Here is a 56,247-nt window from a genome sequence, read left to right on the forward strand (position 1 = left end):
TTGAGCACGGGTCAGATTGCTGGGGTATGCTTTACTCATGTTGCTCTCTCAGTGCTGTCTACTATCTATTCACAGCGTATACTGAGAGAGCTTTTTTACCATCTCTCCGACTTTTCAAACAGCCTCTTAGGACAGGGGAGCAGTTCTTGCTGGTGGAGGAAAAGTCGTTTTGATTCCAAAAATTGGATAATTTATTTTTTGAAGTTATTCTAATAGGACTTACGCAAAAGTACACGCGCTCAGGGGCAATTCATGAATTGCCCCTACGTGAAATAAGGGTTTCGGCTATTGTTTGCGTAAGTCCTGTCTAATAGGGTATAGCATCGGTTCTCACTTTCATGTAAGAAAAATGCTCAGTATTTACTAGCTATGACCAAGACCTACTGCGATCGCCATTAAGTGATGGAGTAAATTATGCTACACATTCGCAGATAAGTAAATATTCAGAGGCGATCGTGAATAACTTTGATAACCAAGTTGTCAGCGCCTTTTTGGGGTAACAACCATTAAAGCAGGTGGTGCTGAAGGCACAGAATGAAGCTAATCAGCAAATTCAATCAATTGAACAGTAAAAGACAGATTTTAGGAAGGCTTTTACGATCACCTAAAATATTCCCATAAAAAGAACCCCAGAACGTAGGCTGGGGTTAAATGACTTTAGCTATTAGAAGTTGGCCACAAAAAATCAACACTTAACTGCCTTTCTAGCCTTCAGAGACATTGTAAGCCTTAAAACGCAACCTAACTTTTTAGGGCTTGGTAGCTTCTACGTATAGGCTTTCAAATTTTCGCGACTCCTGATCTATTAATAGTTCAGGAATACTACTCGTTTGAAAATCAACCCTACGTACGTCCTTAAATCCCGATTCTTCAAGCACAACTTTTATTGTTTCAAAATCGTAACAATATTGATGTTGAAACCCTTGTCGAAATACCTCATTTACGATCGCCATACGTGTTCTAGGTTTGACCTCAGGTCTTCGCTGCATCATCCACTCGTGATCATTAAAGTATCGATCTAGGTAAAGCTCTCCATCAGGAACAGACAACCTCAAAATCCCACCGGGCTTGAGTACTCTAAGGCATTCTGATAAAAATATTTTGGTGTGGTCAGGGATTAAATGTTCAAAAAAATGTTCTGAAAAAATCCCTTCAAAACGAGCATCTTTCAAAGGCATCTTTCCGGTTATGTCGAAAACATAATCCACGCTAGGTTGAAGAAAACCATCACAGTTTAGCCAGTCTTCTGTCTGAATGCCTTTTCTTCCACATCCTAAATTGAGAAATCGTGCCTTCGGCTTAATCTTATTTGGATTTCTGGCTAGTAGCAGATTTACTACAGTTGTAGTAACGTGATAAAAGTCATTTTTAAGCCAATATCTCGTGTGGACGTTGATCATTGGAATGCTTATAATTCTATGTGAATATACAGGCTGAATTATATAAAAAATTTTGTGCTAGCACAAGTACAAGGTTTATTAACCCAACAATTCTAAGTTCCGAGTACGAACTTCCAAGTTCAGAAGCTCAAGTTCCGATTTTTAAGCACAGAGTACAATAATCATGCACGACCCATCGCTACAGCCGGGTTAGTACAGGATTAAGCGGAGGTTCAGTAGTGAACTTCACGCGATTAGCTGAAAATGAACGAGTTTGGATTACTTTGAGAACACGGCAGAATATGAGGCAGGGGGAAGGGGGCAGGGAACAGGGGGCATTGGTTATTCCCTTTATGCCCCTTGTCCCCCTTATGCCTCTCATCACCCTCATTCCCCCATTCTCCGTCCCCTATGCCCCATGCCCCATTCCCAATACCCCATTCCCCAAACAGTATTTTGGGCAACAAATTGCACTCCTAACGTGATATTGGTATTACAGCGACTCAATCTCTATCTATCAGTTAACAAGCATTATGGGTTTTGCAGACCTATCGATCGCAGAGATAGCAGCCGACTACAGCATTCCTGTAGAAAAAGTGTTTTCTCTGTGCAACCAACTGGGAATTGCTTACAAACACCAAAAGACTCGTTTGGCGTTTGAAGATGCAAAGGCAATTATTTCCCAAATATCGTCTGAAATACGCCCAAAAGGTACTAGCGACTCGATGGGCGATGATCGCGAGGTCACCTGAAGGGTTATCTCGGGCTTTGGCTAATCACTGATAGCTAATGATAAAAAACAATGAGTCGTTAGCAATTAGCAGCTTGGAGATTGAGAATCGCTTTCTTAGCTGTGTTGAGCGTCAAAATCTTTAAGGGGAAACATGTTTAAAAGACTAATTGGCGTTGTTGTGGTTACTGTTTTACTCTCGTTTCAGTTGATTGTCGGTAGCGCGACAGCAGTGGAACTGGACAAAGCTACCCTGACGGTGCCATTAAATACTCAAGGTGAGGTCACCGTACTCAGCCTTAAACAAGTCAAAGAAGGCAAACGCTTATTTAATTACGCTTGCGCCCAATGTCATGCTGGGGGAGTTACCAAGACAAACCAGAACGTTGGACTCACTCCAGAAGACCTGGCACTGGCAACACCCAACCGTAATAACATTGAAGGCTTGGTGGATTATCTGAAAAATCCTACTACTTACGACGGGGAAGAAGAGATTTCCGAAATACACCCCAGTATCAAAAGTGCAGATATTTTCACAGCAATGCGAAATCTGACAGATGAAGACTTGGAGGCGATCGCCGGTCATATTCTCTTACAACCCAAAATTGTCGGCACTAAGTGGGGAGGCGGAAAAATCTATTACTAAATCCTGGAATTAGTACTGAGTCATTGGGGCATTGGGCATAGGGCATTGGGCATTGGGCAGAATTCATTCCCCATTCCCCATTCCCCATTCCCCATTCCCCAGTTTTCACCAAAGTTTAGCTGCTTTCGTTCTCACAGCAGCACAAAATATTCCTGGGTTGGGCGCAAAAAATTTTTCAAAAGTCAAGATATTCCTGAAGAAAAAATAAAAATCTTTTATTTTACTGTTTACCTTTATTCACAGGCTTTTTGGGCAATAGCAGTCTAGTATTTCTTAGTGATTGCAGAGCTTTTTTGCAATAAATTGCTCCTCATTCTTAAAAAAAAAATGTATCTATGACAGATTGTCATATTTGGCGTTGATTTTATTTAAAATGAGAAAGGAAAAAAAATTGTTTGTTAGGAGAGAGCCATGAAATTGATTTCGGCAAGCTGGCGACGTCTTAGTTTAGCTGTGTTGACAATCCTTTTAGTTGTTAGCAGCTTCGCTGTTTTTACTCCCAGTGCTTCGGCTGAAACCTACAAGGTGAAATTGGGTAGCGATAAAGGAATGCTGGCATTTGAACCGAAAAAGTTGACAATTAAACCAGGTGATACAATTGAATGGGTGAACAATAAAGTTCCTCCCCATAATGTTGTGTTTGACGCTGCCAAAAATCCAGCTAAGGACGCCACTTTAGCAAAATCTCTGTCTCATAAGAATTTGCTGATGAGTGCTGGTCAAAAGGAAACAACCACCTTCCCCAAAGACGCACCTGCTGGTGATTACACCTTCTACTGCGAACCCCACCGTGGTGCTGGCATGGTTGGTACAATCACTGTCCAAGGCTAAAAAGATCCTCATTGACACAAGATGATTTTCTGGGCTTGCTTCTCTGAAATTAGCCCATAGCAACACACCACACTCCTAGAGAGAGTGACGCATACAATGAATAAATGGCGGTAACGAGTCCTATCTTCCCCTAAGACGCTAAGTAACCTGTGGCAATAGAGGGGTAAACTCGTTACCGCCAATTTTGATCAAACTTGACTTAATTAGGCATTAATCGCGTTTATACTCTTGCTGGAGGCTTGTTGCGAGGAAATTCTATTGAGAATACTTTTATTAATCCTACTGTGGGCGATCGCTCTATTCAATTTGACATTCATTAGTCCAGCACTAGCTGCGGAAATATCCAACGGTGCTAAAATTTTTGAGGCTAACTGCGCTTCTTGCCATATAGGTGGCGGTAACATCCTTATTAGCCAGAAAACCTTGAAAAAGGAAGCATTGTCAAAGTACTTAGAAAATTATAATAGTGACTCAATCGAAGCGATTATCCACCAAGTACAAAATGGTAAAAATGCCATGCCTGCCTTTAAAAGCAAGTTAAGTTCTGAGGAGATTCTGGAGGTAGCTGCTTACGTTTTTCAGAATGCAGAACAAGGCTGGTAAAGTAGCTATACCGTCTCATTATTGTGGATTAAGTGTCTTTATATATCAGTAATCAAAGGCGGGCGAGACAATCACCCCACAAGATGGGAGAATTTATTTGTGGGAAATCCCTCAGTATTTTTCTTTATTAGAACCTTCTAACGAAATAGTAGTTGACGAACTAGCGATCGCCAGTTCGTCAACTACTAAAAACGATATTTTAAACATGAATGATAAATTCAGAATCTTTATCATTCATAGCTTTTAGCTTGTTCTTAATCCAAAATAACCATCTGGTGATTATTTTTCTGGATTAGACTTTTGTCTGTTTTCCTTCACTTCGCGCAACCGTTCTACTAATTTTCCATCCGATTCACCAGAGGCTGTAGGCTGACTCTTATTGATTCTTGGCAGCACTAACGGTTCAAAAGTAGTAACCGCGGATGAAGGCGTAAGCTGGTTATTTCTGATTTGCAGTTCCGGGAATGGTTTAGAAGTAACTGCTGATGAGGGCGTAGGTTGATTGCTATTGACTCCCGGTGCAGATAATGGTTTAAGAGTACCTGTCGGTAAGGACGCAGGCTGGTTATTTCTGATTCGCAGTTCAGATAATGGTTTGGGAGCAGCTGTCGGTGAAAACTCAGGCTGATTGCCATTGACTCCTGGTGCAGCTAATGGTTTAAGAGTACCTGTCGATGAAGGCGTGGGCTGATTATTTCTGATTCGCAGTTCAGGAAATGGTTTGGGGGTAAGCTGATTGTTATTGATTCCCGGTGCAGATAATTGAGTAGTCCCAGTGGTGTTGCTAGTATTGTTTTGGAAACTTAGGTTAAATGGATAGGAACTGATCCGTTTATCTCCCTTGGGAGATTGCTTGTTGAAATATTCCCTGGCTTCTGATTTCAATTCCGGGGAAACTAACTTGTCTTGAAACTTGATATCTAAGACCTTACCATCAGGATCTACCACTAATACACCCAAAACAGCACCTTCGAGATTTGGCTTCTTCGTGGGTAATGTTTGACGGATGACTGGTTTTTGTTGAGCGTTGGGGTATTGTTGCTGGACTTCTTTTCTCAGGTTTGCGTAAGAGTCTAGCTGTGCTATAGCCAGTTGAGTTCCTTTGACAGATAAATCGGGTGTCTGTGACGTGGTTCCCCTAATTAGGGTTAAGCTATCCCCAGCCCTTGGAGCTTGTTTTAGAGAATTTATCAGCGGGTTTTGATCAATTCTAGACGCATCATTACCCGATTGCGTCATTTGTGAAGCCGTATTTCCCTGTGCTGTTGCAATGGGGCTAGTGTCAGATAAGTTTGGAGATTGGGCATTCCGCAGAATATCATCAGGTATTTGCTGCGACTGCAATTGTGGCAATCTATTTACAGCCAACGGTTTTTGCAGAATATCATCAGGTATTTTCTGCGATCGCAATTCTGGTAATCTATTTACAGCCAACGGCTGAGGTGCCTCGTATTTGGTGTCACTGACATTTACACGAGGAGCCGATCGAGAGAATTTAGGGCTGGTATTGAATTTAGAACTATCAAATTTAGAGGCGTCAAATCCCAAATTACTACTAGGAATCATCCGCAAAGACTGCCTTGTAGGCAAGGAGGAAACCCGATAGTTATTCGATGATGCAGGTAGCGGAGGCAGTACTAGCTGACTGGATGGCGCTGGTGCCACTGGGGGCAATAGAGTTTGGGCGCTAAAGTTCAAAGGAGAAAGTGGCGCTATTGGAGGAAGTTGTTGTAAACCAATTTGGGGCGTGCTTTGCGGCAAACGGCTTTGGTCGGCTTGGCTCAATTCTAAAAGTCCGACGGTTTTTGATGATGCTGTATCTTTGGGTTTGCTAGAATCCATAGGCATCAATGGCACAATCATCGCGATCGCACCGTGGATGCCAAGAGAAGCTATAGCTGCTATCCCAATTGGCTGGCTTAAGAGTTCTGGTATATTTTTAAACAGGGAGATGTAAGACATAGCTGTTATCGTTCACTCGGCTCAGTTGCAGTTGACTAGCGATTTTCTCTTTTTGACTATCTTGCAATATCTTGCAAAAAATGCGTCCCTCTAAGGAAATAATAACTTCCTATCCTGGCAATGAAAACGCCAAAATTGCCATTTATTCAAGTTTTTAATTGATTAATGACGCTGTATCATGTGTTCCAGTTTGAGCTTGCTAAAGAGATATTTTAAAAATTACTACTTTTGATTTCTTAATTCTTATGACGCACGCAATTAAAATTAATATCTGGGATATTTATAAAGTTTAAGTGAACGCACAAGTCTTAGCAACATTACAACATCTGCTGAAGTTGCCTTGTTTTTTATACCGTTTTCCAGTCAACTAAGCTTCTGTAACAGATGGCACACTTACTTATCCGAGACTAGTCCCTATGTGAAAATACTACCACATCAGCAGTCCCTAAATCTGTTGCAAATTGTACAATTCTATTGACATTCTAGCCCTAAACCCCACCAAAGCTATTTAGGTTTTTATAAAAGGAGTCAGTCATGCGATCGCAATTCTAACTTTTGACTTCTTCTTCGTCAAAAAACTTCAAACCCTTATCAATCATTGCATCCAAAATTTAAAATGCCGTTACCGACAGTTATTGTACCTGGATATCTAGAAAGCGCGATCGCTTACCGCCAACTAGAACAATCCCTACAACAGTTAAATTTTCCCACTGTTACAGTACCACTGCGACGGCGTGACTGGCTACCCACTATTGGAGGAAGACCTGTAACGCCAATTTTGCAACAACTCGATCTTACAATCAAGCATACATTGCAGCAACATAATGCTACTCAAATTAACTTGATTGGTCACTCAGCGGGAGGTTGGATATCCCGCATCTACATGGGAGAAAAGCCTTATTTGGCAAGAGGTAACGTTAAACCATCTCTCTGGGAAGCGCATCCCCTGATTGCTACTCTCATCACCTTGGGTACACCTCATATTAGCCAAGAACGCTGGACGCGCTCCAATCTAGATTTTGTCACCAATAACTACCCAGGAGCTTTTTACAAAAACGTTCATTACGTTTGTGTGGCTGGCAAAACTATCTTTGGCCAAAGGCGGCGCGGTAGCTGGTTAGCTTACAGTAGTTACCAATTAACCTGTGGTAAGGGCAACACTTGGGGAGATGGAATCACACCCATTGAAGCTGCTCACCTAGAAGGGGCAGAAAATCTGGTGATTGAAGGTGTGAGGCATTCTCCGAGAAGTCCTGGAATCTGGTATGGTTCAGCAGAACCCTTAAAAGCTTGGGTGCAATATTTGATTTAACTGATATCTGGCGCTAGTCCCAACAATCGCCTAGTAATTCATTGCTACGCTATCGTCTAAAAACGACTAGTAAACGATTTCAGTCCACTTGAGTGGACTTGGGCTATTAGCCTCAGACTTAAGTCTGAGGCGGGCCAGTACCGCAAGGCGAAAGTCAAAAGTATTGTATTCCGAGCTTCTTGCGGCATTTGAAATCGTATGTTTATTTTCGCGCCGTTAGCTCATCGAGAATGGTGTTATATATCCGATTTAAAAAACTATATTTTTATTTGGGTAATGCAACATTTATTAAAATTTCTTAGCTAAAATTGTAATTAGTAATAAATACCTAGTTAAGAACAGGAGGGGTGAGCTATGCAAAGCACCCAGTTCGATAGGATTTTGCAACGAGTGGCGACGATAATATCGGTCGTGATTCTGACTTTGTGCTTAATTTATATCTCTACCGGAGTAATGCTTTCTTTTTACTATGAACCGACAGCAGGCGGAGCTTATAACTCATTGAAGATGATTAATACACAACTGCCATACGGGTGGTTGTTTTGGAGAGCGCATGATATTGCTGGTAACGCAGTAATTGCGATCGCTCTGATTCAAATTGTGGTGATGTTTTTAGGTCGGCAATTTCGCAAGAGTTGGCTTGCCGCTTGGATTAGCGGGATTTTGTTAACCTTAAGTGCGATCGGGCTGAATTGGACAGCGATGATCCTAGATTGGACTCAGGAAGGATACTGGCGTTTTAACATTGAACTAGGAACTATCGAAGCTATTCCTTTTATTGGTGGACAACTGCGCGACATCCTAACTGGGGGTGGAGCCATTAACACAGTTACTATCCAACACCTTTACACAATTCACAGTTATCTGATTTCGGTGGCTACGCTAATTCTTGCCATAGTACATTTATCTGCTTTACTGTGGCAGGAATGGGAAATATATCAAGAAACGCCAAGACCAAAAATTGGTAATTTACAAGAACCAGCGGAAGGCGAATTTATTCCTTCCCAAGGCTAATAAAGAGTCAAAGAAGAGGAAAGGGGGCAGGGGGCAGGGAGCAGGGGGGAGAAGGCCATAAATAAATTTAGGGGCTTGATATTGGACGCATTATTTCTTGTGCTATGCATCTTGAAATAAATATTTAACATTAAGCATAAATAAATTTATTTGCTCTGAAACCCTCTATTGCTGGGAAATTACAGCATCTTCTCCCCTGCTCCCTGCTCCCTGCTCCCCTGCCTCCCCTGCTTCCCCTGCTTCCCTGCCGCTCATCCCCCAGGAGCTTCACTAGCGGAAAATTGAGGCAATTGGGCGAGGGATAGGTCTTCAACCTCCGGTAACTTTTCTAGAGAGAGGGGAGTGGATTGGGTAGCACCAGATAAGCGTTTTAAAAGGCTAGGTCTGGGGTCATGCAACAGGTAAATAATGCGATCGCCAACTTCCCACTCTTGGTTAGCTGGCATTACCTGTAAGCGTTCTTCTCGTTCTATCAATAGCGGTATCAACACCCCAGTCCGAATCTTTTCTTGGATGCGATCGCATTGAGTAGAAAACTCCAACTCATCTAGCGTAGTTGTCCCTAGCTTGACGCGCCCATCATTCAAATATTCATTCCAAGTTTTAATCGCTAAGTCTGGGATAAAAGCTTGATTAACTTTATTACTAACCGAAATATTCGCTTGCGGATCGCGGGGGAAAACAGCTAAGACGCGCGGCGGCTTAAATTCCTCAGCTGCTCGTTGAGCCAAAACAAAATTCACCTCGCCATTACTTGTCATAGCCAAAAAAGTACCCATAGAGGCAAGTCCTGCCTCTTCCAAAACAGCAGCATCTAGCCCACTGCTAGCAATCACCCGCAGATTTTGCGCCTCGGCTTGCACAAGACATTCAGGGTCAGTATCAATCATGACCACGTTTTCTCCCCGTTCTTGAAAGAAGCGGGCAATTAAAAGACTTAACGGATTACAACCCACAATTACTGCCCCAGTTACGTCTTTGGAAGTGATTTGCAGCCATTTAGCAACCCAGCCAGCTGTTAGCCCTTGACAGACAACAGTCATGATAATTGTCAGGAAAACTAAAGCTTTGATGGAATCACCGCCATTAATGCCGCGCTGTGTCAGCGAAATCGCAAAAAAGGAAGCTACGGAGGCAGCAACAATTCCTCTAGGAGCAACCCAGCTTAAAAATAGTTTCTGTCGCCAGTTTAAGTCACTGTTCCAGGTACACAAGAGGATATTAATTGGGCGAACGACAAACATTAATACCAAAACAGTGAATAAACTACCCCAACCCAAAGCAAACACACTGGCAATGGATAAATCAGCAGCTAATAAGATGAACAACACCGAGACGCTGAGAATTGTCAGCTGACCCTTAAAGCTCCTTAACAGGCGTTCTTCTGGGACTGACGAGTTAGCAAAAACTGCTCCTGCAACTACTGTTGTCATTACTCCCGATTCACTGCGGATTATTTGCGATAAGGTAAACAGGCTCCAAAGTATCGCCAATACCATTAAGTTTTTTAACTCGAATGACAGAAAACTGGCGCGTTTGAAAATCAAACTCATCAGATAACCGCCAGCACCACCAATTGCAGCACCAACACCCAGGCGCATCAGCAAACCGACGATCGCATTAATGGGGTCAGTATCGCCATTTAAAATCGTATCAAGGACAACGAAGGCGAGTATAGCCCCTACAGGGTCAATCAAAACCCCTTCTCCTTCCAAGAGTGTTGCTACTTGCCGATCTACATTGATTTGTTTGAGCAAAGGGCCAACGACGGTTGGGCCTGTCACCACAACGATGGAAGCATAGAGAAAAGCTATGTTCCAGGGGAATTCACCCAGCCAGTGAGCAGCCATACTCCCACCAAGCAATGTGATCAGCGTTCCTAGAGTGACGAGCAGTTGTAAGCTGACTGAAACTCTACCTAACTCTCGCAAATCCAAGTTAAGTCCGCCTTCAAACAAAATGATTGCCGTTGCTAGGGCGACAATAACTTCCAGTCCACTGCCTAGCAAATGGGGATGCAACAGCCCGATGCCATCAGAGCCAAAGAGGATGCCCAACAGCAACAACAAAACGATGCTGGGTATCCGAAAGTATGCAGCCAGCACTTGGGCGCTAATGCCTGCAAGGACGGCGATCGCCATCTGTAGGGTAATTTCAAAAGATGCTTCCATGTTGTAGATTTTGAGCGATTTATTTCAAAATCTCTTGTAAAAAACCGTAGACATTAACTTTACAAGTATTAGAGCAGAAAGCCCACCAGTGGCAAGGTTCCTGAGTCACCTTGCCACTTCCTTATACCCTTTGTCCATTGCTGAATTTAGCGTTTTTTCTATCTGACCGTCTCTCGAAGTTCCGAGCGCCGGACGCTGAAGCACCCTGCAGCAAGCCGCAGAAGCATCTACGGAATTCTTTACGTGTCTCCATGTCTTTGTATCCTCTTCAAGCTTTCGCCTCCACCCAGTTTAGCCGCCACAAACTTTTTTTGGCAAAAGCTGTTGACAAAGGCCAGGAAATTGGTTACCTTATAAAAGGTCTGAGTCCGAATGCCCCCATCGTCTAGAGGCCTAGGACACCTCCCTTTCACGGAGGTAACGGGGATTCGAATTCCCCTGGGGGTACTTAAAAACAATAAAAAAGCAAAAGTATTTTTTGCTGGAAATATACCAACTTAAAGTATCATCCAGGCTTTTCCTTGGATGATACTTTAACTATACATAAGGTTCTTTGCTGGCTAACTCTTCTACACGCTGGTGAATAGCCAAAAGATTTGACCGCAAATCTTTACTCAGGCGGTTTTCAATGATTACCACTGGCATAGTGAGTTTAGGCCAAACTTGAATTGTGTAGCAAAGATTTGTTCCTACATACTCACCAAGGGAATAAGGCTCTAAGCACCAGCTACCAGAAAAGCCTTTAAAATCTCCCTCTACCATGCGGAAGTTAATTTCTTTAGGGAAGTATTCTTCCAAATCCAAAACTACTCGCGCACTAAAGTTGAAATTCAGTAAGCGCTGGGAGCCAACTTGCTCTAGTCGAATACCACCATTAGGATGCTCCATTAGACGACTCTTGGCGAGGTTGGGGAGAAAGTCAGGTAAGGCTTCATAATCTGTGAGAACCTTCCAGATTTGTTCCACTGGTTGGGGAATTTGGACTTTAGCGGTGATTTGTCGCTGTCGCTCTGCTATCTTCTCAATTTGAACTTCTACCTTAGCTGCCATTACTGCATCAGCAGTAAAATCCTCTTCGAGGTTGATATCATCACTAGGAGACTGGAGATCAAGGTTCTCTGTTGCGTTCTGTTTTTTAGTCACTTTCAGAATTATAGTTTGCTTTCGTCAGAAAATTGGGGCAGAGTCAGGGTGAAGCAAATTTCGCTCTGTTCAGAATCCAAAATTGGGAGACTTTCAACTGCGATCGCTCCATTCAGATGCTGCACTAAAGACTTGACTAAAGCAAGTCCCAAGCCAGTCCCTGGAGTCCAGCGCCCTTTTCCGCGACGGAACTTGTCAAAGATATAGGTCGCTTCTTCTTGAGAGATGGCACGTCCTGTATTCGTCACCTTCATGATAACTTGATCAATTTGTTGATCAACTTGGTGAGAGGCTTCAAGGTGGACAATAGTATCATGCTCTGAGTATTTACAGGCATTTGTTAACAACTCTTGCAGGATGCGGTCAAAACTCTCCAGTTCAGTTTGCAGTTTTAGCGATTCCTCTGGTAAATCTACAGAAATCTTTAATCCCTTCTCTGCGAGTTTTTTCTCGAAAGATGCTGCTATATCTTGAATTTTAGTATTTAAATCTATAGATTCTAATTGCGGGGCTTCGTGAGGCGACTCTAGTTTCTGGAGTGTCAACAAGTCATTAATCAAGTTGATTTCTTTTGTACATTCCTGCTCTAGGATATCCATGTATCGAACCTGACGCTCTGGCGCGATTCCTGGCAAACGTAAGTTCCGAATTGACATCAGCATGTTTGTCAAAGGATAGCGCAAGCGATCGCTCATATTGCTCAAAAATTCATCTTTGAGTTCATTGAGTTTCTGCAACTGCTCAACATACTGCCGGGTTCTTTCATGCAGTTTTGCCTGGAGTTCCAGACTACTCTGTAGTTTCGCCGTTCGCTCATCTACCAAAGTTTGTACTTGGCGCAATGTCTGTGACTGAATTATGGCGTTACTTACTTGAGCACAAACCATTTGCACAAGATTTAATTCTGCTGCTTGCCAACTGCGAGTCACAGCTTGCTGTAGCACCAAGAATCCTAAGATTTTACCTTGACTCTCTAATGGCACTAATAAAACCGCAGGCAATTGCTCTATTGCAAATAATGGAGCAGCTGAGGAAGTATCTTTTTGCTCTGTGTAATTATCGAAGACTAGTGATTTTGCAGAATCTATGAAGGCACGCTGGCATAAACCACACTCCGAAAGCAAGAAAGACTGATCTAAGGTATCTGGTTTAGTAGTCCGAGAAATTTGGGTTTCCTTAGCCCATTCACCAACCACTCTAGCTTTCGCTTTAGGAACTTGTTTTTTAGCTTGAGTCCTAAATAATGGGTCTGTATATTTTAGTAGTATAAGCAAACCCCGATCTGCCTGTAGAGATTCGGCAGTAGAGGCGATAACTAACTGGAGCATTTGATTAAGCTCCAAGTTGCTACGGCTCAGTAATGTTAGTTGCTTGATCAAGCTTTGATACTGATTGCTCTTTTGCAGATACTGTTGTTGATGAGCAATTAGCTGGGCTTGTGCTACGTGAGAAAAAGCGATCGCACAAGCCGACTCTACCTCTTTTAAGAGTTGTTTTTCTGATTCACTCCAATCATAGGGTTGGAATTTAATCAGGCTAATCACCCCATTATTATTGCCACCAAACCGGGTGGGAATTGCCAAAACTGCTTTTATCGGTAGTGGCAAATATTGACACCCAATTACCAAACTATTCTGAATGATGGAAATATCTTCAATAGTCAATGGTTCCGCAGCACATTGCAGCACTGGCGAGTGCATAAGCAACTGTTCCATCGAAAACATCTCTTCTGGGTGTGGTAATGCTAGATACTCATCAGCACACCAATTAGTAGTAATTGCTTCCTCGGATGTCTCACCAGTTACTGAAACCAAGCAGCAACAATCTACTTGAAAGACAACGCCTAGCAATTGGGCAATATCTTGCAACATCAATGCTGTAGCGGAGCTATTGGCAATGATTTGGTTAATCTTTTGTACCAACTTGCGGGCAGGTTCTTCCTGATGCTGCATCAGCTTGACTTGGTAAGGTTGTAGTCGATCTATGTCATCTACATAATGTGGCGGCGACGATAAAGGCTTTTTCATTTTTGGCACGCCCTCGGATAATAAGTCCATTGTTTTTGCACCCAACCTCTTGGCATATTGTTCACCGTTAGTTGTGTTGCTACACCTTGATAATTGACAAATCTTGTATGAATACTTTCTCTCACCTGTTATAGCCCTTTTCTATTGCAGATGGCCAAGTTCCCGCTATATTAAGAAAATTGCTACACAGGTAGTGAAATACTTAGGATATTCTAAAATGACCCAGCCTGATTATTTCTGGCTGCTTTATCTTCTTTATATTGAGATAATTAACTAACTTTGACCTAGAATATCCTGTCTGTAAGTATACATAAACCGTAATTTCTCTGGAATCTCAAGAAAATTCCCCAGAAATACCCGTAAAAACACTGCATCTATTTTAAATATTTTGTAAAATTTTGTTTTTATTTTATTCCATTTAACAAGCTACTCTTTGATCTATATTGCTCTCAATCAAATATAACTAAGCCAGAGCATCAAACAGAGTTACCTTGTAGCAGCAATGGAGTACATAAGTTAAAATTCTTAACAATCAGTTTTACTCATTGGAGAAAATAAAGCTAAGTTCTCAATGCAGCCCAATTACTTAGTAAAAATAACTGAGCTGCATTGCCTGAATATAAGACTATCCAGCCAAACTCTCGACACTCAGAGGAACCATATCCCCATTCCTGGTCAGCCCTAACAACATTGGTTCTTGGGGTTGAATTAGTTGACCTGTGAGTACACAGCGTTCTTCTTGCTGAGCTGTGGCAGCGATGCTAGCTCGAATGTCGGTTCGCGAAAATCGAGGCTTCCATTCACCTGATTTTTGCTGGACATAATTCCAAAGGATATCTCGGATCAAAGCTTGATATCCCTGATTGCCAGCTATTTCTTTGAGCTTATCTTTCAGTTCCCGCTCTAGGCGGATGCTGGTAACTTCCATATCGGTGGTTGGGGTGCGAGTGATCGTATGCATCACTATTTCTCCTTAAAGGTATAGACAAGATAGTAATACAAGTGTAGTATGTTTAAAGCGATATTCAATAGGTGAAATTTTCTGTGAAATCCATTTACCCCATCTCTACTTCAATTTTGTGCGCTACCAATTGCCGAACCGATTGGGAATCAGCTGCTATGGAAGTGGAGTATTTATTTATGGGCGATGGTAGCCGAAATTATGGGCAAATCACAGAGGGTAATTATGACTTTAGACATCTCAGCATTAGTGCGCTGATTGCAAAACCAGAACTAGATGAAGAAACGGGGGGGTACAGACAAAGGAATACTGTACCGATATGAGACCAGAAAATTTTCTGGTCAATTCTAACCCCCGCTTCACCGAAAACTTGAAGCGGGGGTTTTTTTATAAGGAGTTAAGCTGTGACGATATCTTCTCTGCGAGACGCTGCGCGAACAATGCGCGGCGCGAACGCAATGCAAGTGTTAGAGCAATCTGTGGTGGTGTTTTCTCAAAATTACTTGCCACTGTGTCGGATCAATATCAAGCGGGCAATTGTGCTGTTACTAACAGACAAAGCTCAACCGCTAGGTTTTACCACAGAAGGCGGATGGCGAGTTCACTCACCCAGTTTGGTAATTGATGTCCCAAAACACATTCGCTTAACAATTACTTCTAATGAGCGGATGTGGAAAGTTCCGCCAGTGAATCGGCGGGAAGTGTTGCGACGAGATCATCACACTTGCCAATACTGCGGTAGTGGCAAACATCTAACGCTAGATCATGTGATGCCGCGATCAAGAGGCGGTTCTCACACTTGGGATAACGTAGTCACAGCTTGTGAGAGATGTAACTCCCATAAAGGCGATCGCATCCTGTTTGAAGCTGGTATGCAACTGCGTACCAAGCCAAAAGCACCAATCCACCCCGCGATTTCTTTTGCCGAACAGTTTTGGATAGATATGCAAGGAAGCCTGGAATAACAGGAGAGCATAAGGAATGCTGAAATTAACTTACACTGAAAGCAGCTTTTATTTGGAATGTCTCACCCTGTCGCTAGAAGAATGGGTAGCGCAGCGAGTGATTTTAGCCCTGCGAGTTGGGCAAAGTTTATGCATTGAACCCAGTACCGCTTCCTTTTTGCTTCCTGTTGATTTGCCAGGAGTAGAAGTGCTTAAGGCTGAGGTAAAAAGAGATGACAAAGAAATCATTGCCCTCTGTGCCTGCGATGCTGAATATATGGAAGTAACTCTGCGGGGTTCTTGGCTATTAGATAGTTCTAAGGATGCTGTAGGTGTGTTTTTCACCACTATGAGCGATCGCGCTGAGTTCTTTTTGCACAAACTCTGGCAAGAATCTCAAACTTGTGCTTCTGTCATGAGCGAATAAACAAAATAGTAGGGTGACTCAATTTTGGATTTTGGATTATTCAATCTAAAATCCAAAATTTAAAATCTAAAATTCAGGGAGTAATATTTCTCCCTATTTATTGTGCCATTTTTAACAATTCGGGAATTGTCACAAATCGGTAGCCTTGCTGTTTGAGTCCACTGATGATTTGTGGCAATGCTTGTATAGTTCTTTGGCGTAGACGCAAACCGGCTTGTTGGCTAGGTCAGGATTTGCTTGCAAAGCTTGTCCTACCCAAAAGAATGTCATCTTAACATCATTTTGCTTCAGGATATCCAGCATTTCTAAGGTTGTCTTCGGCTAGGGCCCATCATCAATGCCTAGAGCAATAACCTTCTCGTTATTCCTGGGATGCACCTGATAAACTGTTTTTCCCTGAAATTTAGTCGGGACTGTAAAGGTAGGGTTTTCTACTTTGGCTGGCGGTAGTTGGGCATTAATTTGGCCCTTTGCTGGATGAGCTTGAACTTGTGCAATATGGATTTTGCTTAAAGGCTTGTTCAACCCCAATTGTGGGCCGATACTACAAGCTGTAATCGTAGAGGCGATCGCGACAAAACTAATTATCTGTTGTCGCTTGCAGGAATTCTCTGTCACGTCAGGCTTTTAAAGATTCACCCAATCATAAGCTGTAGTTTGACTTTTCAGAGGGTTTAGCAAGCTCAAATATAAGCGCAGAACATTTTCTAGACAATTTCAAAAAATTTTTATGAAACCCCTTGACACCTCTTGTAGTATTTTGTAGTATAAAAGTAGTGAGGCGAAAGACAAAGCTTCTCAAGGGTCAAAGTTATGTTCTACATACAACTAAAGGACAGACGTTGGAATAAACCAAAGTCCCCAGTCAACAAAGCTGTTCCTACTTGCAAACCATCGGAAGTAGAAGCAATCAACCAAAAAAGTTTTAAGTTTGCACTTAGCAAAACCACAGAATACATCCGTAATACACAACAGGCTTGCTACCTAGAGTTTCGGTTGTTTTCCTAACAGTTTCTAACAGTTAAAAGTAAATTTTCTGAACCATGAAAACTAAATAAGAAATGGGCAAGTTCACCAAAAATCTGTGCCTAGAAGCTTAAATATTAGGCACAGATATTAACTATGGGGGTATAGCTCAAATGGGTAGAGCGATCGCAGCTCGTGCGATAGGTTACGAGTTCGATTCTCCTTGCTCCCGTGTAGCCTTGTGGATGACTAGCTAAGTCGCTGTGCCTCTGGTGCGGGTGCAACTTCCGTCGAGGCTCCCAAATGGCTGAGTAGCCAAGTGGTCGAAGGCGTCGGTCTGCAAAACCGATATCGTGAGTTCAAATCTCACCTCAGCCTCTGGTGCTTTCCGCAGCGTAGCTTAATCAGCAAAGCCCCAGGTTCATACCCTGGTATATGCGGGTGCAAATCCCGCCGCTGCCACCAAATGCAGGGATGGTGTAACGGCAACACCTCGTGACTCCAAATCCGATGTTCTGGGTTCAAATCCTAGTCCCTGCGTCAGACAATTTTAGATTAAAAAATTTAATCCAAAATCCAAAATCTAAAATCTAAAATTCGGTAAATTATGCCCTCGTGGACGAATGGTTAAGTCAGTGCTCTTTCAAAGCACAGATGCGAGTTCAATTCTCGTCGAGGGAATGATTATGGGTCGTGGCCGAGTCTGGCTGAAGGCGACAGTCTGTAAAACTGTTCTTTTTTGCACGCAGGTACCCTTCCCTTCTCTACGAGAGGCTGCGCCAACGGGACGCTCCGCGAACGGGAAGCAAGCTACAAATCCTGCTCGACCCACTATGGAGAGGTGGCTGAGTGGCCCAAAGCGTCCTCCTGCTAAGAGGAAACGGGTGTTTACCCGTCGCAGGTTCAAATCCTGTTCTCTCCGCTTTGAGAGTGTGGTGTAATCGGATAACATCTCAGTCTACGAAACTGAAGACTTGAGGGTTCAAATCCCTCCGCTCTCGTTACATGATCTTTTCTCCTATCCCCCGGTAGCTCAGTTGGTAGTTAGCGCCTGTTTGAAAAACAGGAGGTCGTCGGTTCGATTCCGACCTGGGGGGCTTCGTTGCCTCATAGCTCAATGGTAGAGCAAGCGGCTGTTAACCGCGCGGTTGTAGGTTCGAGTCCTACTGAGGCAGCCAATCATAATTCGTAATTACTAATTCGTAATTCGTAATTAAATAGGGTTGATACACACGTTTCTATAACCTGCTTTTATGTTAGTCGGGCGTTTAAATCCCGGTCACAAAACATAATTACGTTAGCGCAGCGTAAAGCCTTCGGCATGGCTTCGCTTAGAGCGAGTCCGCGAGCGTCATTACGAATTACGAACTACGAATTGTTTAATGCCGGGTGGACGAATTGGTAAGTCGCATCGCTCTGAACGATGAGGTTGCAGGTTCAAACCCTGCCCTGGCAATAAAGCCCTGTGGTGTAATTGGCAACATAGCGCCCTTTGAAGGCGAAGATTCTAGGTTCGAGTCCTGGTGGGGCTGCCAAACTTTGCTCTTGTAGCCCAATTGGAAGAGGCTGCCGTCTCAAAAACGGTATTGTTGTGGGTTCGATTCCTACCAAGAGTACCAAAACTTGCTCCTGTAGCCCAATTGGAAGAGGTGGCAAACTTAAAATCTGTTTGGTTGTGGGTTCGACTCCCACCAGGAGCACTGATACCAATTCGTAATTCGTAATGACGCTCGAAGACTCGCTCTAAGCGAAGCCATGCCGAAGGCTTTACGCTGCGCTAACGTAATTCGTAATTAAGAAAGTCAGATTTCATCTGGGTTTCTAGGTTTGAATTTGTTGCGGGATTTTAGAGAATTGGTACAAGCTCTCGTGGCGGAATGGAAGACACACGCTTACCGAGGATCTAGTTTTTTGCAGATACCTTTGAGGAAGCCGCTTTGCGTCTATAAATCCTGTCGGGAGTACCAAAATATCTGGGTGTGGCGCAGTTGGGAGCGCGGGAGTTTTGGGAACTCCAGGTCGCAGGTTCAATCCCTGCCACTCAGACTTTGCCCTTGTAGCCCAACGGAAGAGGCGCTACCCTGCGGGAAGCCGCTTCGCGTCTACGCTTAGAACGAAGAGGTTGCTGGTTCAAATCCAGTCAGGGGTATTGGTGAATATGCGGGGATAGAGCAACGGTGGCTTGTGGGGCTGCATAACCTGAACATCGGCAGGTTCAACTCCTGCCCCCGTCACCAAAATTAGTGCTGGTGTAGCTCAATTGGCAGAGCAACTGATTTGTAATCAGTAGGTTGCAGGTTCAATTCCTGTTACCAGCTTGATGCGGGTGTGATGTAACGGCAGCATGAGACGCTTCCAACGTCTTCGTGCGAGTTCAAATCTCGCCGTCCGCTCTGAAACTTGCGGGTGTGATGTAATCGGTAGCATCTGAGTGCGCCATACTCAGTGCGTGGGTTCAAGTCCCTCCACTCGCTTGCGTAGTCCTGTAGCTCAACGGTAGAGCAGTTGTCCTACAAGCAAAGGGTTGCAGGTTCAATTCCTGCCAGGACTACCAAATATTGGGAGTGTAGCTCAATGGAATAGAGCTTCGAGCTTCTACCTCGAAAGTTGTGGGTTCAAGTCCTACCACTCCCGCTTAAACAAGTCAAAAGTCAAAAGAAAGAATTTAATTATTTCTTTTTCTTTATTACTTTTTACTTTGCTCTTTTCACTTGTTTGATGGGGTCATAGCTCAAATGGATAGAGCGCCTGCCTTGCAAGCAGGAGGTTATGGGTTCAAGTCCCATTGATTCCACTGATGGTGTCTGAAGCCAAAGTGGTCGAGGCGCTGGTTTGTGGAACCAGTCATAGCGGGTTCAAGCCCCGTCAGATACCCCTGAATGGAAGATGCTGCTGAATGGTCGGCAACTGGTCTTGAAAACCAGGGTACAGCAAACTGTAGCGGTACCCTACGGGAAGCAAGCTACGATTCCCCATCTTCCGCCTATCCACCTGAAGCCGAAAAGTGAGGCGCTGTGCTGATAACACAGAAATAGGAGGGGCAGTACCTCCCTGGTGGATTTATATCTAGTGTTGGTGTTAACAACGCTTGCGATGTAAGTATACGATCGCACTTGCTCATTTCTTATTTAAATTAACTAGGGTGGTTGGCATAACGGCTGTGCAGTAGGCTTTTAACCCGCAGAAATAGGTTCGACCCCTATACCACCCATTAAGCAATTCAAAATTCAAAATGACGCTCTCTACGAGACGCTGCGCGTAGCTTGCTTCCCCGCAGGGGTACGCGGACTCGCTCATAGCGTTGCCATGCCGTTGGCGCAGCCTAAGAAGAGAAGGCTTTACGCTGCGCTAACAAAATTCAAAATTAAGAAATGCAATCCTAGCTAGCCTTTTGAAAATTGCTAATATGCAACTTTAATGCACGTTAGGTTATGAATAGGAACTAGCGATCGCTAGTTGAGCATGTTGCAATAATATATCTTTATCCAGAACATGTACGGGATATTGCGGTGTTAGTGCCAGTAGTTTCTCAATTCTTTCTCTGGCTGCTTCCACTACTGATTCATCTAAGCTAGCCTTGCTGAGGGAATCGACGAAATCTTCAGCAATCTGATAAGTTCTTTCAATAGATGATGAATTAATATTACGCGAGACAATAAACAGGTCGCAGCCTGCATGAAATGACCGCGCTACAGTACCAGCTTTAATAAACATATCTGAGATCGCTTTCATATCTAAGTCGTCAGATACAACTACTCCCTCAAAGGCAAGTTCCTCTCTAAGTATGGTTTTGAGAATAGCCTGGGAAAGCGTTGCTGGCACATCAGCATCTATCTTAGGAAATAAAATATGGGCAGTCATGATTAAAGGAATCTGTACTTCGATTAAAGCTCTGAAAGGTATGAGTTCTCGAAGTCGCAGGTCTTCTAAAGTTAGATTCAGTATTGGTAGCTCAATGTGAGAGTCTTTGCTGGTGTCTCCATGTCCGGGGAAGTGTTTGGCGCATCCCAAAATTCCTGAATCTCGAAGTCCAAGGTAGTAGTCACGCGCACCTTGAGTAGCAGTTTCGGGAGTGTTACCAAAAGCGCGAGGCCCAATCACGGGGTTGTGGGGATAGGAAAAAATATCTGCTACAGGTGCCCAAGATAAATTTATTCCCAGTGATTTTAGTTCTAATGCTGTGGCTTTTGCTACTTCGCGGGCGTGCGATCGCAGCAATAATGCATGAGGAAACCGCGTAATCGGCAGTGGTGTGCGAATGACACGCCCTCCTTCATGATCCAAAGTCATAAACATCGAATCACGTTCAGCATATTCTCGTATCTGATTGTTTAAATCTTTGAAGCTTTCTAGCCAAACTTGATATGGGGTGCCATCCAAAAAGTTCTTGGCAAAAAAGATTACCCCAATCGGTCTCAATTCATTGAGGGCACGTTTATCATCATCGCTTAATGTCGTGCCAGAAATACCTAGAATCAGGTGATGTCCAAAGCACCTTAGCTCCTGCGATATTGGCATAATCCTTTACCTATACTTGTGTAGCAAACAACTGCGATATTCAACCTATGAAGACATAAACCCTGATTCTACACCCTTATGGGGAGTGGGAACTTTTAAGAGGCAGGAGGGAAAGAATTTTCTGTTTGCTCTCCTACTTGTTGAACAATGCCCTATGCTCAATACCCTTCAACCTCTCAGTAACTCTTTAAAAAAGACTGACTTATAAAAAGAAACAGTAAATAGACTCTCAGCAAATATTATTCATTATTTAACAATTAAGATACAAATTAGATGATATTACTTACATAAGTATAGATTAGTGTTTCCGCAAAAAGATTTTTGCGGTACTCCTTTGGAATCACTCTGTGAATGCATCCTACTATCTGAATCTCAGGAGACTTATGTCTATAAGTTTATTCAACAACTATCTAGATAGAATTTTTTCCAAATTTTATAATATTTGTTATGAAAATTATAAAGGATTGACTAAAAATCCCAGATGGCTTTTAATGCGTAAAATTGCCCGATTTAAAACTGGGCGAACTATAATGATATTTTTGTTAAAACCCTCAAAAAAATTATGTTCATCAGTTGTTAATGAGAGCAATAGTTGTTTTAAAGATGTGAATATAGACGACGTTGTTAACACCCTCAAAACTGAAGGATTATATTTGGGAATTAATTTACCCCAAGAGATTGTTAAAGAAATAGTCGAATTTGCTCATTCAACAGTTTGTTATGGCAATCGAAAAACAAATATGGGTTTCTTTTATCATCAAAAGGAACAAGCTCAAATCAAGTCAGGAAAACATTTTATCATCGGTAGTTATTTTAATACGTCTTTGCTTTGCCCTGCTATAAAAAAACTTCAAAATGATCCAAAGTTATTGGCAATAGCTGCTAGATATTTAGATGTTCAAGCAGTACATCAAGGGAATATGATGTGGTGGAGTTTTTCAGGAAAAACAACGTATTATGAAAAAAGCCAAGCTGCTCAATTGTTTCATTACGATATAGACGATTATCGGTTTCTAAAGTTTTTCTTTTATTTGACTGATGTAGATGATCAAAGCGGCCCTCATGTCTGTGTTCGTGGTAGTCACAATAAGAAGAAGCTGTCACATCTTTGGCTACGTAAACGAGAGACAGATGAAGAAATCATCGATTATTATGGTTCTGAATCTTTAGTAAAGATTTGTGGCAACACTGGTTTTGGATTTGTGGAAGATCCGCTTTGTTTTCATAAAGGAATTACTCCTACTCATAAAGACCGTTTAATATTACAAATAGAATTTGCCCGAACTGACTATGGAATGCAGCACGACTTCCGAGCATCTTCTCTACTGAAATGTATTTAGGTAATTTATGTGGTAATGAGTTTACTCTTCAGTTTCCACAATTGTAACCCTGATGTAACAGCAAAAATACTTAACCAAAATATATTTGGTCTTTATTTTTACACTAATTAAGTGTTTGCCGAACAAAAGCATCCTGGAAATCAATTGGTAGTCTTTCACCACTGTCCGAGATATTTTCTCAGATCAGATACACGGATTCCAAAAGAAATCAACTAGTTTAAGACCACATTTGAGATTAACTATTTTAGTTAAAGGAATTACTTTATGTTTGCCTAAATTTCCTGAATGTAAATTTAGATGAAATGCTTCCCAAAACCTATTACCAACAATGGTATTGGCAATTTTGTTGGGCAGGTACGTGTAAATAAAATTCCCTTTGGCAAAAGTTTTTTGGGGAAGCGATCGCACAAGAACTGCCAAATGTTACGGTTTGCAACGTATAATGAGAATCGACAAAACCATTAAGAAATATTGAAGGGCATTAGGGTTAAATGCGAGTAGCGATCGCGGGTGCTGGTTTAGCAGGACTTTCCTGCGCGAAATATCTCACAGACGCAGGTCACACTCCCATTGTCTTGGAAAGCCGGGACGTATTGGGTGGTCTTGTTGCGGCGTGGAAAGACTCTGACGGCGACTGGTATGAAACCGGGTTACACGCCTTCTTTGGGGCATATCCTAATATGCTCCAATTGCTCAAAGAGTTGGGCATTGAAGACAGACTCCAGTGGAAAGAGCATACGTTGATTTTCAATCAACCGGACAAGCCTGGGACACTCTCACGTTTTGATGTTCCAGATATTCCATCTCCTTTCAACGTGATTGCATCGATTCTTCGCAACAAAGACATGTTGACTTGGGAGCAGAAGATTCGGTTTGCAGTTGGCCTACTTCCAGCAGTGGTTCGGGGTCAAAAGTATGTTGAAGACATGGACAAGTACAGCTTCTTAGAGTGGTTGAAAAGGCAAGGTGTTGACGAGCGGGTAACTAGTGACGTTTTTATCGCCGCATGTAAAGCGCTCACCTTTATCAATCCTGATGAAGTTTCGGCAACGATTCTTTTAACTGCACTGAATCGTTTTCTGCAAGAACGATATGGCTCCAAGATTGCATTTTTAGATGGTTCTCCCACAGAACGTCTATGCAGCCCAATCGTAGATTACATCACAGAACGCGGTGGAGAAGTGCGGTTGAATGCCCCCTTGAAAGAGATTTTGCTCAACGCCGATGGCACGGTAAAAGGATACTTGATTCGAGGCTTAAATGGGGCAGAAGATGAAGTTATCACAGCAGATTCGTATGTATCTGCCATGTCGGTTGACCCTTTAAAGGTCATGTTGCCTAAACCTTGGAAACTTATGGAGTTTTTCAAGAAGCTAGAAGGCTTGGAAGGAGTACCAGTGATTAACCTGCATCTGTGGTTTGACCGGAAACTTACAGAAATTGATCACTTGCTTTTTTCGCGATCGCCTCTCCTAAGCGTTTATGCTGATATGAGCAATACCTGCCGTGAATACGCCAACCCCAATCGCTCAATGCTGGAATTAGTTCTAGCTCCGGCAAAAGATTGGATTGCCAAATCTGATGAGGAGATTGTGGCTGCAACGATTGCTGAGTTGGAAAAACTTTTCCCCGACCACTTTGGGGGAGACAATCCAGCAACATTGCTGAAATCTCATGTGGTGAAAACGCCGCGTTCAGTTTACAAAGCGACCCCTGGTCGTCAACAGTACCGCCCCGCACAAGTTACGCCCATTGCCAACTTCTATCTCGCCGGAAGTTATACCATGCAACGCTACTTAGGCAGTATGGAAGGTGCCGTACTTTCTGGTAAGCTGACAGCGCAGGCAATTTCTGAGGCTCTCCCGGTAGCAAATTCCTCAAACCTGCAAACGCTCACCCGACCGCCCGCAACGAATGCTGCAACTGCCTGATTCCCCCCCGCGCATGAAAACGCTGGTCTCTGTAGACGAGTCATACAAACTTTGTCGGCATCTCACAGCAAAGTATGCCAAGACTTTTTACCTGGGTACTTTGCTCATGAGTCCGGTAAAACGTCAATCTATTTGGTCAATTTATGCTTGGTGTCGCCGTACAGATGAATTGGTGGATGGGCCCGCATCTGCTATTACCACGCCAGAAACCCTAGACCTATGGGAACAGCAGCTGGAATCGATTTTTGCGGGACACCCATTAGAAAATTACGATGTCGCTTTAGTTGATACCCTCCAGCGCTTTCCCATGGACATTCAGCCCTTTCGGGATATGATTGCCGGTCAGCGCATGGATTTATATCGCAGCCGTTATGAAACCTTTGAGGACTTATACCTCTACTGTTACCGCGTTGCTGGCACTGTTGGCTTAATGTCAACAGCAGTTATGGGTGTAGATAGCACCATATACACCGCTCCGTGGCAGCAGAACAAACAACCTTATGTTCCCACAGAAGAAGCGATCGCTCTGGGAATTGCCAATCAACTCACCAACATCCTGCGGGATGTGGGAGAAGATGCCAAACGGGGGCGAATCTACATTCCCCTTGAGGACTTGGCAAAATTCAACTATAGCGAACAAGACTTCTTCAAAGGTGTGGTAGATGATCGTTGGCGGGCGCTGATGCGCTTTCAAATTGACCGGGCCCGCCAATTCTATAGCACATCCGACCAGGGAATTACTTATTTAGCATCTGATGCCCGTTGGCCTGTATGGGCAGCATCAATGCTGTACGGTCAGATTTTGGAGGTGATTGAACGCAACGATTATGATGTGTTCAGTCAACGGGCTTACGTTCCCCAGTGGAAAAAGTTACGCACTTTGCCCTTAGCTTGGATGCGATCGCAAGTCCTTTAAAAAATTAGTCATTTGTCCCTAGTCCTTAGTCCTTAGTATTTTATAAATAACCAACGACTAATGACTAATGACTAATGACCAATGACTAATGACTATTGACTCTCCCAAACAAATCTGGTAACATTAATATTCGTGAGTCATGGAGAGGTGGCTGAGTGGTCGAAAGCGGCAGATTGCTAATCTGTTGTACGGCAGGCAACTCCGTACCGAGGGTTCGAATCCCTCCCTCTCCGTTTTCGAGCTTTTGATACACAGAGTATATTCTGTGTAAAACGATAATATTAATCTAATGGTAAATATTTCTACTCCTAAAGATGGATGATATGATTTATCTTTTGGAGTCTTGATAAGATCCAGCTAACTTAAAAATCTAGTTTGAATCTTACTTTTAGGCTCCTAAATATCCGAGGAGTCAAAGTTACTTATGAGAAAAATTAGTGCCGCCTTAACCTTCAGTATAACTACCCTAGCAATTGGGTTCCTAGTTGGGGCTTGTGGTGATAATAGTACCCCCAATGGTGCAGCTAACAACGGAAGTACCGCTACCCCAGCAGCCAACTCAACTACTACAAGCACTGCTCAAGGGCTAAAAATTGGTTCGCTGTTACCGACAACAGGCGACTTGGCTTCTGTAGGACAGCAGATGCTAGGTTCTGTCCCTTTACTCGTCGATACGGTCAACGCTTGCGGTGGGGTAAATGGCGAACCAGTCAACTTGGTGCAAGTAGACGACCAAACCGACCCCAGAGCGGGTGCAGCCGGTATGACCAAACTAGCAACTTTAGATAAAGTGGCAGGTGTAGTTGGTTCCTTTGCCAGTAGCGTCTCTAGTGCAGCAGTCTCTATTGCCACACCGAATAAAGTTATGCTGGTTTCCCCTGGTAGTACTAGTCCTGTCTTTACTGAAAAGGCCCAAAAAGGCGACTATAAAGGCTTTTGGGCGCGTACTGCTCCCCCAGATACCTACCAAGCACTAGCTTTAGCCCAACTTGCCAGAAAAAAAGGTTTCAAGCGAGTTTCTACAGTCGTGATTAATAACGACTATGGCGTTGGTTTTGAAAAAGCATTTGTGCAAACTTTTGAAAAATTGGGTGGAACTATAGTTAATAAAGATAAGCCTGTCCGCTACGACCCGAAAGCCCAGACATTTGATACAGAAGCGGCTGCTGCTTTTGCTGGTAAACCAGATGCAGTCCTAGCTGTGTTGTATGCAGAAACTGGTAGTCTGTTCTTAAAAGCCGCCTATCAGCAAGGTGTGACGAAGGGAGTGCAAATTTTACTAACAGATGGCGTGAAATCACCTAGTTTCCCAGAACAAGTTGGCAAAGATGGTGATAAATTTATTTTAACTGGAGCGATCGGTACAGTACCCGGTTCCAATGGTAAAGCCCTAGAAGCTTTCAACAAGCTGTGGAAGGATAAAAAGGGTGGTGCGCCAGGAGAATATGCTCCTCAAGCTTGGGATGCGGCTGCGTTATTGACATTGGCGGCACAAGCTGCTAAGGAAAATACAGGTGTTGGTATAGCTAGCAAAATCCGTGAAGTGGCTGATGGGCCTGGCACGGAAGTTACCGATGTCTGCGAAGGATTGAAGTTACTTAAAGATGGTAAAAAGATTAACTATCAAGGAGCCAGTGGCAACGTAGATGTTGATGCTAACGGCGATGTCGTCGGTGTTTACGATGTTTGGACAGTAGGAGACGATGGCAAAATCAAGGTAATTGATAAAGTTACCCCCAAGTAAAAAGTTAGGAATTAGGAGTTAAGAGTTATGAATGAAATATTACTAACTCATAACTCCTGTACAGACGCGATTAATCGCGTCTCTACTCCTAACTCCTAACTTTTAAAAGCCAGTAAAGTTGTAACCAACTCCTAACAATAAGCCTATATCAGTTTCATCGAAAAATCCGGCATTCACAGCAGCCGTTGCTGTGAATTGAGGAGTTAGAGGCACATCAATGCCACCAGATACTAAAAAGGCTAATTGCGAATCATCACCAGTTTTGTAAGCTGCACCCACTCCAACGTAAGGTGCGATCGCTAACGGTTCGCTAAAAGCATCTGCTGGCTGAAAGCTAAAATCGTAGGTGATCGGAACTAGAACTGTGGTGTTGTCCCCAAATACAGCTGAGGGTCGCACCGATATAGCATTTGTCAGTCCAATTTTGCTGACTACCGCGAAGTTACCGTCACCCAAAGACGTGTCCCCACCACTCAAACCAATGTTAGCAGCGACACCAATATAGCTGCTGCCACCACGGGTAGTTGTACCTAAATCAATATCTGATTGCGCCACTTTGGTAGCAGATGGTTGAACAGTAGTTTGAGAAGTCGGTTGTACAAACTCTGAGGTAAGTGTTGCAGATGAGGTTGCTACTGTGCCTGGAATGGGTGTAGGCGTTACACTAGCGTTTTCCTGTATCTCAGCGTTTGGGGGCTGCTGTACCTTAGCTAAATTTGTTACTGTAAATGTTTCAGTTGTTTCTGTAGAAAGATTTTGGCTTACAGTGTCTAGTTCTGTACTAAACTCGTTGGGAGACGCTACGGTTGCGGAAGGGTCGGTTAATGCTTGACTGCTCACCTTGTCAACTGTCTGGGCACTTGCAGATAAGCCGCTACTCAGGACTGTAAGAGCAGCTATACTTGGCAACCAAAAAACACTTTTACGAAAAAAAATAGTATTCACGTTCACTCCTAAAACAATATTGCCACGAAAAATAAAGGGTTTTGTTGATTAAAGTCAACAAATTCGGGCAATACTCAAAATTTAACATCAAAAAATTGGTTTTTCCATTCTGACTTTACTGGATTTATTTAGTTAATATTTACTATCAAAAAATTAAATACCATATCCTAAATATCTGGAATTTGGCAGATGACAAAAATTATTTTTGCTTTAAGCAAAGAGTCTATTTGTTAAGGAGGTCATTAGGATTGCGAAAACTTTTAACAAAAAACTTAGCCTATATCAACACCTAGCTCTCTTAGTTTTTGTGCTAACTCCGTAGTACAAGAGAAGAAAAGAATTCCAAGTAGCGACTACAAAAGAAGGGCTTCCCGTAGCGTATGGTTGGTGTATTTCCGTCATGCTGCACTAGAAATTGTGCTTTGTAACAAAAAAAGTTGATTATGAAGTTATATTACGAAGCTTGCAAAAATATTTAGAAATTGTCTACAAGGCAAACATAGTTCTAACGTAGAACCTATTAGGAGAGACTTGAGGCAAATGTGATGAGCGGAAATAATACTCAAAAATATCGGTTTGTCTGTACCCTGACTTTCGGTGATATCTACGGTCAAATAATTGTTTGGTTGATTACAATTACCCTAAGTTTGGCATCAGCCTTGGCGCTTATGGGTGCCAAGCGGCCCGTGTACGCTTTAGCAACAGCTGGTCTTGTCGTTCTGCTTTCGCTACCTTTCTTGTTGTTTGCCTTTGTCACTACCTTGTTAAATCATATTGAAGTCAGTCCTGTAGGGCCTGAAACCAAAATGGAACCCATACCAGGTAATGTGTCTCAGCAACAACCTGTACAAGCGACTAGCTGAAGAGTTAGGAGTTAGGAGTAGAGACGCGATTAATCGCGTCTGTACAGGAATTATAAGTAGACGCGATTAATCGCGTCTGTACAGGAATTATAAGTGAAGACTTAACTCTTCGTTTTTAACTTTTCTCAAAATTTGTAATAGCATCCCTGTCTATAGGCAGGGATTTTTTCGTAGATAGGACTTACGCAAAATATCTCTCAAACTCTTATTTCTCCGTGCCGCGCCAGTTGCTTCAAGTCTCTTAACCGCAAGGGCGCACTGGCTTCTCTGCGCCTCTGTGGTTCGTTATTCCGTAACTTTTGCGTAAGTCCTAGTAAATATGCGATCGCACTACCTAATTAATCACGTCTCTACAATAGAACAGCAGTGGTTTGCAATCAAGGGCTAATTATGCTGGAACACGATGTGATTATTGTCGGGGGTGGATTGGCGGGATGTCGGGCTGCTGTAGAAATTGCCCGCACTGACCCTAATTTAAATATTGCTGTGGTTGCCAAAACCCACCCAATTCGTTCTCACTCGGTGGCAGCTCAAGGTGGTATGGCTGCATCGCTGAAAAATGTTGATTCAGAAGATACTTGGGAAGCACATGCTTTTGATACTGTCAAGGGTTCTGATTACTTGGCAGACCAAGATGCTGTGGCAATTCTCGCCCAAGAAGCACCAGATGTGGTAATTGACTTGGAACACATGGGCGTTTTGTTCTCTCGCTTACCCGATGGGCGCATTGCCCAACGGGCTTTTGGCGGACATTCCCACAACCGCACTTGCTACGCTGCTGACAAGACCGGTCACGCGATTTTGCACGAATTGGTTAATAACTTGCGGCGTTATGGGGTGCAAGTTTATGAAGAATGGTATGTGATGCGTCTCATTTTGTCAGAAAATGAGGCGAAGGGTGTGGTAATGTTCCATCTTTTGGATGGACGTATAGAGGTGGTGCGAGCCAAGGCGGTGATGTTTGCCACAGGGGGTTATGGTCGCGTTTATAACACTACCTCTAATGATTACGCTTCTTCTGGTGATGGTTTGGCAATGACTGCGATCGCAGGTTTACCCCTGGAAGATATGGAATTTGTCCAATTTCATCCCACTGGTTTATATCCGGTAGGGGTGTTGATTTCAGAAGCGGTACGGGGTGAAGGGGCGTATCTGATAAATAGTGAAGGCGATCGCTTTATGGCGAACTATGCACCCAGTCGCATGGAACTGGCTCCTCGTGATATTACCTCACGAGCGATCGCTTACGAAATTCGCGCCGGACGTGGTATTCATCTCGATGGGAGTGCTGGTGGCCCCTTTGTCTATCTGGATCTACGCCACATGGGCAAAGAAAAAATTATGAGTCGCGTCCCATTCTGCTGGGAAGAAGCACACCGTTTGGTAGGTGTTGACGCGGTAACTCAACCTATGCCAGTCCGCCCGACAATTCACTATTGTATGGGTGGTATCCCAGTTAATACCGATGGGCAAGTCCGCAGTAGTGGTGATGGTTTAGTTGATGCTTTCTTTGCTGCTGGCGAAACATCTTGTGTTTCCGTACATGGTGCTAATCGTTTGGGGAGTAATTCTCTGCTGGAATGTGTCGTTTATGGTAAGAGAACTGGGGCTGCGATCGCGCAATTTGTGCAAAAACGTAAGTTGCCCTCTGTGGATGAGCAACGATATGTAACGGAAGCCCAGCAACAAATTCAAGCTTTGCTAGAACAACCAGGACAGTACCGCATTAACCAAGTTCGTCAAGCCTTTCAGGATTGTATGACTGATTACTGCGGTGTTTTTCGTACTGAGGCATTAATGAGTGAAGGGTTGCACAAACTAGAAGAAATACAACAGCGATATCCACAAATTTATTTAGATGACAAAGGTAGTTGCTGGAATACAGAACTTGTGGAAGCTTTGGAATTGCGAAGTTTGATGATAGTGGGACAGACTATTTTAGCATCAGCTTTAAATCGCCAAGAGAGCCGTGGCGCTCATTTCCGCGAAGATTATTCCGAGCGAGATGATGCTAACTTTCTGAAACACACAATGGCTTACTATTCACCAGCCGGAATTGACATTCAATATCGTCCGGTGGCAATTACTATGTTTGAGCCAAAAGAGCGGAAGTATTAGCAAAAAGTAAATTTATATGGAAAATCGAGGGGACTAGAAAAATTTTGTCCACCTCGATTAAGAATAGGACTTACGCAAAATATCTCTCAAACTCTTATTTCTCCGTGTCCTCTGCGCCTCTGTGGTTCGTTATTCCGTAACTCTTGCGTAAGTCCTAAAGAATATGAAATGATTAAGTTATCAATCAGAACCTAATTGTTTCTGAATCACAGCTATTATCTTTTCTTCCCAAGCCGGATCACTTAATTTTATTGCAGCATCACGATGACGAGATTTTCGTCTATCCATGTAAGCATAAAAGGCTTCCTTATCATCCTTGTGGGTGAGAAAGTAACCCTTTAGCTCTTGGTCGCTCATTGCTGCATAGTTTACTTTATTCATAGTTCTATACTACATTCATGGTTCTATACTACCATCGGGCGTAATTTCTAGCTCTATTCCTTCATTTTGCCCAGCTAATATAAATATATTGAGCGATCGTTCATCTAATCGCACGATGTGAATTGGCTGAAACATCACATTTGTAAGTTGATGGCAAAGTCTATATAAGGATTGTAGCTGTTCTACTCTTGGTTGTAGCTCGTCCATGAATTTTTTCTTTATAAATTTATATGTAACGGATTTAATCATATAAACCCATCCAGCGATGCTCTCATAGTTGTGATTCTCACATCCTATTTAGCATTCCAAATGAACTTCCCCTTCTCACCGGGATACGCTGCTCCCTCTTTGTCGCGCCACTCGAAGTATATTTCGATTGGCATTTTCAAATTTTTCATTAAGTGCAAAGTGTTACGCCACGCTAGATTTGAATCTACACCTTGTATCGAAATGTTTACCTCTGGCAAGTAGTGAAAACCAGAATTAATTTTTTCACCCTTAACAACATGGGCAAGGGTTAGCTTCATGAGTTCCTCTACAGAAAATCCTTGTCGAATAGCAATTTCGTGTGCTGTATCGACGATTTTGCTCCAGTTCGGTTGATGAATTTCTTGACTACCAATGACGGCTCGAAGCACTCTGGTATGGTGCAAATTGCTTGGAGTATCAGGTTCAAGAACTCTATAATTCTCGGTTTCAGAAACTTGCTGAGGCTGGTAACGTGCCTCATATTCATTCAATAACTTCTCAATAACAGTGATGGGTGTATCCTCGAAAGGGACAGCCAGGGCTTGGAGCCTTTTGTAAATGGGATCAGGTATTCTGATAACTGGCATCATATATCCTTGTGTATTTACTCTATATAAATATAGATGTAACACAAATATATTTAAGCTGCCAGTTACTTTCTAATCTGTATCAGTCCATCCAGGTTTTCCGCTACGACCAAAAGTTGAAAACGCTTTATATTCAAGCTGGTTTGAACGATGAGATTGCAGTCAAAATTGATCAATCAATATGGGAATTGGAAATTTGTTGTATGATGCAGAACCTAAACCAGATGACCAATACTGAACTGAAACGATATCTTTCAGAACATAGAAATCAGGAAGAAGCGTTTCGGGCTGCATTGCAAGTTTTGATGAGTCGTTGTGACTCCGCTACACAACACCCTTATCCTTTCGATCTTGACAATCCTGAGAGCGAGGTAAAAGCTCTCCTTTTAGAGAAACTCAATCGAACTGAGTGAGAAGCGATCGCCTATATTTTAAATTGAGGCTTAGATAAATAGGCTAGGTGAAACCTTAAAGTAATCACCAAGCATTTTAGCTTGTGCCTTGCTAATCGAACGCTTACCATTAACAACCTCAGACACCACACCACTCGATCCAATAACGCCTACCAAGTCAGCTTGACGGGTTCCACTTGCTTCCATGATGTGTTGAAGTATCTCATGAGGCACAGATAAATCCATCGGGTAGTTCTGTGTTTCATATACTTCAATCAGCTTCACCAGCAATTTATGTAGAACTCGCTGCTCTGGAGTGCGATTTTTCGCAAAGGTTAGACGCTCTACCACTGTCAACACACGTTCATATTCGTCTTCCGTCTCAATTACCTTGGGAGCAACTTCAGCTACCAGATTGCGATAAGCAGTTTCGTCAAAAGTAAAAGTCATTTTTCCATTTGCCTTTATCGTATTCAGTATGTGTAAGAAAGTATTTGTAGTAAACTACCTGGTCTTCATAATCAATACCGACAATTAGAGTTATTATTTAGAGTACGGGTTAGTTCAGCCTAATCCAGCATCGAAAAAGCTGGTGACAATGATGGCTCACTGGTGTGAGATCCTAGAGACAGTCAATGGAGGCTGAACAGAATGGAACAACATCACAAGCCAACGGTTATAATCACAGGTGCATCTTCGGGGGTCGGTTTGTACGCTGCCAAGGCTCTTGTTGAAAGGGGATGGTATGTAGTGATGGCCTGTAGGGATATAGCGAAGGCTCAACTTGCAGCCCAATCTGTAGGAATCCCCCACCAGGGTAGCTACACCATCATGCATATCGATCTTGGCTCAATGGATAGCGTTCGACAATTTGTGAAGAACTTCCGAGCAAGTGGCAACTCCCTAGACGCTTTGGTATGCAACGCCGCAATTTATATGCCTTTGTTAAAGGAGCCACTGCGAAGCCCAGAAGGATTTGAGTTAAGTGTTGCTACAAATCACCTCGGACATTTCCTTTTGTGCAACCTGATGCTAGAGGATCTGAAGAAGTCATCTTCAGAGCCAAGGCTCGTAATTTTGGGAACTGTTACCCACAATCCAGACGAACTGGGTGGGAAGATTCCGCCGCGTCCTGACTTGGGCGATTTGCAAGGCTTTGCAGAAGGATTTAAAGAGCCAATCTCGATGATTGATGGCAAGAAGTTTGAACCCGTAAAAGCTTACAAGGACAGCAAAGTTTGCAACGTGCTGACTATGCGGGAACTGCATCGGCGCTATCACGAGTCAACCGGTATCGCCTTCAGCTCTCTCTATCCGGGATGTGTTGCAGAAACGCCGCTATTTAGAAACCACTATCCTTTGTTTCAGAAAATCTTTCCTTTATTCCAGAAGTACATCACTGGGGGATACGTGTCTCAGGAGTTGGCAGGAGAACGGGTTGCTGCGGTAGTTGCCGATCCTGAGTACAATCAATCTGGTGCTTATTGGAGTTGGGGAAATCGCCAGAAGAAAGATGGCAAGTCCTTTGTTCAAAAAGTCTCTCCTCAAGCCCGCGATGATGAAAAAGGCGATCGCATGTGGGAACTAAGCGCCAAGTTGGTTAGACTAGCATGACCGAAGGATGCAATAATTTGATTTTTACTTGATAATGACCTCTAAAGGTGAGGTGAGTGATGGCAAAGGTAAAACGCAGCGTTGGAGAAGGTTTTGGTTCACCGTTCCACTCGATGCTGATGAATCAACAGAACATAGCAAAATTTACATACTAGAACGCGAGACTACACCTCTGACAAAATTAATACCTCGTAATTCTTAGAATCCGTAAGGTGCGTTACACTCTGTTAACGCACCGATGTTAATCGTAAAGATGTAAGTAGATGGATATAATTAAATATAAGATAGTTCGTCATTGCGAACGAAGTGAAGCAATCGCAAAGACTGAGATTGCTACGCTTCACTTCGTTTCGCTCGCAATGACATCTTACATTTAATTGTGTCTACTTACTTACGAGAAATTATCTAACCATTTCCGATGGAAACTGCCATGTCTTCCCTAAAGGCGCATTCCCAAACGCTATATGACACGGATTACTTGCAATGGATAGAAACGACTGTGGAAAAATTGCAAAGTCACGACTACGCGAACGTGGACTGGGAAAACCTCATCGAAGAAATTGCCGACATGGGAAGGAGTGAGCGTCGGAGCCTCAAGAGTAATCTGATTGTAATTCTGGTGCATTTGCTCAAATGGCAATTTCAGCCTGAAAAAAGAAGCGGTAGCTGGGAAGGAAGCATCATTGAACATCGTAGACGTGTCAAAGAAGCTCTAGATGATTCGCCTAGTCTTAAATCCTATTTTGAGAGCGTCTTTGCGGAGTGTTATGCACAAGCGATTAAGCAAGCAAAAGCTGAAACTGGTTTATCAGTGGAATCCTTTCCTCTGTTATGTCCATATCAGCTACCAGAAGTCACAGATGATGAGTTTTTACCTCAGTAAGCACTGAATCAGGCTGTATGTGCAGCTTCGTTCTCTGTACAAGTTATACCTTTGTATTCGCTACTTTTGACTTCTACCCATAACAGATGTATAATGATAGTCGCATTGAAGGGGAGTAGCTGCTGGCAAAAAATATAAAAGCCAGTACATCTGAATCAACATACTGGCGATGAGCCTGGTTCAGGTGGCAAGTAATAAATATTTGAAAGCGAGACCTTCACTAAGTTCACACCGAAAAGTGTTAACTTGGTGAGGTCTTTTGGTTCTCATCAAGCTTCACATCGGTAAACGATTTTTCAGGAGCTTGAGAGAGTGTTAACAGCTTTTACCGCAGGTTTATTATTAATAACAGTTTCAGAACTAGGCGATAAAACATTTTTTATTGCTGTGATTTTGGCAATGCACCACTCGCGGCGGCTGGTATTTACAGGTGTGACAGCTGCTTTAGCCGCGATGACAATCCTTTCGGTGCTATTTGGACAAGCGGTATCTTTTTTACCAAAAGTTTATATTCATTACGCTGAAATAGTTTTGTTTATTGCCTTTGGTCTCAAGCTGTTATATGACGCTAGTAAGATGTCTCCTGCTGCTTGTGATACAGAAGTTATAGAAGAGGCCGAAGCTGCGGTGAAAAAAGCAGATTTGCAGTTACCAAAGCAAAAGACTTCCTTGGCAATTGTCATAGAAGCCTTTGTGTTGACATTTATGGCAGAGTGGGGCGATCGCACCCAAATTGCCACCATTGCCCTAGCAGCAGGTAATAATCCCATTGGAGTGACAATAGGTGCAATTTTAGGACATGCCTTATGTGCTGCGATCGCAGTTATCGGCGGCAAAATGATTGCCGGACGCATTTCCGAGCGTCAACTCACCCTGATTGGCGGATGCCTGTTTCTAGTCTTTGGTGTCATTGCTGCCATTGAAGGAGCGTGAGGGGAGCAGGGAGCAGGGGGAGCAGGGGAGGCAGGGGAAGCAGAATAAGAACTTCTGATTATTAAGCCATGCCCCATGCCCCATGCCCAATGCCCAATGCCCAATGCCCAATGCCCAATGCCCAATGCCCAATGCCCAATGCCCAATGCCCAATGCCCAATGCCCATTACTTTGGAGTACTTTCCGGTGAAGGCGCGGGAGATGCAGCAGGATTAGGGAGGGGGGAAGGTGTTGCTGCCTTCTTAATTACGTCTTTGTACTGAGCAGGTGCTAAAGCTGCGGCGCTATCAAACAAAAGTTTTGCATCTGCATCTTTGCCCTGTTGTTTCAGGAGCATCGCTTTTGCCATAACGGGGCGGAAATCCTTGGGGTCTTTTTTAATTGCCTGGTCATATACAGAGCTAGCTTGATCGTACCGTTTCTGGGAAGCATGAACAGAACCTAACAGCACCTGCACGGCTACTGTATCTACACTTACAGGCTGAATTGTATTTGCTTGGGCCGCGTTAGAAAGGGTTTCTTGCAGCAAACCAATGGCTGCTTCCGGGCGTTGCTGACTTATTAACAGATCCACCATTCCTTGCAAAGCCTTCAAATCGCCTGGTTTGGTGGACAAAATCGAGCGATAAGCTTGAGCGGCTCCTTCGCGATCGCCAATTTGTTGTTTGGCTTGAGCCAGTAGCACTGAATATTCTGACTGTTCGGGATTCAGTTTCGCTAACTTTTCTAAAGGTTCAATGACAACTTGGATATCAGCTGGTTTAACCTCACTTTTTTCTTTTTGACTCAGTAATTGTAGCCGCGCCTGTAATAAGCCCTTAAGCGCAGTCTGATTTTCTGGTTCCCTTTGCAAAACCAGTTCATAACCCCGTACTTCGTCTTCCAGTTTTGATTTTTGGTCAGCAGAGGTCAAAGTGCCTCTGGTGCTAGCGGTATTCTGGTTTGAGGGTGGCGTATTATTAAATGCTCCAATTATGGGAATCACCGAAACACCCACAAAAGCGAGAATTGCCACCGCCAAGACGATTTGAACTATCCAACGATTGCGCGGTTGAGACACAGTTTTGTCTTTCTCCTAAATTTTAATGACATTATCATTTACACAAATCGTAAAGTTAAAAATTTCCAAAACTTTGCGGAATATCGCCAACTGCCTGTGAATTTTATAACAATTAACTATTTACACTGCTAAAGTAAGTGATGACTTTAGGAGGAGCCGTCAGAATTGTAGCTATGATATGCTTCCGAAACTAGTGTAAAGGCGCTAAATTACACGTTTAGTGTTTATACACTCAATTTAGCGCCTTTAGTATTGTATAGAGTACCCTAGTGTGACTTTGTGAAAAGCAAATATACTTTCATCAGTCGCACAAATGCTCTTTCCAGCTGCCTTTGTAAAATCCCACAATGGGATGTGTCTGTGCCGCAAGGAGTTTTTATGAATTCCGACCTGATGCCGTTGCCTGAATCTTCCAATTCTTCTGCCTCTAACCAGGGCCCAACTAACATAGGGGCATCCCCTAATGTTAATACAGTAGCAGTCCAGTCCTCTAAACCTGAAAATTCGCCTGTCAACCCCATTGAAACTGACTCAAATGGCAACTTAATAAATCGACAGCAACCGATTCCGCCTCCCAGTGAGCCGATGCAATATCGAGCGATCGGGTTAGTTAGGGGTCGCTATCATGCTAGCAGCGAACAATTTACTCAAGGTACGCTGCTGACCACAGATGGTGTAGAACTCAATGCCGTCCTCCTAGGCCGGATTATGAGCTTAGTCAAGAATCATCTAGACTTAGAAAAAGAACACTTGTGGGTAGTATATCCACGCACAAGACAAGAGAATGATACCTTGCACATCCAAATCGTCGGAGTTTGGGAGCCAGAAAATCTGGCAAAAAACTCAACAGATGAAGACGAGTCAGACTTGGAGTTGCAAGAGTTACAGATTCCCGATGATGGCTTATCCGAAAACTCTGAACTAAGTACAATTCCCGTAATTCCCTCATCAGAAGTTGCAGATGGTGGTTTTTCTGTTCGTGGTGAGGTAGTATACCAATCTTTTGACGCTAAGAGCTTGGTAGTCAAAATTAGGCAGGCTGCACGCAAACCAACTGAGAAACCCAAGTATTTTAAATTGAAATTGAGGGGTGTGCTGACTACCAAAGCAGTAGGAAAGTTCTGGGACTTCCAAGCCAAGCGAGAAGCTGACGTTTTGATAGTAGAAAAAGCTGAGGCGATCGCTGACTTGCCCAAAAAACGCAAACCACCATTCAAAGGTGGCCCTCGTGCTGGCGGTGGCGGTAGTGCTGGTGGTAGAAAACCATTCCCCCCCAGACGCAGTGGCGAAACCCCACGTCCTATCAAGAAAACAGGCGCAGGCGGTGACACCTCTGTGGTGTCAAAACCTATACCTAAAACACCCGCTCCTAAGCCCATCAAGCGACCGAAACCAACTCAAGAGTAGGAATTGGGAATTGGTCATGGGGCATGGGGGATGGGGCATGGCTCAATAATCAGAAGTTCTTATTCTGCCTCCCCTGCTCCCCCTACTCCCCACTCCCCAATATCAAAAATCCGTCCTACGGTCTTGGGGTAGAAAAGATCGCTCCATCGGAATTGGGGAAACTGGTTCTGTCAGGGTAAACGTACCTGCTTCGATCCACTTTTTTAACTCTAGGGCGACTTGCCTAGAAAAAAACAAACTCGCTAAGGGGGCAGAGCGTACAGCTTTGCCCTCAATGGTGATCCGCCCAGATTTGAGTTGGGCGTAACTCACCAAACCAAAGGTGGGACGGACGCGCCGGGGAATGGAAAAATCCACTATTGGGGCTACTAAGTCTTGATCTTGGACGGCACAGTGTTCAACTACTTGTTCATTTAATACAGGGAGTGGTACACCAACACCTAACATCAATGAGGGGCCATAACTTTTGAAGTAACATCCCCGCACCCAGTGAGCATCCATTTGCTTGGCATCACCAATTAAAGCTAAAGTGGCTGAAGGCCCAACCGGTGTACGATTAGCTAAACGCTTTTGTAAAGGAAAGTGCTGAGTGCCTTCCCAGGCGACATAGCCAATACCACCGCCTAAAAAGATTCGAGTACCTATACCAACGAGCTGCAAATCGGGATCGTTGAGTAAAGGAGAAATAGCACCGGGGTTAGAGTAAACTGCATTCCCCAGACGCGGTTGTAAAGGGCCGAGATAGGTGAAGAGGGGGCGATCGCCACCATTTACACCAACAATAAAATTTTGATAAAGATTGCGCGGATTGAATAAATAGAACTGATTAATCGTTTCACTGGTAATTGTAGTTTCAAAAGTTGCTCTGGGATAACAATCTGTTACTTGCCCTTGCGCTTTTACGTGTATAGATTTACCAGCGATCAAATCTTCGATTACATGACCACCGCCACGTTCTCGGACTTCTTCCCCATCCATCGTCTCCATAGCAGAACTCGCACCCAAATATAAATCTACTGCCCCAAAACCAGAGTATGCTGGTATGCCATCTAACCAGCATCGGCGAATTTTTATCGGGGGGTCAGTGTGTCCGAGATTGATAATTGCACCACTTGATTCCATCGGCTCAAACGTGCCAGTGGTAATTACATCAACTTCTTTAGCAGCTTTAGTCACACCGATTTCTACAACTCGTGCTTTTAATTCTTCAGTTGTCAACACCACCGCACGTTGGCGGCTGATTTTTTCGTTAATTTCTGCAATTGTTCGCATTTTACAAGTGCTAGCGCTTCCTGCTGTCTTCCTTTTTGAAGGATATCTTGATAAATCACAGACTCTTGCATAATTTCCTCTCGAAATAGTTGTCGCTAATCTCTGCGCGACAGCTTAACACCCTGGATAGGGTTAAAATTTCAAAAAAACAATTCAACTATTGCAAAGTCCAAATCATATATTTTTTAGGGACTGCACGCTACCTATGTCCCAATACAGTTCAGTTAAGCAATTTTTCCTTCTCTTTCTTCTCTCTCTGTGTCGCCCCAGTTGCTTCAAGTCTCTTAACCGCAAGGGCGCACTGGCTTCTCTGCGCCTAATAAGGTTCGTAAAAAAAAACGACTTTGACAAAGAGTGCTAGCCTTAAGTGAACCGTATTGACCTATGTCCGAAATATTTTTTATGCCTACGTAGTCATTGCAGGTTACCGCAATCCCTAATCCCTTTTAATATTCTTGTGGCTACCAAAAAATGAGGGCATAGGCAACTTAACAACTTGCCAATACCCTCAGATATATAAACTAAGTTTTTGCAGTAGCGTATAAGTCTAAGTTAGTGCCTGAGCGACTACTGCCGAAAGTGACTCGTTTGCTGCTTGCTTCAACAATTCGGCTTTATCGGTCTGTTCCCAAGGCAAGTCTAAATCAGCCCGCCCAAAATGACCGTAAGCCGCGACGTCCTGATAAAAACGTCCGCCTCGTTCACTTGGTAAGTTACGTAAGTTGAAGGTATGGATAATCCCTGCTGGACGGAGTTCAAAGTGCTGGTTGATTAATTCCAGTAAGGTTTCTTCCTCCACTTTACCGGTGCCAAAGGTATCCACTAGGATACTTGTTGGTCGCGCTACGCCAATAGCATAGGATAGCTGAATTTCAACTTTTTCTGCCAACCCAGCAGCGACAATATTTTTCGCCACATAACGAGCCGCATAAGCAGCAGAGCGGTCTACCTTCGTGGGATCTTTACCGGAAAAAGCGCCGCCACCATGCCGTGAATAACCACCGTAGGTGTCAACAATTATTTTCCGTCCTGTCAGACCAGAGTCTCCCTGAGGGCCACCAACGACAAATTTGCCAGTGGGGTTGACTAAAAAACGTGTTTCCTGATTAGGCTTAATTTCAATGTCGCCAAAAACAGGTTCAACCACTGCTAACCAGAGGTCTTGTTTAATTTTGGCTTGTACAGCCGCCTCATCCGTGATTTCCCCAATACTGGCTGTATGCTGGGTGGAAATTAGAATAGTATCAATACCTACTGGGCGTCCATCTTCGTAGACCACAGTTACTTGGGTTTTACCGTCAGGGCGCAGGTATGACAGTTCACCTGTTTTGCGGACTGCTGCCAATCGGCGAGCAATACGGTGGGCGAGACTGATGGGTAAGGGCATCAGTTCTGGTGTTTCGTTGCTGGCAAAACCGAACATTATACCTTGATCGCCCGCGCCAATTTTGTCAAATTGTTCATCACTATCTTGTTCGCGGGTTTCTTGGGCGGTATTAACGCCTTGGGCGATATCGGGTGATTGTTCGTCTAAAGCTAGCAGAACACTGGTGCTGTTAGCAGAAAAGCCATTATCAGCATTGGTATAGCCAATTTCGGCAATTTTTTTGCGGGCAAGATTGACGAAATTTACATTGGCTTTGGTGGTTATTTCGCCAGTGATTAGCACCAAACCAGTATTAACTACTACTTCAGCAGCGACACGGCTGCTGGGGTCTTGTGTCAGTAGGGCATCCAGAATGGTATCAGAAATCTGATCGCAGATTTTATCTGGATGACCTTCGGTGACTGACTCGGAGGTAAATAAATATCGACGAGACAAAGGAAATTCCTCCTGACTTGAGTTTTTTAGCTGACTAAATGTGAGTATTTAGTTCAACTACCTAAATTTAACGTGAGTTCGACGAACCTTTCCCTGACCTGAACTTTAGTTCAAGTCTGTCCCTCTCACCCATCGGAGAGGGAGGGTTTTGCGTAGTAAAACCTCTTAGAGGTCTTTTGATTCACCTCGTTAGGCGAACACCACACAAGCCGTTGAACTTACATTAATTTATGAAATCATAACAATATTTATACTTCAGTAGTTAGTATCTTCTGAATATTGATAAAAACCACTAGCTATAGGGTAAGTATCTATAAAAAAGATAAATCTATGCTAATTATTTTGTGGGTAAAATGTATTTAATAACACAAAAAAAAGGGACACCCAGCAGCGCCCCTATAAACTTTGACACAAACACTGCTGTTTTTAAACCTGAACCGCTAACTTTGCTTCCGTAGCTGTCAACCGCTCATAGGCAGCACGCATTTTCAAACCTGTAAGCACTTGGAAGAAACCAGTACCATTATTGGAACCTGGATACTCGCGGTGTTGGAGTAACAAGTGAGTCAATTCACCCTGATATTTAGTAGATGTATTGCTGAGATGGGTTTCGATATAAATTACTTCTTCCAAGTTGTCAAATTGACCATCTACCTCTAGTACTGAGACATAGCGGCCGTAGTAAACATCTGAACCGTAGTACAGTTGCATACCAGGATAAGAACACGTCAGCTTGCGTCCACAAGGAGTCCAATTGATTGTTGACCCTTCATCAAATAGGTAGGTTGGATCAAAGCCTTCCTTACCTTCACGCTGGAGCATACGTACCCGCAGGACTCTGCGCTCCGTGTCGTTTTTGATCAAGTTCGTGGGTAATACTTGGAGAACCACATCGGCAAATTCTCTTTGTGGTTCGATAAACTTATCAAAGTCAGGTTTGCGGGAATTGATTTGCGCTAAGACATCTTCGTAGCGATGACCGCGTTCAGCCATATCTCGCTGGATTTTCCAGGCAATCTTGACTTCATCACTAATGTCAAAATATACACTGAAGTCGATTAGCGATCGCACCCGCTCATCATATAAAGGATGCAGCCCTTCAACAACTATAATGTGATTCGGCTCTATCCGCTCTGGCGGATCAATTAAGCCAGTTTCGTGGTTATAAATCGGCTTATCAATCGCTTGACCACTTTTGAGCGCTTTAATTTGCTCATACATTAAGTCAAAATTGTTTGCCCTGGGGTCTAGTGCCGTTATCCCCGTTTCTTTACGCTGTTTGCGATCCAGGGAATGATAGTCATCCAAGCAAATGACTGTCATTAAATCTTCACCAAACAAATCTATTAAACGACGCAAAAACGTAGATTTCCCGCACCCAGAGTCTCCGGCTACTCCAATTAGTACCACGCGTTCCGGCTTATTTGTCATAAATCTCCTCTAAAATACTAAAATTGTCTCAATATTTTTTCACACAGCAGATTCTGAAGCCAGGAGTTTACCCCTTTGGTTTATCCTGCGTTCTTGCTACCTAGCACATCTATAAGACACCAAGCAAGTAGGCAACAAAAGTAATTAAGTTGCTACTCGTCGGACTAGCCTGAATGTTGGTGCCGGTAAGTATTTAATCCTAGTGGTATATTTGATTTTAACAGAAGGGGGTATCCCATACAAGATTGCTCTCAAGAAGAATTAGGGTGGTTCATGAATCATTTTTTTGTTGATTTAGTTGTTAATTTAAAAATGGGGATCAGCACCGCCCATCAGCGTTGCGCCTTTATCAGTCCGCTACTTGTGACTATAAACAAGACAAAATGGTATAATTTATTATTGCCGCGAATTTTTTGATGTTCCTAAATTGTAATTCCTGCTCGACAATACTTAATATATTCAAAGCAAAAATCTATCCAACGAATGAGCAAAGAACTTGCATTAGTCAAATTATTGGCTGTAAATTTATAGATATGCCCAGATAGAAGCGTTGACGTTATGGCCAAGTACTGATAGGGGTTGACAGATTTTTCACATCAAGTGAAACTGATTACAGTTGCTAGAATCACCATTCTCTATGTCGTTATCTTTGTAGCTTGAGTTGTCAGAGTCATGTCATTATCCATAGACAGGTCATGAATATAGCTAACAATATTCCGAGATAGTAGATTTAAAGAAGTAAAACCAATCGGAAAAAAACCTTCCGGAATTGACGTTTCCGATTTAAACCCTTGGAGTAGGCAAGCGCAACCGCAATTTTTGGAAGTCAACTGAGCAGTAGCTTCCACTAATCGAAGCAAGGTTCCTACAATATCTGCCCCTTTAAGTTGCTTGTTGGGTAATAAGGTAAAAAACTATCTCCCTGATGGGGGTGGCAGTTAGCGAAAAAAAGATTAAATTGACTCATTATTAACATTCTCCACAAGACTTATCCTTTACCTTAGAAGGTGAACAGGTGTGTTTTTTGCTATGCCTGCATGTCTTTGGTGAGTGTACTTAGCAAGGCATTAATTTAATGATGCCGTTTTTCCTTCATGGCCAGTTTTGTGAAACGAAAATCCGGTAAACTAAAGCTGGCAAGGTAGGGGAATAGTTTTTTTTTGAAAAACGGTTAAGTAAATTATCGGAGTGGTAGAACGAATGTACAATCAAGGTGCTGTTGAGGGTGCTGCCAACACAGAATTAGGTAGCCGCATCTTCCTTTATGAAGTGGTGGGTTTGCGTCAGAGTGAAGAAACTGATCAAACTAACTACCCAATTCGGAAAAGTGGCAGTGTGTTCATCAGAGTGCCTTACAACCGCATGAATCAAGAAATGCGACGTATCACTCGTCTAGGCGGCACAATTGTTAGCATCCAACCTGTAACTGCGCTACAGCCAGTTAATGGTAAAGCCTCACTTGGGAATGCTACAAGCGTTGTCAGCAAGTTAGCTACATCTGGGGAAACTGCTAACAGTGAAGGGAATGGTAAAGCCACACCTGTGAATGCTCATAGTGCTGAAGAACAGAACAAGGACAAGAAAGGCAACACCATGACTCAAGCGAAAGCCAAAAAAGACCACGGTGACGTTCCTGTTAACACTTACCGTCCCAATGCTCCGTTTATTGGCAAGGTAATATCTAATGAACCGCTAGTCAAAGAAGGCGGTATTGGTATTGTTCAACACCTTAAATTTGACCTATCTGGCAGTGATTTAAAGTATATAGAAGGTCAAAGTATTGGGATTATTCCGCCAGGATTGGACAAGAACGGCAAGCCGGAAAAACTCAGACTATATTCTATCGCCTCAACTCGTCATGGCGATGATGTGGATGACAAGACAGTATCACTGTGCGTCCGTCAATTGGAGTATAAGCACCCAGAAACTAGCGAAACAGTCTACGGGGTTTGCTCTACCCACCTGTGTTTCCTCAAGCCAGGGGAAGAGGTAAAAATTACCGGGCCTGTGGGTAAGGAAATGTTGTTACCCAATGACCCTGATGCTAATGTCATCATGATGGCAACCGGAACAGGTATTGCGCCGATGCGGGCTTATCTGTGGCGTCAGTTTAAAGATGCGGAAAGAGCAGCTAACCCAGAATACGAATTTAAAGGATTCTCTTGGCTAATATTTGGCGTACCAACAACTCCAAACCTCTTATATAAGGAAGAACTGGAAGAAATTCAACAAAAATATCCTGATAACTTCCGCCTCACTGCTGCCATCAGCCGCGAACAAAAAAATCCCCAAGGCGGTAGAATGTATATTCAAGACCGCGTAGCAGAACATGCTGATGAATTGTGGCAGTTGATTAAAAATGAAAAAACCCACACCTACATCTGCGGTTTGCGCGGTATGGAAGAAGGTATTGATGCAGCCTTAACTGCTGCTGCTGCTAAGGAAGACGTAACCTGGAGTGATTACCAGAAGCAACTCAAGAAAGCCGGTCGCTGGCACGTAGAAACTTACTAATTTAGTCATTGGTCATTAGTCATTAGTCATTAGTTTTAGACAGAGGACGAAGGACAAAGGACAAATGACAAATGACAAAATGACAAAGGAAGCGGGATAATCAGTAGGTAGGGCAAACGCTCTACCTACAATTGTTATTGGTGAAATTGGGTGCAAAAATTGTGGGTGTGAAACTAGGAATACTGGGATTAGGCACCGTGGGAACGGGAACAGTGCAGTTGTTGCAAGATAGCGCTGGGCGTCACCCATTGTTGCAAGAGATAGAAATCTATCGGGTGGGAGTGCGATCGCTCGATAAACCCCGTGTAGTAGAATTGTCTACGGAAGTCTTAAATACAGATTTAGAATCAATTGTCAATGATCCGGCGGTAGATATAGTTGTCGAGGTGATGGGGGGACTGGAACCGGCGCGATCGCTCATCCTCAAAGCCTTAAGTAATGGTAAGCATGTAGTCACTGCCAATAAAGCAGCGATCGCTCGCTTTGGGGCGGAAATTTTCACGACTGCTAATCAAGCTGGCGTATACGTCATGCTAGAAGCTGCTGTGGGTGGTGGAATTCCAGTGATTCAACCCTTGAAGCAGTCTTTAAGTGTTAACCGTATTCATACGGTAACTGGTATTGTAAACGGTACAACTAACTACATCCTGACACGGATGCAAACAGAAGGCAGCAACTTTAATGATGTCTTAGCTGATGCCCAGCGCTTGGGTTATGCTGAGGCTGACCCCACAGCCGATGTTGATGGCTTAGACGCAGCAGATAAAATTGCCATTCTGGCATCATTAGGCTTTGGTGGACGCATCAACCTACAAGATGTTTATACTGAGGGCATTCGGCAAGTCAGCAAAACAGATATTGCCTACGCCGAGAAATTGGGATTTGTGATTAAATTGTTAGCGATCGCTAAACGTGATACTCCCTCATCTCCTCTCTCTGTAAGAGTTCATCCCACATTAGTGCCTCAAGCCCACCCTTTGGCTAGCATCAACGGCGTTTACAACGCCATTCTTGTGGAAGGAGAACCCATCGGCCAGGTAATGTTTTTCGGCCCCGGTGCTGGTGCTGGTGCAACCGCCAGTGCTGTAACATCAGATATTTTAAATCTAGTTGCTGTCCTCAAAACTAATACAGCAGTTGCAAATCCCTTATTAACTTGTGGACATCAGGAATACTGCCAAATTGCACCGATGGCAGAATTGATAACTCGGTTTTACGCCCGTTTCCTCACCAATGACCAACCGGGAGTTATCGGTAAATTGGGGACTTGCTTTGGTAACTATGGTGTTAGCTTAGAATCAATTGTCCAAACTGGCTTTCAAGGGGAACTAGCAGAGATTGTAGTTGTTACCCATGATGTACGGGAAGGCAACTTTCGGCAAGCTCTGGCAGAAATTCGGGATTTGTCCGCGATCGAAAGCATTCCCAGCTTACTGCGTGTACTTTGAGATTAGTCAGGAGTGAGGCTCCTCATAGCTCTATAATTCACTATCTCTACAAAACTCTTTTTTCATTTTGAATTTTGAATTTTGAATTGCTTATGACCTCTGCAATCGGCCCATCCACCGCCCTCACTCCTTTCCCCGATCATACGCAGCTACCAGAGTCAGATGGTACTTTCGTGAAAAATTGGCAAGAGCATCCCCAAAGGATTTTACTCACTGAGTCTATTACACCTGTCCTTAAACAATTACATCATGAAGGCCAATATTGTATAGGTCAGGACTTAGGTATTTACTGGCGCTTGACAAGCTCTACCAAAAAAATATAACACTTGCGTAACTCCTTAACATGTTTTCAAAATCATGCATGTCAGGTTACTACGCCATCGTTTAGTCATTCGCTCACGAACGAGGTACTATCTAGAAATTTCAGCATAAGCCTTGTGAGCTTTTTCACAACAACCCGCACTTTTAAAACACCCTTTTAACGAAACTGGGTTCTTTGAGCTTCCAATTCACATAAGCCGTATCATTTTTGGGAAATTCATGGTAAGATACACTCACAAAATTTAAGTTAACATAGGAACCCCATTTGATTTCTGAACTTACTTGCTAGGCAAATAATAAGCAAAAAGCAACGGAAAACGGGAAACAAGGCTATTTGAATCGTACTGATTTTTTTTCAAAAATCAAATATGAGTTCTATAGATAATTAATTAACATCAGTCAAATCCTTCCCGTTTTGCATATTTCTATTGATTAATTAGTTAGTTCTAAAATAGTCGAATATGCAATGATTTACAATCTTCTTCTATGTCTTGGTGACAGCCTAACTTGTGGTGCAAGAGACAGATATATGCGGAATTATCCGTTAGAACTTGCCAAAGAATTATCAGAAATTACATCCGAAGAATGGTATTGCATTACAGAAGCCGTTAATGGAAGAACATCATCTGAACTAGCTAGTTCAGCTTATTCTATTGTTAATAAATATCCAGATGTTTATGGAGTCATACTTCTAATCGGAACCAACGATAGCCGCAATAAATTTCCAGTAGAAGTTTATATTGATAACGTTAAGCAAATAATTCGCGTCTGTCGGATTTTACGCAAGAAAGTATATCTCTTATCTATACCCCCTTTTTTCTACCATAGACATTTTTTATGGTATGACAAGCAAGCAAGATTACTAATTGATGAATACAATGAAAAACTGACTGAAATAGAAAATATTGTATTTATTGATTTAAGCAAACACATAGAAGAAAACGACCTTATAGATGGCGTTCATTTCACGCACGAAGCCAATATTAAAATAGCTAAATTTTTAGCTAAATCACTTTTAAGTACATAAAATCATGAAATACTAAATCTAGAGTATGTCAAATATTGAAGGACTTTCAATAGATAGACTAGACTTATCTGGTGCCAAAGCTTTAGTGACAGGAGGAGCTGGATTTATTGGCTCCCACTTAGTCGATTGCTTAATAAAAATAGGTTGCCAAGTTAGAATTTTTGATAATCTCTCTAGTGGCAGTATAGATAATATTAATAATCAAGCTGAGTTTTTACAAGGTGACATACGTAATCAAGAAGAGATCAAGCGTGCTGTAGCGGGAGTTGATTTTGTATTTCATCAAGCAGCTCAGATTAATCCTGCAAAAGCCGTTGAAGATCCGATGTTTGATTTTGAGGTAAATGCACAAGGAACATTGCATTTACTTATGGCAGCACGCCAAGCTGGAGTCAAAAAAATCTTGCTAGCCTCTACAAATCTATACGGCGATGCTACTTATCCAAATCCTCAGGTTGCTGAGTATGTTCCAATTCTAGGAATGGCTAATTCCTTACTGTCTCCTTATGCAGCTAGTAAAGCATCCGCAGAAGCTTATTTTAAAGTATTTAATGATGAGTTTAATTTACCAACAGTTAGATTAAGATATGCGAATGTCTATGGCCCAAGACAAAAGTCTAAAGGAGGTTCTGGAGTACTGGCAATATTTACAGAACGTGCTTTGCAAAATCAGCCACTAAGTATCTTTGGTTCAGGCAATCAATCTCGTGACTTTGTTTATGTAGCAGATGTTGTTAGAGCTAATATTCAAGCAGCATTATCCAATCAAGCTAACGGACAAATTTTTAACATAGGTTCAGGCAAAGATACAACAGTAATAAAATTAGCGCAAAAAATAATTTCCTTAACTAATTCGCAGAGTTTAATTGAATATTTGCCTGCAAGAGTAGCTGATTTTGAACATGTAAATATAGATATTAAGCAGGCTAAGGATTTAATAGGATGGCAACCTTTAACATCTCTTGATTCAGGATTAACTAATTATATTGAGTGGCTAGTAAATCTTGCGGGGCACAAAATGGTCTAGAGTGTAGAGGGAATAAGCTTCCTCGTTCTCTCTCTTTGCTGATATTACTTGGAGAGTGATTTTTTTCAGGCGATGTGTCCTATGTTCGCTACGTTCAGCTAAACTCACACTATCTATATATTCAGATGTCTGACGATAAGTTGCTTTAAGTCTACACTTGCTAAACTAAAAAACAACCCTTACTCCTGCAAAGGTAGTCTTATGACCTCTGCAACCGACCCATCCACCGCCCTCACTCCTTTCCCCGACCATACGGAGCTACCAGAGTCTGATGGTACTTTTGTGAAAAATTGGCAAGAGCATCCCCAAAGCATCTTACTCACTGACTCGATTACACCTGTTCTGAAACAATTACATCCTGAAGGCCAATATTGTATAGGTCAGGACTTAGGTATTTACTGGCGCTTAACAGACCCGCCAGAACGAGGCGCAGAAGCACCAGATTGGTTTTATGTAGGAAATGTACCGCCCTTGCTTGATGGACAAACGCGGAGGTCTTATGTACTCTGGCGAGAATTTATTGCCCCTTTGATTGCCTTGGAATTTGTCTCTGGGGATGGTAGTGAAGAACGAGATAAAACCCCTTGGCAGGGCAAATTTTGGATTTATGAGCAAGTAATTCACCCGGCTTATTATGGCATTTATGAAGTGAAGAAAGCCAGTGTAGAAGTTTATAAATTAATCGGTGGACAATATCAGTTATTAGCAACAAATGAGCGCGGACATTATCCTATTACCCCCTTGGGAGTTGAGTTAGGCTTATGGCATGGAGTTTATCAAAACGCCCAATTGCCCTGGTTGCGTTGGTGGGATTTGCAGGGTAATTTGTTGTTGACTGGCTCAGAAAGAGCTGAACAGGAATCTCAACGGGCTGAACAGGAATCCCAACGGGCTGAACAGGAATCCCAACGGGCTGAACAGGAAAGACAAAGAGCCGATCGCCTAATTGCTCAATTGCGATCGCTCGGTGTTGAACCAGAAGCCTAAGTCTTTGGCTGATTTGTATGAGAAAAACCCCTATTGATTTGTATCGTATGGGAAATGCGACTTCTTCGAGAATAGATAATATTCGTTTACAAGATATTGAAACTTACGAAGAAGATGGTGATATGTGGGTTATTGCAGTAATCAGAGTAAAATTAAATGCACGTTATTAGTCGCAGAATTCTACGGGAATTTTGTGAGGCACACGCAGATGCAAGGGAAGCACTTTATGATTGGTATAGGATAGCAACTAAAGCTGAATGGAAAAATCTGCTTGAAGTTCAGGCTATTTATCCAAAAGCAGAAGCAGTTGGTAACTTCACCGTGTTTAATATTAAAGGAAACAACTACCGTTTGATTGCTGATATTGTTTACAAAACTCAAAGAATCTATATTAAATATGTCCTAACTCACGCTGAATATGATAAGGATAAATGGAAAAATGACCCGTATTTTTAATTCAGAATCTTATGGTAAATTGCTAGCCGAGTATCAGCCAAAAATAATTACCACGGAAGCAGAAAACGAACAAGCGATCGCACTCGCATTAACCTTAGAACATCGTCCCAATCGTACACCAGAAGAAGAGATGTTGTTGCAACTGTTGGTGACATTAATTGAGCAGTTTGAAGAAACCCATTACCCAATCCTCCAAGGTACACCCAATTCGATGTTAGTGCATCTGATGGACGCACGCGATACTACAACTGAAGCATTAGCTGAGGTAATTGGTTCATTGGAAATTGCCTTGCAAATTGTTAATGGCGATCGCACCATTAGTAAAACTCAAGCAGAAGCGTTGGCGGACTATTTTAATGTAGATATCAGTTTATTTACTTAGCTTATCTTCCATAACAACGCTCTTAAAACCAGCGCTTGGTATTGAGCCGGAAATTTAATATTTTGGTATAACGCTCTTAAAACCAGTAACTACGCAAATATATTTTTATACTTTTAAAAATATATTTCTAAATATTTTTACATAGATTAAGCATAAGAATCAAGGCGATCGCAGGGAATCTTCATGAGCGAAGCGAGATAAAGGCGCACCGAGCTTCGCAAAAATTAAATAGGAGTTCGATATTGCAATCAAGCGAGAAGCGCGATATTAAATTCGGGTAGTCGTTTATTGAATTCGGGTAGTCGTTTATTGAATTCGGGTAGTCGTTTATTGAATTCGGGTAGTCGTTTATTGAATTCGGGCAGTCGTTTATTGAATTCGGGTGATCGTTTATTGAATTCGGGCGATCGTTTATTGAATTCGGGCGATCGTTTATTGAATTCAGGCAATCGTTTATTGAATTCGGGCGCCAGTGCGGAAGCCTAAGCAAGAGGTTGTTACTTGATAAAGACAAGACATTTGGGTTTTTTTGACACTCTCCCGAATTCAACTCGGGAGATTCTTAGGTTTTGTGGCAATACGCTTGGTGTTAGAGCCAAAAACCTTAACCTGCGTAGGTTGGGGAGCCACTGCGCCCTTGCGGTTTCCCGACTTGAAGCAAGTGGCGTTTGAGGAACGAAACCCAACATTTTTCGGGGTTTGTTGGGTAACACTAAAGTTCAATCCAACCTACAATTATTCTTAACCCAAGCGTATTGGGTTAAGTGGTGAACCAATCGATAAATATTATATTGGCTCTCTTTTGGGCGATCGGCGTTGAACCAGAAGCCTAGTATCTGATTAAAATTTGCTTAAATCATTCATTAAGTATTTTTTCGTAAGTAGCGATCGCTTATACTCCTAACAGCAGGTTTTACCCCACAAGCGATCAATGGTACGAGACCTACAAGACCAGAACACGCTTTTGAACCTTGAGGGCTTTTGGAAAATCTTAAATTCAAAGCTTATCAGTTTAGGAATACCTGCGGTCTTAATTAACATAATATTAAGTTATTAAGTCAAGTTTCATTAATTACTATGACTCAAAGCCAAGATAATCAACCCGCTTGGTGGGAATCGGTACAAAAGATTTTAGATAACAAATTAGTCGGGTGGGGTGTACCGGGTATTTTTATTGCTATTGCTGCTGATCATGCCAAAAATGCCCGATGGAAAGAGTTTGCTATCTTTTTAGGAATCACCGTTCTTGTTTTTATCATCATCAGAATTGGGAATAAACTCCTTCCCTATTTCGATAAATTTTTGGACTGGATACTTACTACTCAAATTCCAAAATGGTGGACAACAGTTACAGATCGGTTTGGGGCAGAGTATCTTGCCCGACAAATAGCTGAATGTAAAGAATACCAGGGGCGCGGATTTAGTGGCGAAGGACTGGATCTGGAAAATGTGTTTGTCCCCTTGGGCTTTAATTCAGAAACACCAGTTTCTAATCCTCAAGATTTGACCTCCGGTGATGAAACTGAGCCGGAGCAAAATTCGGAATCCGGGCAAACAGCAACCTCTATAACTATTACTACTCAGCAGGAAAGTGAAATTGGTAGTTTGCTGAGAAAGATTACGAAAAAAAATTCGACGTGGCGACGACTGGTAATTTTAGGAGCGCCTGGTTCAGGAAAAACCACACTTTTACGGCACATCACGCTTCTGCTTGCTCTGCGAAAACAATCAAAATTGTGTCGAGGTTTGCCTCAACTTATTCCTATTTTGTTGAGGTTGAGAGATGTGGCTCCCGCTATTGTTGCAGATGCTAACTCCTCTCTAGCTCGAGTAATCGCTAAAGCGATGGGAGATGAATCAACAAAAACTCAGCAGTGGTTTATAAAACAGCTTAAAGACGCCAAGTGTTTGGTAATGTTAGATGGACTCGATGAAGTTGCGGACGATGAGCATCGACGGCAGGTAAGTACTTGGGTTTCTCGGCAACTCCAAAATTATGGGCATAAATTACCGTTCATTCTGACATCGCGTCCACAAGCTTACAATCAAGCTCCTCTGCTAGATACCCCAGCTTATTTTGTGCGGTCATTCACCACTCAACAGCGCAATAGCTTTCTTTTCAACTGGTATTTTAATCTAGAAAAACGTAAAAATTCTGGCGAACAATCAGAAAAACAGCTGAAGAAAATTGCCGAATCCAAAAAAAACGAGTTAGTGCGGCAAATTGATGCAGTTTCTTCACTCCGCTTGATGGCAACTAACCCGCTTTTACTGGCATTGATTATTAATACTTATAAGCAGAAAACGAGTCTTTCTCCAACCCGAACAGGACTTTACAAGCAAGTTTGTGATGTGCTTCTCCAAGGACGGCAATCTGCTTCTGGAACTATCCGATATCCACTCAAGCCAGAGCAAAAGCAAGAAGCTTTGCAGGCACTCGCATTGGAGATGACCAAACGCCAAGTACTTCAGTTTACGCTCGATGAGAGAAATCAGGACAGTAATATTTTTCTAGCAAAAGAGTTTCTTCAGGCAGAACTAGCTCAGATGGTTGAGGGGGGACAAGAGGTTAAACCAGAAGATTTTATCGAAAGAGATGATAGTGGTGTGCGAGAACTGTTGAGCGATCGCAAACAAGAAAAACTCTATGAATTTACCCATCGCACCTTTCAGGAGTATTTAACGGCGGTTGAACTCACAAAGGCAGAGCATGAGCCTTATTTATTAGAAGTTTTTACCAGAGATAACCAATATCTGGATTGGAGGAGACAAACTATTTTATTCTATGCAGGTCAAGTCAAAGTCGATAACCTGATTGATGCGGCATTAAACAACCCAACTGTAGCCACCTTAACCCTTGCTTACGAGTGTTTGCAGAACAAGCTCAGAGTTAGTCCAAAAAAAGAACAGGAACTACTGAAAAAGGTAGAAGAGGGTTTGAAGTCAGATGACCTGGAAGTTTTTAAGTTAGCAGCATCAGTGCAACTGGAAAAACGGCTAAATCACCTGAACGAAGATTGTTTTGTAGGGAGTTCAGAAAAAGAAGACCAGCCTGCGATCACCACCACAGAGACAGGTGACAAAATCTGGGCAGGACAAGTGGTAGATGATACTGAGATTACTGAGGCAGAATATCGCCTGTTTTTCTTAGAGACAACCAACAGCGACTTAACTATTGAAATCAAACCAAGTGAAATCGGCTTTGCCCAAGGAAATGCGTTTTGCGCCTGGTTGAGTCAGAGAACTAGAGAACGATTTGGTGACGCAGGAATCTGTTATAGGCGGAAAACCTCAACAGAGAAATTTCGCCTAGTCCGGTTTCGCATACCCGAAAAGTATCATCAACTCGCTTACTATCTAGCAGCAGGTATGTGGAAAGAGGCTGATGAGGAAACATTAAAAGTGATGCTGGAAGTCGCAGGAAGGGAAAAACAAGGCTATCTGGAACTAAATGACATTCGGGAATTTCCCTGTGAAGACTTGAGAATTATTGACCAACTGTGGGTCAATTACAGCAATGGAAAATTTGGGTTTAGTGTTCAGAAAAAAATATATCTCGAAGAGGGTGGAATCTTAGAAGGAAGTCGAACAAGTTCACCTTTGTTGAAGATTTTCGCCCCCTTCATAAGGATATATGCACGTTTTGGTGGTAGAGTTAGGGATGATGATGACGAAATATACGAAGCTTATTGTCGCTTCAGCGATCGCGTGGAATGGAGAGTAATGGGCAAGTGGATAGAGTGGAATGAAGTAAACTATAATACCTCTGCCTCCAAGGGACATTTACCCACTATTTTAATACCCCTTGTTACCCCATTTTTTTCGAAATCTCCGATCTCTCTTTTCTCGCGTCGAGACTTGTAAAATGTAACATATAAAGCTTTCAGAAATTTGTAAACATTTATCACAGCCTCTTTTCCCACGCAATAATCAACATTTCATAAATCCGATACCTGGCACCGTCGGCTGATAGCGATTTGCCTGAATAAATTTTTCCGCTACCTCATGCACCTCAGTAGATTCCGTCACCCTCTGGTTATCCCAAGGTAAACTCATCTGCCCAGGCGACGACTTTTTAGCCTTCCCACTCTTAATCATCGAAGGCAAAAAGCGACTTCCCCAATGATTTCGTTTCTCTGGTTTCGCTTTTGGCTTATATTTCTGACAAAATCTGCGATATCTCGCCGCGCACTCTTCCAAAGTTCGCCCCAATTGTAAAAATGCTGGATGCCATTGAGTTATGCCATCATTACTCAAACGGTCGTGAGTGCCATAATTACTAAAGTCATAGAAAAAACCCTGCTGCATTCCCGCCGCCTTTGGGTTAGCGTGAATATATCGCAGAGTATTCAACGCCCGTTGTCGATCTGTATTCGCAAAACCCGTACTGTGATATCGCTTCTCCCAAAAATGCCCTGTGCGGTTCAACATTCGGTTAAAGCACATGGCAGTATACCAGTTGAGCCAGTGCATAATTTTGGGTAATTCCTCTGGCTGTTGTGGCTCTATCAAGTAATGCACATGATTCGACATAATGCACAAAGCATAGAGTTTAAATTTATA

Annotated in this window: 53 protein-coding genes, 26 tRNA genes and 3 pseudogenes (1 of these 82 only partly in view); 62 read left to right on the forward strand and 20 right to left on the reverse strand. The window is 42.9% G+C overall.

Translation table 11 applies throughout. From position 1 onward, the window contains the following. Positions 1-368: 368 nt before the first annotated feature. Positions 369-572, forward strand: a pseudogene (locus tag LC653_RS47950) (ABC transporter substrate-binding protein); the annotation flags it as partial. A 177-nt stretch (positions 573-749) separates the two neighbouring features. Here the strand turns inward: LC653_RS47950 and LC653_RS22160 are convergent. Continuing rightward, positions 750-1,400, reverse strand: a complete 651-nt coding sequence (locus LC653_RS22160) for a class I SAM-dependent methyltransferase (protein ID WP_229496929.1) — start codon at positions 1,398-1,400, stop codon at positions 750-752. Positions 1,401-1,912: 512 nt separating this feature from the next. Between LC653_RS22160 and LC653_RS22165 the strand changes: the two genes are divergently transcribed. From LC653_RS22165 to petJ, 4 genes are all read left to right on the forward strand, one after another. Further along, entirely contained in the window at positions 1,913-2,131 is a 219-nt protein-coding gene (locus LC653_RS22165; RefSeq protein ID WP_229496930.1) for a hypothetical protein, read from the forward strand. 132 nt (positions 2,132-2,263) lie between these two features. After that, positions 2,264-2,755 carry a photosystem II cytochrome c-550 gene (psbV, locus tag LC653_RS22170; RefSeq protein WP_229496931.1) on the forward strand — a complete coding sequence of 164 codons (492 nt, stop codon included), beginning with the start codon at positions 2,264-2,266 and terminating at the stop codon, positions 2,753-2,755. 411 nt (positions 2,756-3,166) lie between these two features. Then, positions 3,167-3,586 carry a plastocyanin gene (gene petE, locus LC653_RS22175; protein WP_229496932.1) on the forward strand — a complete coding sequence of 140 codons (420 nt, stop codon included), beginning with the start codon at positions 3,167-3,169 and terminating at the stop codon, positions 3,584-3,586. Between the two features lie 258 nt (positions 3,587-3,844). Beyond that, positions 3,845-4,189, forward strand: coding sequence for a cytochrome c6 PetJ (gene petJ, locus LC653_RS22180; RefSeq protein ID WP_229496933.1), 345 nt, complete (start codon positions 3,845-3,847; stop codon positions 4,187-4,189). 279 nt (positions 4,190-4,468) lie between these two features. Here petJ and LC653_RS22185 read toward each other — a convergent pair whose 3' ends face one another. Next, a complete protein-coding gene (locus LC653_RS22185; protein WP_229496934.1) occupies positions 4,469-6,151 on the reverse strand; it encodes a hypothetical protein in 1,683 nt (560 codons plus the stop codon). Positions 6,152-6,767: 616 nt separating this feature from the next. Here LC653_RS22185 and LC653_RS22190 point away from each other — a divergent pair. Together LC653_RS22190 and LC653_RS22195 are read left to right on the forward strand one after the other, a co-directional pair. Next, positions 6,768-7,463 (forward strand): esterase/lipase family protein, encoded by a 696-nt coding sequence (locus LC653_RS22190; RefSeq protein WP_229496935.1) that lies wholly within the window; start codon positions 6,768-6,770, stop codon positions 7,461-7,463. A 354-nt stretch (positions 7,464-7,817) separates the two neighbouring features. Further along, positions 7,818-8,477, forward strand: a complete 660-nt coding sequence (locus LC653_RS22195; protein WP_229496936.1) for a cytochrome b N-terminal domain-containing protein — start codon at positions 7,818-7,820, stop codon at positions 8,475-8,477. 251 nt (positions 8,478-8,728) lie between these two features. On the opposite strand, the gene LC653_RS22200 is transcribed toward LC653_RS22195, so the two are convergent. Next, positions 8,729-10,648, reverse strand: a complete 1,920-nt coding sequence (locus LC653_RS22200; protein WP_229496937.1) for a cation:proton antiporter — start codon at positions 10,646-10,648, stop codon at positions 8,729-8,731. Positions 10,649-11,022: 374 nt separating this feature from the next. On the opposite strand from LC653_RS22200, the gene LC653_RS22205 reads away from it, so the two are divergent. Continuing rightward, positions 11,023-11,095 (forward strand) — tRNA-Glu (locus tag LC653_RS22205). Between the two features lie 90 nt (positions 11,096-11,185). Here the strand turns inward: LC653_RS22205 and LC653_RS22210 are convergent. From LC653_RS22210 to LC653_RS22220, 3 genes are all read right to left on the reverse strand, one after another. Next, positions 11,186-11,734, reverse strand: a complete 549-nt coding sequence (locus LC653_RS22210; RefSeq protein ID WP_372478209.1) for an SRPBCC family protein — start codon at positions 11,732-11,734, stop codon at positions 11,186-11,188. Positions 11,735-11,799: 65 nt separating this feature from the next. Next, positions 11,800-13,818, reverse strand: coding sequence for a sensor histidine kinase (locus LC653_RS22215; protein ID WP_229496939.1), 2,019 nt, complete (start codon positions 13,816-13,818; stop codon positions 11,800-11,802). Between the two features lie 625 nt (positions 13,819-14,443). Continuing rightward, complete coding sequence (locus LC653_RS22220) at positions 14,444-14,779, reverse strand: ribbon-helix-helix domain-containing protein (protein WP_229496940.1); 336 nt, start codon at positions 14,777-14,779, stop codon at positions 14,444-14,446. Positions 14,780-14,850: 71 nt separating this feature from the next. Between LC653_RS22220 and LC653_RS22225 the strand changes: the two genes are divergently transcribed. From LC653_RS22225 to LC653_RS22235, 3 genes are all read left to right on the forward strand, one after another. After that, on the forward strand, positions 14,851-15,102 hold the full coding sequence (locus LC653_RS22225) for a hypothetical protein (protein ID WP_229496941.1): 252 nt from the start codon (positions 14,851-14,853) through the stop codon (positions 15,100-15,102). A 135-nt stretch (positions 15,103-15,237) separates the two neighbouring features. Next, positions 15,238-15,744 (forward strand): HNH endonuclease, encoded by a 507-nt coding sequence (locus LC653_RS22230; RefSeq protein WP_229496983.1) that lies wholly within the window; start codon positions 15,238-15,240, stop codon positions 15,742-15,744. Between the two features lie 16 nt (positions 15,745-15,760). Then, a complete protein-coding gene (locus LC653_RS22235) occupies positions 15,761-16,150 on the forward strand; it encodes an alr0857 family protein (RefSeq protein WP_229496942.1) in 390 nt (129 codons plus the stop codon). Between the two features lie 129 nt (positions 16,151-16,279). Here the strand turns inward: LC653_RS22235 and LC653_RS46905 are convergent, their stop codons facing one another. Both LC653_RS46905 and LC653_RS46910 read right to left on the reverse strand, forming a co-directional pair. After that, complete coding sequence (locus LC653_RS46905; RefSeq protein WP_308189120.1) at positions 16,280-16,453, reverse strand: polysaccharide deacetylase family protein; 174 nt, start codon at positions 16,451-16,453, stop codon at positions 16,280-16,282. Positions 16,454-16,471: 18 nt separating this feature from the next. Further along, entirely contained in the window at positions 16,472-16,768 is a 297-nt protein-coding gene (locus LC653_RS46910; RefSeq protein ID WP_308189121.1) for a hypothetical protein, read from the reverse strand. Positions 16,769-16,963: 195 nt separating this feature from the next. Here LC653_RS46910 and LC653_RS22245 point away from each other — a divergent pair, with 195 nt between their 5' ends. The 26 genes from LC653_RS22245 (at position 16,964) to LC653_RS22365 (ending at position 20,327) form a co-directional block, all read left to right on the forward strand. Next, positions 16,964-17,158: a hypothetical protein gene (locus LC653_RS22245; protein ID WP_229496943.1), complete on the forward strand. Its 195-nt coding sequence runs from the start codon at positions 16,964-16,966 to the stop codon at positions 17,156-17,158. A 116-nt stretch (positions 17,159-17,274) separates the two neighbouring features. Next, a tRNA-Glu gene (locus LC653_RS22250) sits at positions 17,275-17,348 on the forward strand. 73 nt (positions 17,349-17,421) lie between these two features. Further along, a tRNA-Cys gene (locus tag LC653_RS22255) sits at positions 17,422-17,494 on the forward strand. Between the two features lie 11 nt (positions 17,495-17,505). After that, positions 17,506-17,581: transfer RNA gene (locus LC653_RS22260), tRNA-Met, on the forward strand. Between the two features lie 3 nt (positions 17,582-17,584). Next, positions 17,585-17,656: transfer RNA gene (locus LC653_RS22265), tRNA-Trp, on the forward strand. A 70-nt stretch (positions 17,657-17,726) separates the two neighbouring features. Next, a tRNA-Glu gene (locus LC653_RS22270) sits at positions 17,727-17,797 on the forward strand. Between the two features lie 7 nt (positions 17,798-17,804). After that, positions 17,805-17,947, forward strand: a tRNA-Tyr gene (locus tag LC653_RS22275). A gap of 4 nt (positions 17,948-17,951) precedes the next feature. Beyond that, positions 17,952-18,038, forward strand: a tRNA-Ser gene (locus LC653_RS22280). 4 nt (positions 18,039-18,042) lie between these two features. Continuing rightward, positions 18,043-18,117, forward strand: a tRNA-Arg gene (locus LC653_RS22285). A gap of 21 nt (positions 18,118-18,138) precedes the next feature. Beyond that, positions 18,139-18,213, forward strand: a tRNA-Phe gene (locus LC653_RS22290). A 6-nt stretch (positions 18,214-18,219) separates the two neighbouring features. Next, positions 18,220-18,294, forward strand: a tRNA-Asn gene (locus LC653_RS22295). Positions 18,295-18,499: 205 nt separating this feature from the next. Next, positions 18,500-18,572: transfer RNA gene (locus LC653_RS22300), tRNA-Gln, on the forward strand. A gap of 3 nt (positions 18,573-18,575) precedes the next feature. Next, positions 18,576-18,651: transfer RNA gene (locus tag LC653_RS22305), tRNA-Gln, on the forward strand. Positions 18,652-18,657: 6 nt separating this feature from the next. Beyond that, positions 18,658-18,735 (forward strand) — tRNA-Leu (locus LC653_RS22310). Between the two features lie 6 nt (positions 18,736-18,741). Beyond that, positions 18,742-18,816, forward strand: a tRNA-Leu gene (locus LC653_RS22315). A gap of 273 nt (positions 18,817-19,089) precedes the next feature. Continuing rightward, a tRNA-Pro gene (locus LC653_RS22320) sits at positions 19,090-19,162 on the forward strand. A gap of 4 nt (positions 19,163-19,166) precedes the next feature. After that, positions 19,167-19,265 (forward strand) — tRNA-OTHER (locus tag LC653_RS22325). A gap of 96 nt (positions 19,266-19,361) precedes the next feature. Continuing rightward, positions 19,362-19,434 (forward strand) — tRNA-Thr (locus LC653_RS22330). Positions 19,435-19,438: 4 nt separating this feature from the next. Beyond that, positions 19,439-19,509: transfer RNA gene (locus LC653_RS22335), tRNA-Gly, on the forward strand. Between the two features lie 9 nt (positions 19,510-19,518). Beyond that, positions 19,519-19,590, forward strand: a tRNA-Gly gene (locus LC653_RS22340). Between the two features lie 5 nt (positions 19,591-19,595). Beyond that, positions 19,596-19,670, forward strand: a tRNA-Val gene (locus LC653_RS22345). Between the two features lie 6 nt (positions 19,671-19,676). Further along, positions 19,677-19,750: transfer RNA gene (locus tag LC653_RS22350), tRNA-Arg, on the forward strand. Between the two features lie 86 nt (positions 19,751-19,836). Further along, positions 19,837-19,910 (forward strand) — tRNA-Ala (locus tag LC653_RS22355). Positions 19,911-19,916: 6 nt separating this feature from the next. Further along, a tRNA-His gene (locus LC653_RS22360) sits at positions 19,917-19,990 on the forward strand. Positions 19,991-19,995: 5 nt separating this feature from the next. Continuing rightward, positions 19,996-20,124: a hypothetical protein gene (locus LC653_RS46310; RefSeq protein ID WP_267923150.1), complete on the forward strand. Its 129-nt coding sequence runs from the start codon at positions 19,996-19,998 to the stop codon at positions 20,122-20,124. A gap of 132 nt (positions 20,125-20,256) precedes the next feature. Then, a tRNA-Lys gene (locus LC653_RS22365) sits at positions 20,257-20,327 on the forward strand. A gap of 218 nt (positions 20,328-20,545) precedes the next feature. On the opposite strand, the gene LC653_RS22370 is transcribed toward LC653_RS22365, so the two are convergent. Continuing rightward, a complete protein-coding gene (locus LC653_RS22370; protein ID WP_229496944.1) occupies positions 20,546-21,634 on the reverse strand; it encodes a glycoside hydrolase family 3 N-terminal domain-containing protein in 1,089 nt (362 codons plus the stop codon). Positions 21,635-22,017: 383 nt separating this feature from the next. Here LC653_RS22370 and LC653_RS22375 point away from each other — a divergent pair, with 383 nt between their 5' ends. From LC653_RS22375 to LC653_RS22395, 5 genes are all read left to right on the forward strand, one after another. Continuing rightward, positions 22,018-22,974, forward strand: a complete 957-nt coding sequence (locus LC653_RS22375) for a phytanoyl-CoA dioxygenase family protein (protein WP_229496945.1) — start codon at positions 22,018-22,020, stop codon at positions 22,972-22,974. Between the two features lie 491 nt (positions 22,975-23,465). Continuing rightward, positions 23,466-24,905 (forward strand): 15-cis-phytoene desaturase, encoded by a 1,440-nt coding sequence (gene pds / locus LC653_RS22380; RefSeq protein WP_229451495.1) that lies wholly within the window; start codon positions 23,466-23,468, stop codon positions 24,903-24,905. Further along, entirely contained in the window at positions 24,889-25,821 is a 933-nt protein-coding gene (gene crtB, locus LC653_RS22385) for a 15-cis-phytoene synthase CrtB (RefSeq protein ID WP_229483135.1), read from the forward strand. Before pds ends, crtB begins: the two co-directional genes overlap by 17 nt. 141 nt (positions 25,822-25,962) lie before the next feature. Beyond that, a tRNA-Ser gene (locus tag LC653_RS22390) sits at positions 25,963-26,054 on the forward strand. A gap of 191 nt (positions 26,055-26,245) precedes the next feature. Beyond that, on the forward strand, positions 26,246-27,565 hold the full coding sequence (locus LC653_RS22395; protein ID WP_229496946.1) for an ABC transporter substrate-binding protein: 1,320 nt from the start codon (positions 26,246-26,248) through the stop codon (positions 27,563-27,565). 102 nt (positions 27,566-27,667) lie between these two features. On the opposite strand, the gene LC653_RS22400 is transcribed toward LC653_RS22395, so the two are convergent. Then, entirely contained in the window at positions 27,668-28,510 is an 843-nt protein-coding gene (locus LC653_RS22400; protein ID WP_229496947.1) for a hypothetical protein, read from the reverse strand. Positions 28,511-29,055: 545 nt separating this feature from the next. Here LC653_RS22400 and LC653_RS22405 point away from each other — a divergent pair. Continuing rightward, positions 29,056-29,373, forward strand: coding sequence for a hypothetical protein (locus LC653_RS22405; RefSeq protein ID WP_229496948.1), 318 nt, complete (start codon positions 29,056-29,058; stop codon positions 29,371-29,373). 390 nt (positions 29,374-29,763) lie between these two features. Further along, the gene (locus LC653_RS22410; protein WP_229496949.1) at positions 29,764-31,491 is read left to right on the forward strand and encodes a succinate dehydrogenase/fumarate reductase flavoprotein subunit; all 1,728 of its coding nucleotides are present in this window, start codon (positions 29,764-29,766) and stop codon (positions 31,489-31,491) included. A gap of 180 nt (positions 31,492-31,671) precedes the next feature. On the opposite strand, the gene LC653_RS22415 is transcribed toward LC653_RS22410, so the two are convergent. The 3 genes from LC653_RS22415 to LC653_RS22425 form a co-directional block, all read right to left on the reverse strand. After that, on the reverse strand, positions 31,672-31,872 hold the full coding sequence (locus LC653_RS22415) for a DUF6887 family protein (RefSeq protein ID WP_229496950.1): 201 nt from the start codon (positions 31,870-31,872) through the stop codon (positions 31,672-31,674). Between the two features lie 15 nt (positions 31,873-31,887). Continuing rightward, positions 31,888-32,079: a DUF6888 family protein gene (locus tag LC653_RS22420; protein ID WP_179065927.1), complete on the reverse strand. Its 192-nt coding sequence runs from the start codon at positions 32,077-32,079 to the stop codon at positions 31,888-31,890. 86 nt (positions 32,080-32,165) lie between these two features. Then, on the reverse strand, positions 32,166-32,711 hold the full coding sequence (locus LC653_RS22425) for a T4SS efffector SepA family protein (protein ID WP_229496951.1): 546 nt from the start codon (positions 32,709-32,711) through the stop codon (positions 32,166-32,168). A gap of 8 nt (positions 32,712-32,719) precedes the next feature. Here LC653_RS22425 and LC653_RS47425 point away from each other — a divergent pair. After that, positions 32,720-32,872 (forward strand): annotated as a pseudogene (locus tag LC653_RS47425) (DUF6888 family protein); the annotation flags it as partial. A gap of 3 nt (positions 32,873-32,875) precedes the next feature. Beyond that, positions 32,876-33,121: a DUF6887 family protein gene (locus tag LC653_RS22430; RefSeq protein WP_504828431.1), complete on the forward strand. Its 246-nt coding sequence runs from the start codon at positions 32,876-32,878 to the stop codon at positions 33,119-33,121. A 30-nt stretch (positions 33,122-33,151) separates the two neighbouring features. On the opposite strand, the gene LC653_RS22435 is transcribed toward LC653_RS22430, so the two are convergent. Together LC653_RS22435 and LC653_RS22440 are read right to left on the reverse strand one after the other, a co-directional pair. Beyond that, positions 33,152-33,550, reverse strand: a complete 399-nt coding sequence (locus LC653_RS22435) for a helix-turn-helix domain-containing protein (RefSeq protein ID WP_229483147.1) — start codon at positions 33,548-33,550, stop codon at positions 33,152-33,154. Then, positions 33,534-33,647 (reverse strand): type II toxin-antitoxin system HigB family toxin, encoded by a 114-nt coding sequence (locus tag LC653_RS22440; protein WP_372478210.1) that lies wholly within the window; start codon positions 33,645-33,647, stop codon positions 33,534-33,536. Before LC653_RS22440 ends, LC653_RS22435 begins: the two co-directional genes overlap by 17 nt. A 104-nt stretch (positions 33,648-33,751) precedes the next feature. On the opposite strand from LC653_RS22440, the gene LC653_RS22445 reads away from it, so the two are divergent. From LC653_RS22445 to LC653_RS22460, 4 genes are all read left to right on the forward strand, one after another. Then, positions 33,752-34,714 (forward strand): protochlorophyllide reductase, encoded by a 963-nt coding sequence (locus tag LC653_RS22445; protein ID WP_229496953.1) that lies wholly within the window; start codon positions 33,752-33,754, stop codon positions 34,712-34,714. A 34-nt stretch (positions 34,715-34,748) separates the two neighbouring features. Next, positions 34,749-34,916, forward strand: a complete 168-nt coding sequence (locus LC653_RS22450) for a hypothetical protein (RefSeq protein ID WP_229496954.1) — start codon at positions 34,749-34,751, stop codon at positions 34,914-34,916. Between the two features lie 228 nt (positions 34,917-35,144). Beyond that, complete coding sequence (locus LC653_RS22455; RefSeq protein ID WP_229496955.1) at positions 35,145-35,597, forward strand: DUF29 domain-containing protein; 453 nt, start codon at positions 35,145-35,147, stop codon at positions 35,595-35,597. A gap of 312 nt (positions 35,598-35,909) precedes the next feature. Next, on the forward strand, positions 35,910-36,530 hold the full coding sequence (locus LC653_RS22460; RefSeq protein WP_229496956.1) for a TMEM165/GDT1 family protein: 621 nt from the start codon (positions 35,910-35,912) through the stop codon (positions 36,528-36,530). Positions 36,531-36,696: 166 nt separating this feature from the next. Here the strand turns inward: LC653_RS22460 and LC653_RS22465 are convergent, their stop codons facing one another. Beyond that, a complete protein-coding gene (locus LC653_RS22465; RefSeq protein WP_229496957.1) occupies positions 36,697-37,590 on the reverse strand; it encodes a tetratricopeptide repeat protein in 894 nt (297 codons plus the stop codon). Between the two features lie 378 nt (positions 37,591-37,968). Between LC653_RS22465 and patR the strand changes: the two genes are divergently transcribed. Continuing rightward, complete coding sequence (gene patR / locus LC653_RS22470) at positions 37,969-38,997, forward strand: heterocyst master regulator PatR (RefSeq protein ID WP_229496958.1); 1,029 nt, start codon at positions 37,969-37,971, stop codon at positions 38,995-38,997. A gap of 102 nt (positions 38,998-39,099) precedes the next feature. Here the strand turns inward: patR and LC653_RS22475 are convergent, their stop codons facing one another. The 3 genes from LC653_RS22475 to LC653_RS22485 form a co-directional block, all read right to left on the reverse strand. Continuing rightward, positions 39,100-40,269: a homocysteine biosynthesis protein gene (locus LC653_RS22475; RefSeq protein ID WP_229496959.1), complete on the reverse strand. Its 1,170-nt coding sequence runs from the start codon at positions 40,267-40,269 to the stop codon at positions 39,100-39,102. A gap of 547 nt (positions 40,270-40,816) precedes the next feature. Continuing rightward, complete coding sequence (gene metK / locus LC653_RS22480) at positions 40,817-42,091, reverse strand: methionine adenosyltransferase (protein WP_229496960.1); 1,275 nt, start codon at positions 42,089-42,091, stop codon at positions 40,817-40,819. Positions 42,092-42,517: 426 nt separating this feature from the next. After that, positions 42,518-43,522: a phosphoribulokinase gene (locus LC653_RS22485; protein WP_229460473.1), complete on the reverse strand. Its 1,005-nt coding sequence runs from the start codon at positions 43,520-43,522 to the stop codon at positions 42,518-42,520. Positions 43,523-43,938: 416 nt separating this feature from the next. Between LC653_RS22485 and LC653_RS47430 the strand changes: the two genes are divergently transcribed. The 11 genes and pseudogenes from LC653_RS47430 to LC653_RS22535 all read left to right on the forward strand — a co-directional run bounded on the left by LC653_RS47430 (position 43,939) and on the right by LC653_RS22535 (position 55,548). Beyond that, entirely contained in the window at positions 43,939-44,067 is a 129-nt protein-coding gene (locus LC653_RS47430; protein ID WP_372478208.1) for a helix-turn-helix domain-containing protein, read from the forward strand. A 655-nt stretch (positions 44,068-44,722) separates the two neighbouring features. After that, entirely contained in the window at positions 44,723-46,036 is a 1,314-nt protein-coding gene (gene cpcD/petH, locus LC653_RS22490) for a bifunctional rod-capping linker CpcD/ferredoxin--NADP reductase PetH (RefSeq protein WP_229496961.1), read from the forward strand. A gap of 161 nt (positions 46,037-46,197) precedes the next feature. Continuing rightward, positions 46,198-47,484, forward strand: coding sequence for a homoserine dehydrogenase (locus LC653_RS22495; protein ID WP_229496984.1), 1,287 nt, complete (start codon positions 46,198-46,200; stop codon positions 47,482-47,484). Between the two features lie 92 nt (positions 47,485-47,576). Continuing rightward, a pseudogene (locus tag LC653_RS22500) lies at positions 47,577-47,801 on the forward strand (Uma2 family endonuclease); the annotation flags it as partial. A 470-nt stretch (positions 47,802-48,271) separates the two neighbouring features. Next, the gene (locus tag LC653_RS22505) at positions 48,272-48,832 is read left to right on the forward strand and encodes an SGNH/GDSL hydrolase family protein (RefSeq protein ID WP_267923153.1); all 561 of its coding nucleotides are present in this window, start codon (positions 48,272-48,274) and stop codon (positions 48,830-48,832) included. 25 nt (positions 48,833-48,857) lie between these two features. Beyond that, a complete protein-coding gene (locus tag LC653_RS22510; protein WP_229496963.1) occupies positions 48,858-49,859 on the forward strand; it encodes an NAD-dependent epimerase/dehydratase family protein in 1,002 nt (333 codons plus the stop codon). Positions 49,860-50,060: 201 nt separating this feature from the next. Then, complete coding sequence (locus tag LC653_RS22515; protein WP_229496964.1) at positions 50,061-50,846, forward strand: Uma2 family endonuclease; 786 nt, start codon at positions 50,061-50,063, stop codon at positions 50,844-50,846. A 17-nt stretch (positions 50,847-50,863) separates the two neighbouring features. Continuing rightward, complete coding sequence (locus tag LC653_RS22520; protein WP_229483169.1) at positions 50,864-51,016, forward strand: hypothetical protein; 153 nt, start codon at positions 50,864-50,866, stop codon at positions 51,014-51,016. Further along, complete coding sequence (locus LC653_RS22525) at positions 51,003-51,302, forward strand: type II toxin-antitoxin system HigB family toxin (RefSeq protein ID WP_229483171.1); 300 nt, start codon at positions 51,003-51,005, stop codon at positions 51,300-51,302. Before LC653_RS22520 ends, LC653_RS22525 begins: the two co-directional genes overlap by 14 nt. Continuing rightward, positions 51,286-51,684 (forward strand): helix-turn-helix domain-containing protein, encoded by a 399-nt coding sequence (locus LC653_RS22530; RefSeq protein WP_229496965.1) that lies wholly within the window; start codon positions 51,286-51,288, stop codon positions 51,682-51,684. The genes LC653_RS22525 and LC653_RS22530 overlap by 17 nt, the downstream gene beginning before the upstream one ends. Positions 51,685-52,761: 1,077 nt before the next feature. Further along, positions 52,762-55,548 (forward strand): GUN4 domain-containing protein, encoded by a 2,787-nt coding sequence (locus LC653_RS22535; RefSeq protein WP_229496966.1) that lies wholly within the window; start codon positions 52,762-52,764, stop codon positions 55,546-55,548. 66 nt (positions 55,549-55,614) lie between these two features. Here the strand turns inward: LC653_RS22535 and LC653_RS22540 are convergent, their stop codons facing one another. Next, positions 55,615-56,247, reverse strand: partial view of a transposase gene (locus LC653_RS22540; protein WP_229496967.1) — the 3' portion only. The gene runs 138 nt beyond the window's last position; the window shows 633 of its 771 coding nt (coding positions 139-771); the start codon falls outside the window, past its right edge; the stop codon is at positions 55,615-55,617.

The organism is Nostoc mirabile CHAB5784, assembly GCF_020829645.1.
In the GTDB taxonomy this organism is placed as follows: Bacteria; Cyanobacteriota; Cyanobacteriia; order Cyanobacteriales; family Nostocaceae; genus Nostoc; species Nostoc mirabile.

What these genes read in the sequence shown, in the direction of transcription:
- crtB (WP_229483135.1), top strand. Translation starts at nt 24,889, where the DNA reads ATGCTGCAACTGCCTGATTCCCCCCCGCGCATGAAAACGCTGGTCTCT.
- LC653_RS22425 (WP_229496951.1), bottom strand. Translation starts at nt 32,711, where the DNA reads ATGATGCCAGTTATCAGAATACCTGATCCCATTTACAAAAGGCTCCAA.
- LC653_RS22235 (WP_229496942.1), top strand. Translation starts at nt 15,761, where the DNA reads ATGCTGAAATTAACTTACACTGAAAGCAGCTTTTATTTGGAATGTCTC.
- patR (WP_229496958.1), top strand. Translation starts at nt 37,969, where the DNA reads ATGAATTCCGACCTGATGCCGTTGCCTGAATCTTCCAATTCTTCTGCC.
- LC653_RS22455 (WP_229496955.1), top strand. Translation starts at nt 35,145, where the DNA reads ATGTCTTCCCTAAAGGCGCATTCCCAAACGCTATATGACACGGATTAC.
- LC653_RS22230 (WP_229496983.1), top strand. Translation starts at nt 15,238, where the DNA reads ATGCAAGTGTTAGAGCAATCTGTGGTGGTGTTTTCTCAAAATTACTTG.
- LC653_RS22215 (WP_229496939.1), bottom strand. Translation starts at nt 13,818, where the DNA reads ATGAAAAAGCCTTTATCGTCGCCGCCACATTATGTAGATGACATAGAT.
- LC653_RS22515 (WP_229496964.1), top strand. Translation starts at nt 50,061, where the DNA reads ATGACCTCTGCAACCGACCCATCCACCGCCCTCACTCCTTTCCCCGAC.
- LC653_RS22450 (WP_229496954.1), top strand. Translation starts at nt 34,749, where the DNA reads ATGACCTCTAAAGGTGAGGTGAGTGATGGCAAAGGTAAAACGCAGCGT.
- LC653_RS22415 (WP_229496950.1), bottom strand. Translation starts at nt 31,872, where the DNA reads ATGAATAAAGTAAACTATGCAGCAATGAGCGACCAAGAGCTAAAGGGT.
- LC653_RS22405 (WP_229496948.1), top strand. Translation starts at nt 29,056, where the DNA reads ATGAGCGGAAATAATACTCAAAAATATCGGTTTGTCTGTACCCTGACT.
- LC653_RS46310 (WP_267923150.1), top strand. Translation starts at nt 19,996, where the DNA reads ATGGAAGATGCTGCTGAATGGTCGGCAACTGGTCTTGAAAACCAGGGT.
- pds (WP_229451495.1), top strand. Translation starts at nt 23,466, where the DNA reads ATGCGAGTAGCGATCGCGGGTGCTGGTTTAGCAGGACTTTCCTGCGCG.
- LC653_RS22185 (WP_229496934.1), bottom strand. Translation starts at nt 6,151, where the DNA reads ATGTCTTACATCTCCCTGTTTAAAAATATACCAGAACTCTTAAGCCAG.
- LC653_RS22505 (WP_267923153.1), top strand. Translation starts at nt 48,272, where the DNA reads ATGATTTACAATCTTCTTCTATGTCTTGGTGACAGCCTAACTTGTGGT.
- LC653_RS22510 (WP_229496963.1), top strand. Translation starts at nt 48,858, where the DNA reads ATGTCAAATATTGAAGGACTTTCAATAGATAGACTAGACTTATCTGGT.
- petE (WP_229496932.1), top strand. Translation starts at nt 3,167, where the DNA reads ATGAAATTGATTTCGGCAAGCTGGCGACGTCTTAGTTTAGCTGTGTTG.
- LC653_RS22195 (WP_229496936.1), top strand. Translation starts at nt 7,818, where the DNA reads ATGCAAAGCACCCAGTTCGATAGGATTTTGCAACGAGTGGCGACGATA.
- LC653_RS22190 (WP_229496935.1), top strand. Translation starts at nt 6,768, where the DNA reads ATGCCGTTACCGACAGTTATTGTACCTGGATATCTAGAAAGCGCGATC.
- psbV (WP_229496931.1), top strand. Translation starts at nt 2,264, where the DNA reads ATGTTTAAAAGACTAATTGGCGTTGTTGTGGTTACTGTTTTACTCTCG.
- LC653_RS46905 (WP_308189120.1), bottom strand. Translation starts at nt 16,453, where the DNA reads ATGCTGGATATCCTGAAGCAAAATGATGTTAAGATGACATTCTTTTGG.
- LC653_RS22535 (WP_229496966.1), top strand. Translation starts at nt 52,762, where the DNA reads ATGACTCAAAGCCAAGATAATCAACCCGCTTGGTGGGAATCGGTACAA.
- LC653_RS22370 (WP_229496944.1), bottom strand. Translation starts at nt 21,634, where the DNA reads ATGCCAATATCGCAGGAGCTAAGGTGCTTTGGACATCACCTGATTCTA.
- LC653_RS22435 (WP_229483147.1), bottom strand. Translation starts at nt 33,550, where the DNA reads ATGACTTTTACTTTTGACGAAACTGCTTATCGCAATCTGGTAGCTGAA.
- LC653_RS22375 (WP_229496945.1), top strand. Translation starts at nt 22,018, where the DNA reads ATGTCTATAAGTTTATTCAACAACTATCTAGATAGAATTTTTTCCAAA.
- LC653_RS22530 (WP_229496965.1), top strand. Translation starts at nt 51,286, where the DNA reads ATGACCCGTATTTTTAATTCAGAATCTTATGGTAAATTGCTAGCCGAG.
- LC653_RS22525 (WP_229483171.1), top strand. Translation starts at nt 51,003, where the DNA reads ATGCACGTTATTAGTCGCAGAATTCTACGGGAATTTTGTGAGGCACAC.
- LC653_RS22445 (WP_229496953.1), top strand. Translation starts at nt 33,752, where the DNA reads ATGGAACAACATCACAAGCCAACGGTTATAATCACAGGTGCATCTTCG.
- LC653_RS22165 (WP_229496930.1), top strand. Translation starts at nt 1,913, where the DNA reads ATGGGTTTTGCAGACCTATCGATCGCAGAGATAGCAGCCGACTACAGC.
- LC653_RS22475 (WP_229496959.1), bottom strand. Translation starts at nt 40,269, where the DNA reads ATGCGAACAATTGCAGAAATTAACGAAAAAATCAGCCGCCAACGTGCG.
- LC653_RS47430 (WP_372478208.1), top strand. Translation starts at nt 43,939, where the DNA reads ATGTTCCTAAATTGTAATTCCTGCTCGACAATACTTAATATATTCAAA.
- LC653_RS22420 (WP_179065927.1), bottom strand. Translation starts at nt 32,079, where the DNA reads ATGGACGAGCTACAACCAAGAGTAGAACAGCTACAATCCTTATATAGA.
- LC653_RS22200 (WP_229496937.1), bottom strand. Translation starts at nt 10,648, where the DNA reads ATGGAAGCATCTTTTGAAATTACCCTACAGATGGCGATCGCCGTCCTT.
- LC653_RS22245 (WP_229496943.1), top strand. Translation starts at nt 16,964, where the DNA reads ATGTTCTACATACAACTAAAGGACAGACGTTGGAATAAACCAAAGTCC.
- cpcD/petH (WP_229496961.1), top strand. Translation starts at nt 44,723, where the DNA reads ATGTACAATCAAGGTGCTGTTGAGGGTGCTGCCAACACAGAATTAGGT.
- LC653_RS22395 (WP_229496946.1), top strand. Translation starts at nt 26,246, where the DNA reads ATGAGAAAAATTAGTGCCGCCTTAACCTTCAGTATAACTACCCTAGCA.
- LC653_RS22220 (WP_229496940.1), bottom strand. Translation starts at nt 14,779, where the DNA reads ATGCATACGATCACTCGCACCCCAACCACCGATATGGAAGTTACCAGC.
- LC653_RS22410 (WP_229496949.1), top strand. Translation starts at nt 29,764, where the DNA reads ATGCTGGAACACGATGTGATTATTGTCGGGGGTGGATTGGCGGGATGT.
- LC653_RS22485 (WP_229460473.1), bottom strand. Translation starts at nt 43,522, where the DNA reads ATGACAAATAAGCCGGAACGCGTGGTACTAATTGGAGTAGCCGGAGAC.
- LC653_RS22160 (WP_229496929.1), bottom strand. Translation starts at nt 1,400, where the DNA reads ATGATCAACGTCCACACGAGATATTGGCTTAAAAATGACTTTTATCAC.
- LC653_RS22520 (WP_229483169.1), top strand. Translation starts at nt 50,864, where the DNA reads ATGAGAAAAACCCCTATTGATTTGTATCGTATGGGAAATGCGACTTCT.